This is a genomic window from Lachnospira pectinoschiza, from assembly GCF_020564355.1.
Taxonomy (GTDB): Bacteria; Bacillota; Clostridia; order Lachnospirales; family Lachnospiraceae; genus Lachnospira; species Lachnospira intestinalis.
On record NZ_JAJCRR010000001.1, the window covers coordinates 288,358 to 346,028 of the forward strand.

At 43.5% G+C, this 57,671-nt stretch carries 37 protein-coding genes and 2 pseudogenes (2 of these 39 only partly in view); 36 read left to right on the forward strand and 3 right to left on the reverse strand.

Annotation, left to right across the window (positions count from 1 at the left end):
• The 10 genes from priA to rpe form a co-directional block, all read left to right on the forward strand.
• Positions 1 to 1,999 carry the 3' portion of a replication restart helicase PriA gene (gene priA / locus LI288_RS01465; protein WP_227089206.1) on the forward strand. 215 nt of this gene lie to the left of the window's left edge, so 1,999 of the gene's 2,214 nt are visible here — the last part of the coding sequence; its start codon lies beyond the left edge, outside the window; it ends in the stop codon at positions 1,997 to 1,999.
• Positions 2,000 to 2,031: 32 nt separating this feature from the next.
• Positions 2,032 to 2,505 carry a peptide deformylase gene (def, locus tag LI288_RS01470; RefSeq protein ID WP_022433463.1) on the forward strand — a complete coding sequence of 158 codons (474 nt, stop codon included), beginning with the start codon at positions 2,032 to 2,034 and terminating at the stop codon, positions 2,503 to 2,505.
• A 117-nt stretch (positions 2,506 to 2,622) separates the two neighbouring features.
• Positions 2,623 to 3,594 (forward strand): methionyl-tRNA formyltransferase, encoded by a 972-nt coding sequence (fmt, locus tag LI288_RS01475; RefSeq protein WP_227089207.1) that lies wholly within the window; start codon positions 2,623 to 2,625, stop codon positions 3,592 to 3,594.
• 164 nt (positions 3,595 to 3,758) lie between these two features.
• Positions 3,759 to 4,469, forward strand: coding sequence for a zinc metallopeptidase (locus LI288_RS01480; protein WP_227089208.1), 711 nt, complete (start codon positions 3,759 to 3,761; stop codon positions 4,467 to 4,469).
• 19 nt (positions 4,470 to 4,488) lie between these two features.
• A complete protein-coding gene (gene rsmB, locus LI288_RS01485) occupies positions 4,489 to 5,793 on the forward strand; it encodes a 16S rRNA (cytosine(967)-C(5))-methyltransferase RsmB (RefSeq protein WP_227089431.1) in 1,305 nt (434 codons plus the stop codon).
• A 25-nt stretch (positions 5,794 to 5,818) separates the two neighbouring features.
• Positions 5,819 to 6,874, forward strand: coding sequence for a 23S rRNA (adenine(2503)-C(2))-methyltransferase RlmN (gene rlmN, locus LI288_RS01490; protein WP_022433459.1), 1,056 nt, complete (start codon positions 5,819 to 5,821; stop codon positions 6,872 to 6,874).
• Between the two features lie 26 nt (positions 6,875 to 6,900).
• Positions 6,901 to 7,620, forward strand: coding sequence for a Stp1/IreP family PP2C-type Ser/Thr phosphatase (locus tag LI288_RS01495; protein ID WP_022433458.1), 720 nt, complete (start codon positions 6,901 to 6,903; stop codon positions 7,618 to 7,620).
• A gap of 20 nt (positions 7,621 to 7,640) precedes the next feature.
• On the forward strand, positions 7,641 to 9,524 hold the full coding sequence (pknB, locus tag LI288_RS01500; protein WP_227089209.1) for a Stk1 family PASTA domain-containing Ser/Thr kinase: 1,884 nt from the start codon (positions 7,641 to 7,643) through the stop codon (positions 9,522 to 9,524).
• A gap of 11 nt (positions 9,525 to 9,535) precedes the next feature.
• Complete coding sequence (gene rsgA / locus LI288_RS01505; RefSeq protein WP_227089210.1) at positions 9,536 to 10,414, forward strand: ribosome small subunit-dependent GTPase A; 879 nt, start codon at positions 9,536 to 9,538, stop codon at positions 10,412 to 10,414.
• Between the two features lie 19 nt (positions 10,415 to 10,433).
• Positions 10,434 to 11,081: a ribulose-phosphate 3-epimerase gene (rpe, locus tag LI288_RS01510; protein WP_022433455.1), complete on the forward strand. Its 648-nt coding sequence runs from the start codon at positions 10,434 to 10,436 to the stop codon at positions 11,079 to 11,081.
• A 65-nt stretch (positions 11,082 to 11,146) separates the two neighbouring features.
• Here rpe and ychF read toward each other — a convergent pair whose 3' ends face one another.
• Positions 11,147 to 12,244 carry a redox-regulated ATPase YchF gene (gene ychF, locus LI288_RS01515; RefSeq protein ID WP_022433454.1) on the reverse strand — a complete coding sequence of 366 codons (1,098 nt, stop codon included), beginning with the start codon at positions 12,242 to 12,244 and terminating at the stop codon, positions 11,147 to 11,149.
• A gap of 357 nt (positions 12,245 to 12,601) precedes the next feature.
• On the opposite strand from ychF, the gene mraZ reads away from it, so the two are divergent.
• From mraZ to hemW, 18 genes and pseudogenes are all read left to right on the forward strand, one after another.
• Positions 12,602 to 13,039: a division/cell wall cluster transcriptional repressor MraZ gene (gene mraZ / locus LI288_RS01520; protein WP_022433453.1), complete on the forward strand. Its 438-nt coding sequence runs from the start codon at positions 12,602 to 12,604 to the stop codon at positions 13,037 to 13,039.
• 40 nt (positions 13,040 to 13,079) lie between these two features.
• Complete coding sequence (gene rsmH, locus LI288_RS01525) at positions 13,080 to 14,018, forward strand: 16S rRNA (cytosine(1402)-N(4))-methyltransferase RsmH (RefSeq protein ID WP_022433452.1); 939 nt, start codon at positions 13,080 to 13,082, stop codon at positions 14,016 to 14,018.
• Between the two features lie 58 nt (positions 14,019 to 14,076).
• Positions 14,077 to 14,583 carry a hypothetical protein gene (locus LI288_RS01530; protein ID WP_022433451.1) on the forward strand — a complete coding sequence of 169 codons (507 nt, stop codon included), beginning with the start codon at positions 14,077 to 14,079 and terminating at the stop codon, positions 14,581 to 14,583.
• A 23-nt stretch (positions 14,584 to 14,606) separates the two neighbouring features.
• Complete coding sequence (locus tag LI288_RS01535) at positions 14,607 to 16,541, forward strand: peptidoglycan D,D-transpeptidase FtsI family protein (protein WP_227089211.1); 1,935 nt, start codon at positions 14,607 to 14,609, stop codon at positions 16,539 to 16,541.
• Between the two features lie 172 nt (positions 16,542 to 16,713).
• Positions 16,714 to 17,793, forward strand: a pseudogene (locus tag LI288_RS01540) (peptidoglycan D,D-transpeptidase FtsI family protein); the annotation flags it as partial.
• 136 nt (positions 17,794 to 17,929) lie between these two features.
• Positions 17,930 to 18,865, forward strand: a complete 936-nt coding sequence (locus LI288_RS01545) for a polysaccharide deacetylase family protein (RefSeq protein ID WP_227089212.1) — start codon at positions 17,930 to 17,932, stop codon at positions 18,863 to 18,865.
• A 163-nt stretch (positions 18,866 to 19,028) separates the two neighbouring features.
• Positions 19,029 to 20,798, forward strand: coding sequence for a recombinase family protein (locus LI288_RS01550; RefSeq protein WP_227089213.1), 1,770 nt, complete (start codon positions 19,029 to 19,031; stop codon positions 20,796 to 20,798).
• A 48-nt stretch (positions 20,799 to 20,846) separates the two neighbouring features.
• A pseudogene (locus tag LI288_RS01555) lies at positions 20,847 to 21,494 on the forward strand (penicillin-binding transpeptidase domain-containing protein); the annotation flags it as partial.
• 48 nt (positions 21,495 to 21,542) lie between these two features.
• Complete coding sequence (murD, locus tag LI288_RS01560) at positions 21,543 to 22,895, forward strand: UDP-N-acetylmuramoyl-L-alanine--D-glutamate ligase (protein WP_227089214.1); 1,353 nt, start codon at positions 21,543 to 21,545, stop codon at positions 22,893 to 22,895.
• A 169-nt stretch (positions 22,896 to 23,064) separates the two neighbouring features.
• On the forward strand, positions 23,065 to 24,216 hold the full coding sequence (locus tag LI288_RS01565) for an FtsW/RodA/SpoVE family cell cycle protein (RefSeq protein WP_227089215.1): 1,152 nt from the start codon (positions 23,065 to 23,067) through the stop codon (positions 24,214 to 24,216).
• A 57-nt stretch (positions 24,217 to 24,273) separates the two neighbouring features.
• Positions 24,274 to 25,530 carry a UDP-N-acetylglucosamine 1-carboxyvinyltransferase gene (gene murA / locus LI288_RS01570; protein ID WP_227089216.1) on the forward strand — a complete coding sequence of 419 codons (1,257 nt, stop codon included), beginning with the start codon at positions 24,274 to 24,276 and terminating at the stop codon, positions 25,528 to 25,530.
• Positions 25,515 to 26,246 (forward strand): cell division protein FtsQ/DivIB, encoded by a 732-nt coding sequence (locus LI288_RS01575; protein WP_227089217.1) that lies wholly within the window; start codon positions 25,515 to 25,517, stop codon positions 26,244 to 26,246. Before murA ends, LI288_RS01575 begins: the two co-directional genes overlap by 16 nt.
• Positions 26,247 to 26,330: 84 nt before the next feature.
• Positions 26,331 to 27,524, forward strand: coding sequence for a cell division protein FtsZ (ftsZ, locus tag LI288_RS01580; RefSeq protein ID WP_022433440.1), 1,194 nt, complete (start codon positions 26,331 to 26,333; stop codon positions 27,522 to 27,524).
• A gap of 123 nt (positions 27,525 to 27,647) precedes the next feature.
• On the forward strand, positions 27,648 to 28,490 hold the full coding sequence (locus tag LI288_RS01585) for a sigma-E processing peptidase SpoIIGA (RefSeq protein WP_227089218.1): 843 nt from the start codon (positions 27,648 to 27,650) through the stop codon (positions 28,488 to 28,490).
• A 27-nt stretch (positions 28,491 to 28,517) separates the two neighbouring features.
• Positions 28,518 to 29,258: an RNA polymerase sporulation sigma factor SigE gene (sigE, locus tag LI288_RS01590; RefSeq protein WP_022433438.1), complete on the forward strand. Its 741-nt coding sequence runs from the start codon at positions 28,518 to 28,520 to the stop codon at positions 29,256 to 29,258.
• A gap of 163 nt (positions 29,259 to 29,421) precedes the next feature.
• A complete protein-coding gene (locus LI288_RS01595) occupies positions 29,422 to 30,165 on the forward strand; it encodes an N-acetylmuramoyl-L-alanine amidase family protein (protein WP_227089219.1) in 744 nt (247 codons plus the stop codon).
• 20 nt (positions 30,166 to 30,185) lie between these two features.
• Positions 30,186 to 32,000, forward strand: a complete 1,815-nt coding sequence (lepA, locus tag LI288_RS01600) for a translation elongation factor 4 (protein WP_022433436.1) — start codon at positions 30,186 to 30,188, stop codon at positions 31,998 to 32,000.
• Positions 32,001 to 32,011: 11 nt separating this feature from the next.
• Complete coding sequence (hemW, locus tag LI288_RS01605) at positions 32,012 to 33,208, forward strand: radical SAM family heme chaperone HemW (RefSeq protein ID WP_227089220.1); 1,197 nt, start codon at positions 32,012 to 32,014, stop codon at positions 33,206 to 33,208.
• Here the strand turns inward: hemW and LI288_RS01610 are convergent.
• Positions 33,188 to 33,958 (reverse strand): AraC family transcriptional regulator, encoded by a 771-nt coding sequence (locus LI288_RS01610; RefSeq protein WP_227089221.1) that lies wholly within the window; start codon positions 33,956 to 33,958, stop codon positions 33,188 to 33,190. The two genes, hemW and LI288_RS01610, sit on opposite strands and share 21 nt — an antisense overlap.
• A gap of 430 nt (positions 33,959 to 34,388) precedes the next feature.
• On the opposite strand from LI288_RS01610, the gene LI288_RS01615 reads away from it, so the two are divergent.
• The 6 genes from LI288_RS01615 to LI288_RS01640 all read left to right on the forward strand — a co-directional run bounded on the left by LI288_RS01615 (position 34,389) and on the right by LI288_RS01640 (position 49,106).
• A complete protein-coding gene (locus LI288_RS01615) occupies positions 34,389 to 36,131 on the forward strand; it encodes an ammonium transporter (RefSeq protein ID WP_227089222.1) in 1,743 nt (580 codons plus the stop codon).
• Positions 36,132 to 36,351: 220 nt separating this feature from the next.
• A complete protein-coding gene (locus LI288_RS01620; RefSeq protein WP_022433432.1) occupies positions 36,352 to 37,566 on the forward strand; it encodes an FprA family A-type flavoprotein in 1,215 nt (404 codons plus the stop codon).
• A gap of 184 nt (positions 37,567 to 37,750) precedes the next feature.
• Complete coding sequence (gene nifJ / locus LI288_RS01625; RefSeq protein ID WP_022433431.1) at positions 37,751 to 41,317, forward strand: pyruvate:ferredoxin (flavodoxin) oxidoreductase; 3,567 nt, start codon at positions 37,751 to 37,753, stop codon at positions 41,315 to 41,317.
• Positions 41,318 to 41,713: 396 nt separating this feature from the next.
• Positions 41,714 to 48,028, forward strand: coding sequence for a pectinesterase family protein (locus tag LI288_RS01630; RefSeq protein ID WP_227089223.1), 6,315 nt, complete (start codon positions 41,714 to 41,716; stop codon positions 48,026 to 48,028).
• A gap of 190 nt (positions 48,029 to 48,218) precedes the next feature.
• Positions 48,219 to 48,785 (forward strand): hypothetical protein, encoded by a 567-nt coding sequence (locus LI288_RS01635; RefSeq protein ID WP_227089224.1) that lies wholly within the window; start codon positions 48,219 to 48,221, stop codon positions 48,783 to 48,785.
• 87 nt (positions 48,786 to 48,872) lie between these two features.
• Positions 48,873 to 49,106, forward strand: coding sequence for a hypothetical protein (locus LI288_RS01640; protein WP_022433428.1), 234 nt, complete (start codon positions 48,873 to 48,875; stop codon positions 49,104 to 49,106).
• Positions 49,107 to 49,148: 42 nt separating this feature from the next.
• On the opposite strand, the gene LI288_RS01645 is transcribed toward LI288_RS01640, so the two are convergent.
• A complete protein-coding gene (locus LI288_RS01645) occupies positions 49,149 to 50,327 on the reverse strand; it encodes a helix-turn-helix transcriptional regulator (protein WP_227089225.1) in 1,179 nt (392 codons plus the stop codon).
• Between the two features lie 450 nt (positions 50,328 to 50,777).
• Here LI288_RS01645 and LI288_RS01650 point away from each other — a divergent pair, with 450 nt between their 5' ends.
• Both LI288_RS01650 and LI288_RS01655 read left to right on the forward strand, forming a co-directional pair.
• Complete coding sequence (locus tag LI288_RS01650) at positions 50,778 to 57,299, forward strand: pectinesterase family protein (RefSeq protein ID WP_227089226.1); 6,522 nt, start codon at positions 50,778 to 50,780, stop codon at positions 57,297 to 57,299.
• A gap of 180 nt (positions 57,300 to 57,479) precedes the next feature.
• Positions 57,480 to 57,671: the 5' end (the start) of a spore germination protein gene (locus LI288_RS01655; RefSeq protein ID WP_022433425.1), read on the forward strand. 1,248 nt of this gene lie beyond the right edge of the window; the window shows 192 of its 1,440 coding nt (coding positions 1–192); its start codon is at positions 57,480 to 57,482; its stop codon lies beyond the right edge, outside the window.

The following is a 57,671-nucleotide window of genomic DNA, read 5'->3' on the forward strand; positions in this document are numbered from 1 at the left end:
CCAAAGCGGGATTCAGGCAGTCGGACGTATGATACAGCTTGCGGCGTGGTTAAAAAAGCAGTACGGCTCGACAATGAATCAGGCTTTAAAAACGGTGCTTCCGGTAAAGGAAAAAGTGCGACAGAAAGAAAAAAAGACAGTGCGCCTTGCCGTATCAAAGGAAAAAGCGGCAGAATATCTGGCACTGTATGAAAAGAAAAATGCCGTGGCAAGGGTGCGGCTGTTAAAAGCACTCTGTAAAACAGATGAGAACGGACTGGACACGGCAGTTTTAAAGGAGCAGTATCAGATAACGACACAGACAATTCAGGCATTGGAAAAGCAAAATGTCATTACGGTGGAAACACAGGAGCTGTATCGTAATCCGGTGCGGGAAACAGCCCCCGGACAGGAACGGCTCATTTCAAATGAAGCCCAGCAGAAGGCGGTCACGCAGTTTTGTACGCAGTTTGATGCGGGGGAGCGGAAACCGTGGCTGCTGTACGGTGTAACAGGAAGCGGAAAGACACTCTGTTATATTGAAATGATACAGCACGTGACGGCGCAGGGAAAACAGGCAATCGTCCTGATTCCTGAAATCGCCCTGACCTTTCAGACGGTACAGCGTTTTTACAGGCGGTTTGGCAGTCAGGTGTCGGTTTTACATTCGAGAATGTCCAAGGGAGAGCGGTATGACCAGTTTTTACGTGCCATGCGCGGAGAAATCAGTATTATGATCGGACCGCGTTCCGCTTTGTTCACACCTTTTACAAATCTTGGGCTTATCATCATGGATGAAGAACACGAAGGGGCTTATAAAAGTGAACAGGCGCCGCGTTACCATGCGCGGGAAACGGCAGTCCACATTGCCAAAATGTGCGGCGCAGGTGTGGTATTCGGCTCGGCGACACCGTCCGTAGAGGCATTTTACCGGGCAAAGAAAAACGAATATACCCTGTTAGAACTGCCCCGGCGTGCAAGCGGCACACTGCCTGCCGTATATACGGTGGATTTGCGGGAAGAATTAAAGTGCGGCAACCGCTCTGTTTTTTCACGCCGTCTACAGGAGCTGATACAGCGGAGGCTGGCGGCAAAGGAACAGATTATACTTTTTTTAAATAAAAGAGGCTATGCGGGATTTGTGTCCTGCCGTATGTGCGGACATGTTTTAAAATGCCCGCACTGCGATATTTCCCTTACCGAGCATAAAAACGGGAAAATGGTCTGCCATTACTGCGGGTACGAACAGCCGCGGGTTACACGGTGTCCGGTATGCGGCTCAAAGTATATTTCAGGATTCCGTGCCGGTACACAGCAGATAGAGGAAGCTGTGAAAAAAATGTATCCGCAGGCGCGGGTTTTGCGCATGGATATGGATACCACGGCAGGCAAGGAAGGCCATGAAAAGATACTGGCTGCATTTTCGGCGCAGGAAGCCGATATATTAGTAGGAACGCAAATGATTGTAAAGGGGCATGATTTTCCCAATGTAACGCTGGTAGGTGTACTGGCGGCAGATATGTCGCTGTATGCCGGAGATTACCGGGCGGCAGAGCGGACCTTTGAACTGCTGACACAGGCGGCAGGCAGAGCGGGACGCGGAAGGCAGGCAGGAGAAGTCGTGATTCAGACATATACACCGCAGCACTACAGCATTGCCGCCGCCGCGGCGCAGAATTATGAGCAATTTTATGAGGAAGAAATTGCTTTCCGCTCGATTATGGATTATCCGCCGGTCTGCAATATGCTGATGGTGACCCTTTCTTCAAAAAATGAAGAACAGCTGCTTGCCGCATGTACCTTTTTAAAGGAAGTAATTCCCGAATGGAAAAAAGAACAGGTACGCATTACAGGTCCGGTTGCAGCAGGTGTTTATAAAAGAAATGATTATTATAATCAGGTTGTGTATTTAAAAGCTACGGCTTATGAGAAGCTGACAGCGTGCAAGGACAGGCTGGAAACGCTTTGCAGGGAAAATACATTGTTTCGCAGCATTGGACTGCAGTTTGATTTTAATTGATAGAAAATATAAAATATAGAAAGAGGATAAAAATGGCGATTAGAAATATCAGGGTTTTAGGCGATGAAATTTTAAGAAAAAAAGCAAAAGAAATTACAGAGGTTACACCGAGAATTCAGGAATTAATTGATGATATGTTTGAAACAATGTATGATGCGGACGGTGTCGGGCTTGCCGCACCGCAGGTCGGTATCAGAAAACGCCTTGTAGTTATTGACTGCGGTGAAGAACCGTTAGTGCTGATTAATCCGGTTATTCTGGAAACAAGCGGCGAGCAGACCGGTCAGGAAGGGTGTTTGAGCGTGCCGAATAAAGTCGGTATCGTAACCCGTCCAAACTATGCAAAGGTCAAGGCATATGATGAAAATATGCAGGAGTACATTATCGAAGGAACAGAACTGCTTGCAAGATGTCTGTGCCATGAAATCGACCACCTTGACGGTGTGATGTATGTTGATAAAGCAACTGAAATGATGCAGATTGATAAAGAGGACGATGAAGCGTAAATAAACCATAAATTGAAGTTTATTTATGCAGATGCTGCTTTCCGATAAAGCAGGTATTTTAAAAGGCAGACGGAAAATCGCTGTTTTGCAGTAAAGTCGTCCGGAAATGGAGAGTATATGAGAGTTATTTTTATGGGTACACCGGATTTTTCGGTGGGAACACTAGAGGCCGTGCTTGCCGCCGGACATGAAGTGGCGGCGGTTGTGACACAGCCGGATAAGCCAAAGGGCAGAGGCGGTGCAATGAGCATGTCACCGGTCAAGGAAGCGGCGTTAAAGCACAATCTGACGGTATTACAGCCACAGCGTGCCAGAGAAGAAGCATTTATTGAAGAATTAAGAGGATATGAAGCAGATGTGATTGTAGTTGTGGCATTCGGACAACTGCTTCCGGCAGAAATTATTCATATGCCGAAATACGGCTGTATCAATGTCCATGCTTCCCTGCTTCCGAAATACCGTGGTGCGGCGCCAATTCAGTGGGCAGTCATTGACGGTTGTGAATATTCCGGTGTAACAACCATGCAGATGAATGAAGGATTGGATACCGGAGATATTCTTTTAACAGAAAAAGTAAAGCTTGACCCGAAGGAAACCGGCGGCAGTCTGTTTGACCGTTTAAGCGATGTAGGCGCACAGCTTCTTGTAAAGACCTTAGAGGAGGCGAAAGCCGGAACCTTAAAGCCGCAGAAGCAGAACGAAGAAGAAGCTTCTTATGTAAAGATGATAAAAAAATCATTCGGTGAGCTGGACTTTTCAAAGGAAGCGGATGCATTAGAGCGGCTGATTCGCGGACTGAATCCGTGGCCGAGCGCATTTACTCATTTAAACGGGAAAATGCTCAAAATCTGGGATGCGGATGTGTATACAAAGGAACAGGCAGAAGCAGAATTTCCGGAATACAGCACAGATTTTAAAGGTGCAGAGCCGGGACAGATTGCAGCAGTGCTGCCACACACCTTTTTTATCGGGTGCGGAAAGGATTTGTTAAAAGTCAATGAAGTCCAGGCAGAGGGTAAAAAGCGCATGACATCGGATGCTTTCTTACGTGGAAGCCGTCTGGAAAAAGGAATGGAACTCGGAAAATAATTTAGATTGCGGATTGGAGGAAAGTATGAACAGGCCTTATATTTAAGCCTGTTCATACGGCAGATTGATAAAGCAGGCATTATCAATCTGCCCTTATCGCAGAACTGAATTCATTCAGTTCGCGTATCCTCCGACATTGGAATGTCTGCGGATTGGAGGATATTATGCCGGGAAGATATTATGGTTACTATTATTATGACCCAACGTATATGCTGATTGTCATATCAGTATTGATTTCACTGTTTGCACAGTTTCTGGTCAATTCCAGATTCTCAAAATACTCCAGGGTACGTAGCCGCTCAGGCATGACCGGGGCGCAGGCGGCAGAACGTATTTTGCAGTCACAGGGCATTTATGATGTGGCAATCCAGCGGGTATCGGGAAAACTGACAGACCATTATGACCCAAGAAACAAGACATTAAATCTTTCTGATGCCGTCTATGCGAGTACATCGGTAGCGGCAGTCGGTGTTGCGGCACATGAGTGTGGACACGCGATCCAGCATGCAAGAGGCTATGCACCGCTGTCATTTCGAAGCGCACTTGTGCCGGTTGCCAATATAGGCTCACAGTTATCGTGGCTTTTTATTATTCTTGGCATTTTCTTTGGCGGCAGTCATACACTGATTATGATTGGTATTCTGATGTTTTCGGCGGCGGTATTGTTTCAGCTTGTGACGCTTCCGGTCGAATTTAACGCATCCGGCAGGGCATTAAAGCTGTTGTCCGAAACCGGAATTTTACAAAAAGATGAAGTATCGGATACAAGAAAGGTTTTATCTGCGGCGGCACTCACTTATGTTGCGGCTGCGGCAACCGCAGTATTGCAGTTATTAAGACTGCTTCGCCTGTTTGGAGGAAATGACCGTGACTAAAGACAAGACAACAAAGGATATGGCAGACAGCGTTAATGAACGCGAAATTGTACTGGATATTCTGCTGGAATTAAACCGCCCCGAAGCCATGAGCCATCTGGTGATTGGTGCGGCACTCAAAAAATACCAGTATCTGTTAAAGCACCAGCGCAGCTTTATTACAAGGCTGGCACAGGGAACGCTGGAACGGCGGATTGAATTGGATTATATCATTAATCAGTATTCCAAAACACCGGTAAGGAAGATGAAACCGCTGATCCGCAGTCTTTTGGAGATGTCGGTGTATCAGCTGAAATATATGGATAATGTGCCGGTATCAGCAGTCTGCAACGAAGCGGTAAAGCTGGCAGGAAAACGCCATTTTGTGAATTTAAAAGGCTTTGTAAACGGTGTTTTAAGAAATATTGCAAGAAATGACTGCGCCTGCGAATATCCGGACCAGAAAAAAGAACCGGTAAAATATTTATCCGTGCGTTATTCCATGCCGGAAGAACTGGTGGCATTTTTTAAGAAACAGGCTGATGATACAACAGTAGAATCTATACTCGCGGGCTTTTATAAGGAAAAGACAACGTATATCCGTTGTAATACGAAAAAGCTTACGGTAGAGGAATTAAAGGCACATCTGCTCAGTGAAAATATTCAGGCTGAGGCAGTGGAAGGACTTCCGTATGCGTTAAAAATTACAGGATATGATTATCTGCTTGCCTGTGAAAGCTTTCAGCGGGGTGAATTTTTTGTACAGGACATCAGTTCCATGCTTGCGGGAGAACTGGCATCTCCTGCACCACATGACCGTATTATTGATGTATGTGCGGCACCGGGCGGAAAGAGCATGAATGTAGCATTAAAACTTACAGACGGTAGTGTTGAGGCGAGAGATTTAACACCGTTAAAGACACAGCTTATCCGTGAAAATATAGCGCGGCTCGGACTGGATAACATTTCTGTAAAAGAGTGGGATGCAAGAGTTTCCGATACGGCATCAAAGGAAAGTGCCGATATTGTGCTTGCGGATCTGCCGTGTTCGGGACTTGGCATTATCGGCAGAAAGCCGGATATCAAGTATCATACGGATATTGAAAAGATTGAACAGCTTGCATCATTACAGCGTGAAATCTTAACGGTTGTGCAGGAGTATGTAAAACCGGGCGGTACACTGGTGTACAGTACATGTACCATCAGCCGGCCGGAAAATGAAGAGAATGCCGCATGGTTTGAAAAGAACTTTCCATTTGTACGTGAAGGCAGTGCGAAACAGCTTCTGCCGGGCATAGACGGAACAGACGGATTTTTTATGGTGAAATTTCGAAAGAAACTTTAAAATACCTGCGGAACGGAGAAGAAGTGTGAATAACGATTCTTTAGAATTAATAGATATTAAATCAATGGATGAAGCACAGCTGCAGGCATATTTTGAGCAGCTGGGCGAGAAAAAATTCCGGGCATCACAGGTGTATCAGTGGCTGCATCAGAAACTGGTAACGGATTTTGAGCAGATGACAAACCTGCCGGAAAGTTTAAGAAAAACATTAAAAGAAAACTGCCGTCTGACGGCACTGACCGCAGAGCGGGTGCAGGTATCACAGATTGACGGCACATCGAAATATTTATTCAAGCTGTATGACGGCAATTTAATTGAGAGTGTCCTGATGAAATATCACCACGGCAATTCCGTGTGTATTTCTTCGCAGGTGGGCTGCCGCATGGGCTGCCGCTTCTGTGCATCGACACTGGACGGCATGGTGCGTAATCTGGCACCGTCGGAAATGTTAGACCAGATATACCGGATCCAGACGATTTCCGGGGAGCGGGTTGACAACATTGTCATTATGGGTTCGGGAGAACCGATGGATAATTTTCAAAATGTGGTACAGTTTTTAAAATTAATCAATTCAGACAAGGGGCTACATATCAGCGCAAGAAATATAACGGTATCGACCTGTGGACTGGTGGATAAGATACGGGAACTTGCAGACCTGCAGTTACAGATTACGCTGGCAATCTCCCTTCATGCACCGAATGATGAATTAAGAAAGACCATGATGCCGATTGCCAATAAATATTCAATTGAGCAGATTATGGAAGCTTGCCGGTATTATTTAAAACAGACTGGAAGACGCATTTCTTTTGAGTACAGTCTTGTCAAAGGTGTCAACGACACACAGGAGTGCGCAGAACAGTTGTCCGGACTTTTACATGGCATGAACTGCCATGTGAATCTGATTCCGGTCAATCCGATTAAGGAACGCGATTACAGGCAGTCCGAAAAGCAGGCAATAGCGGCTTTTAAAAATAAGCTTGAAAGAAACGGAATAAATGTTACAATAAGAAGGGAAATGGGCAGAGATATTGATGGTGCCTGTGGACAATTAAGAAAGAGCTATATGGAATCACAACAATAATGAATTACAGCGGAATGGAGGAAATGATGAAGGTTCAGGCAGTTACGGATGTAGGACGGGAGAGAAGTGTCAATCAGGACTACGTTTATTATTCGCTGACTGAAACCGGCAGTCTGCCGAATCTGTTTCTAGTAGCAGACGGAATGGGAGGACATAAGGCGGGGGACATGGCATCAAGATATACAGTAGAAACATTTGTATCGCTTGTGCAGGATTCAACGCTAAAAGACCCGGTTTCGATTATTAACAATGCCGTAACACAGGTCAACCGCAGGTTATTACAAAAGGCAGCGGAATCAGAGAATTATGAAGGAATGGGAACGACATTGGTAGCGGCAACCGTGTATGATAATATTTTACGGGTTGCCAATGTCGGAGACAGCCGGTTATATATTTTAGGAAATGAAATTACACAGATTACAAGGGATCATTCTCTAGTGGAAGAAATGGTCAGCATGGGTGAGATTAACAGGGAACAGGCACGTAATCATGAAAAGAAAAATATTATTACAAGGGCAATTGGCGGGTATGATACCGTGGAGGCCGAAATGTTTTCCGTTGATTTAAAGCCAAATGACTGTATTCTTATGTGTACGGACGGACTGAGCAATATGGTTGAGGATGCGGATATTTTAAAGATTGTAAAGTCTGCCCCGGATATTGAAACCGCTGCGAAAAATCTGGTCGCAGCAGCCAATGCAAACGGCGGAAAAGATAATATTACTGTAATGATTATAGAACCGTAACAGGAAAGGTAAATGGTAGGATGTTAAGAAAAGGAATGTTTTTAGCGGACAGATATGAAATTCTGGAGCAAATCGGAAACGGCGGCATGTCTGATGTTTATAAGGCAAAATGCCATAAGTTGAACCGTTATGTTGCAATCAAAGTCTTAAAGCCGGAATTTAGCCAGGATACCAGTTTTGTATCCAAGTTCCGGGTCGAAGCACAGTCGGCAGCAGGGCTTTCACACCCGAATGTTGTCAATGTTTATGATGTAGGCGAAGAAAACGGAATTCACTACATTGTCATGGAGCTGGTTGAGGGAATTACCCTGAAAAAATATATTGAAAAAAGAGGAAAGCTTCCTTATAAAGAGGCAGTCAGCATTGCCATTCAGGTTGCTAACGGTATGGAAGCAGCACATAAGCACCATATTGTACACCGTGATATTAAGCCACAGAATATTATTATTTCCAAAGAAGGCAAGGTTAAGGTAACGGATTTTGGCATTGCCAAAGCAGCAACTTCAAGTACAATTAATTCATCAGCAGCCATGGGCTCTGTGCATTATATGTCACCGGAACAGGCAAGAGGCGGATATTCGGATGAGCGCAGCGACATTTATTCATTTGGTATCACACTGTATGAAATGCTTACCGGAAAAGTGCCGTTTGACGGTGATACAACCGTCGCGGTAGCCGTACAGCACATTCAGGATGCAATTCCTGCGCCGTCGGAGATTGCGGAAGATGTACCGTTAAGCGTGGATAAGATTGTTTTAAAATGTACACAGAAAAAAACAGAGAGAAGATACCAGACGGTGTCTGATCTGATTGCGGATTTGAAAAAGTCCCTTGTCATGCCGGAAGAAGACTTTGTTAAAATTGCACCGATGTATGCACAGCAGACAGAGCAGCCACAGAATTCTTCCGATGAGGAAGACGACATTGAAGATGATTATCTTAATGATGATGACGATGATTTATCAGACGGACTTACAGATGATGAAGATGATGACGACGATGATGATGAAACACTGGATATTGACGATGAGAATAACGATAAACTTGATAAGATGACAAAGTGGATTGGTGTCGGTATCATTGCGGTTATTTTAATTATTGCTGTATTTGTGATTGTAAAGCTGGTAGGCGGTGTTTCATTTGGCGGAAAGAGTGAAAAAACAACAGCGCAGACGACACAGGCAAATGCTACAACAGCCTCTTCCGAAAAGGTTTCTGTTCCAAACGTAGTCGGCAAGACAGAAGACGAAGCCAAGGAAGAATTAAATAAGGTCGGACTCGGCTATAAGGCAAGTTATCAGGCTTCCTCAACCGTTGAAAAAGGCAATGTCATTTCCCAGGGTACAAAGCAGGGTACATCCGTTGCAAAAAATACAACGATTACATTAACCATCAGTTCAGGACCTGACAGCGTAAAGGTCAATAATGTTGTCGGTATGTCTGAGTCAAAGGCAACATCAACATTAAAGAGTGCAGGATTTTCGGTAGATGTGGAATATGATTACAGCGATTCTGTAGAACAGGGGAATGTTATCAGCCAGTCGCCTTCTGCAAATGCATCGGCATCAGAAGGAGATACCGTAACAATTACAGTCAGTCAGGGTAAAAAGGTCAGCTATGCAAAGATGCCAAATGTTATCGGTCTGACAGAAGATGCTGCAAAGCAGGCAATCAAAGACCAGGGACTCGTTCCGTCTGTAACATATCAGTCCACCTCCGGTACCTACGGACTGGTAACGGCACAGGGTTACAATTCAGGCGAATCTTTAGAGAGCGGTACAACCGTAACAATCGTAGTCAGCCACTATCAGAAGGCAACAGAACCTGCAACAACGGCAGCAAGCCAGTCTACAACCGCAGCCGTCAAGACAACGGCAGCTTCCGGCAGTAATACGGCACAGTAACAGGAGCGTGTATGCAGGGAAAGATTATTAAAGGCATTGCAGGATTTTATTATGTTTATGCGGAAGAAACGGATACCATTTATGAATGTAAGGCAAAGGGCATTTTCAGAAACCGCAAAGTAAAGCCGCTGGTCGGCGATTTGGTTGCAATTGAAGTACTCGATGAAGAACAGGCAAAAGGTAATATTACGGAGATTCTGCCAAGAAAAAATGAATTAATCCGTCCGGCATCAGCAAACGTAGACCAGGCAATGGTTATTTTTGCGGCAGCAAATCCTGAGCCGAATTTTCATTTATTGGACCGCTTTTTGGTGATGATGGATTATCAGAACGTACCGACCGTGATCTGTTTTAATAAGGAAGATTTAATCGGAGCAGATGAAAAAGAGCATCTGCGGGAGATTTACGCAGGCGCGGACTGCCAGATTGTTTTTACCAGTACCTATGAAAAAACAGGAATTGATAAAGTATGTGAGATTCTTGAAGGTAAAACAACGGTACTTGCAGGGCCTTCCGGTGTGGGAAAGTCCTCTATGACCAATCTTTTACTTCCTGATGCAAGGATGGAAACAGGCGGCATCAGCAAAATCGGCAGAGGACGCCATACGACAAGACATTCCGAGATATTTCATATCAGCGGACGGTCGTATCTGATGGACACACCGGGATTTACTTCAATGAATCTGCCGGAGTTGGAAAAAGAAGACCTGCGTTTTTATTTTCCAGAATTTGAACCACTTGAGGGCAGCTGCCGGTTTAACGGCTGTGTGCATATGAATGAGCCGGACTGCGCCGTAAAAGCGGCAGTTTCTGATGGAAAGATTCATAAAATGCGCTATGAGAGTTATACTACAATGTATCAGGAATTAAAAGAACAAAAAAAGTATTAAAGAAGGAATCAAAAGAAACATGAATATTTTATCACCATCGCTCTTATCGGCGGACTTTAAAAAACTGGGAGAGGAAATTGCAGCTATCGACAAAGCAGGCGCGGAGTACGTGCATATAGATGTCATGGACGGACAGTTCGTACCAAACATCTCATACGGCATGCCGGTCATCAAATCCATCCGTTCATGCACCAAAAGGGTGTTTGATGTGCATTTAATGATAGATGAACCCATCCGTTATGTCAAAGACTTTGCAGACTGCGGAGCAGATATCATCACTGTACATGTCGAAGCCTGCAAAGACGTTGCAGCAACCTTAGAGGCAATTCGCCAGCTCGGCGTAAAGCCTGCAATCACCTTAAATCCAGATACTCCGGTATCAGCCATAGAACCGTATCTGAATCAGGTTGATATGGTACTGGTGATGAGTGTCGTACCGGGCGCGGGCGGACAGAAATTCATCCCGGAATCCCTCGATAAAATACGCCGCATCAAAAAACTGCTCGATGAAAACCAGCTTCATGCAGACATCGAAGTAGACGGTGGAATCAACACCGACAACGTCAGAGCCGCCCTTGATGCCGGTGCCAACATCATCGTAGCCGGTTCAGCCGTCTTTAAAGGCGATGCTGCCGAAAACGTAAAAAAATTCAAGGAACTGATGTAAAAGCAAAAAATATGCCTGTCAGATGCGTCAAGTAACACGGGTATCTGACAGGCATATTTTTTTGCTTATACGTTGAAGCGGAACAAAATGACATCGCCGTCTTTTACGACATATTCTTTTCCTTCCAGACCGACAAGTCCTTTTTCCTTGGCGGCTGTATAAGAACCACAGTCCAATAAATCCTGATAGTTGACAACTTCGGCACGGATGAAGCCGCGTTCAAAATCGCTGTGGATTTTTCCGGCAGCCTGCGGCGCTTTCGTACCTTTAACGATTGTCCATGCACGGGTTTCGGTTTCACCGGCAGTTAAGTAACTGATCAGACCGAGGATACGGTAACTTGCGGCAATCAGCTTATCAAGACCGGAAGAACTGATGCCTAAGTCTTCTAAGAACATTTTCTTTTCGTCATCATCCAGTTCGGAGATTTCCTGTTCAATCTGCGCGCAGATAACGAAAACTTCGCAGTTTTCCTTTGCTGCAAATTCACGTACAGAAGCTACATATTTGTTGGAAGCACCGTCATCCGGTAAATCATCTTCTGTAACATTGGCAGCAAAGATGACCGGTTTTGCTGTTAATAAGTTATATTCTTTCATGAGTGCTGCTTCATCATCGTCTTCCAGTTCAAAATTCTTAGCCAGATTTCCGGCTTCAAGGAAAGCAATCAGACGTTCAATTAAATCACATTCTTTTAAAATTTCTTTATTGTTGTAAGCTGCTTTTTTCTGTTTTGCAAGACGTCTTTCCAGAATTTCGATATCTGAAAAGATTAACTCCAGATTAATCGTTTCAATATCACGGAGCGGGTCGATAGAACCGTCTACATGGACAATATTGGAATCTTCAAAACATCTGACAACGTGAACAATGGCATCAACTTCGCGGATATTGGCAAGGAACTGGTTTCCAAGACCTTCACCCTTAGAAGCCCCCTTTACAAGCCCTGCGATATCAACGAATTCGATGACGGCAGGGGTAATCTTTGCAGAATTGTATAATGCTGCAAGCTTGTTTAAACGTTCATCCGGAACGGCAACGACACCTACATTCGGGTCAATGGTGCAGAACGGGTAGTTGGCAGATTCAGCGCCAGCTTTTGTTAATGAGTTAAAAAGCGTACTTTTGCCGACATTTGGCAAACCTACAATACCGAGTTTCATAAAATCTCTATCTCCTTTGTTTTTATGGGGATTTCCCCTGATTTTTAAAAATGTCAGATACAACCGTATATTTTACTATAAAAAAGCATTGAATTCAACATGGTAGTGCCAACTTTAGAAAAAAATGAAATCTTTCCGATAGGCAGGTACAACAAAAAAGCAGTCATCAGGGTGCAGAATACGCGGAAGATGTCAAATCCGGTGGATAACTTTCAGACAGGCGGAAAAACTGTGAATTTAATGCGTTAAATTCTAAAAAAACACTTGTATTTTTCCACAAATAAGTATAGAATTGACTCTAAAGTGGTGGAAAGTGGTGGCAAATGGTAAAAAGTGGTAGACGGAGGAACAACAATCATGTTTATGGGTGAATACAACCATACAATTGATGGTAAGGGACGAGTCATTGTTCCTGCAAAGTTCCGCGATGCCTTAGGGGACGGTTTTGTCGTAACCAAGGGATTAGACGGCTGCCTTTTTGTTTATCCGCCGGATGCATGGCAGGCATTTGAAGAAAAGCTTCAGTCGCTGCCGCTGACCAATAAAAACTCCAGACAGTTTGCACGTTTTTTCCTTGCAGGAGCGGCATCCTGTGAAGTTGATAAACAGGGAAGAATTCTTCTGCCGCAGGTTCTTCGTGAATTTGCGGGACTTGAAAAAGAAGTTGTGATGGTCGGGGTTGCCAACCGCGTGGAAATCTGGAGTAAAGAACGCTGGCAGGAATGTATTGACAGCTATGATGACGATATGGATGAAGTGGCAGAGAATATGGAGAGTTTAGGATTTTCTATTTAGACTGCCCGTAAAAAGATGCGTTTTGAAAATGGAGAAAAACATGGAATTTAAACACAAGTCTGTATTATTGCAGGAAACGATTGACAATTTAAATATCAGACCGGATGGAATCTACGTGGACGGAACGCTGGGCGGTGGCGGACATTCTTATGAAATTGCCAGCAGGCTTTCATCCAAAGGAAGACTCATCGGCATTGATCAGGACGAGGCGGCAATTGCAGCAGCCGGTGAACGGTTAAAGCCGTTTGCAGACAGAGTCACCATTGTACGGAATAATTATTGTAATATGGATATGGTATTGAAGGACTTAGGAATTGAAAGAGTCGATGGGATTCTTTTGGATTTAGGCGTGTCTTCTTACCAGTTAGATACCGCAGAAAGAGGATTTACCTATAAGACGGATGCACCGCTTGACATGCGTATGGACAGACGGCAGCAGATGACGGCAAAAGATATTTTGAATGAATACAGCGAAATGGAACTTTACCGCATTATCCGGGATTATGGTGAAGATAAATTTGCAAAGAATATCGCAAAGCATATTGTGGCAGCAAGAAGCGAAAAGCCGATAGAAACTACATTTGAGTTAAATGAAATTATCAAGGCGGCGATTCCAATGAAATGCAGGGCTGTTGGAGGACATCCGTCTAAGAAGACATTTCAGGCGATACGGATTGAACTGAATCATGAACTGGACGTATTGAATAATTCAATTGACAGCATGATTGAACATTTAAATGACAAAGGACGTTTCTGCATTATTACATTCCATTCGTTAGAAGACCGGATTGTAAAGGTGCAGTTTAAAAATAATGAAAATCCATGTACCTGCCCACCGGATTTCCCGGTGTGCGTATGTGGGAAAAAATCTAAGGGAAAAGTAATTACAAGAAAGCCAATTCTTCCGTCAGAAGAAGAGCTTGAAGAAAATAAAAGAGCAAAAAGCGCAAAGCTGCGTGTGTTTGAACGCAGGAGATAAGCTTAAAAGTGTGTAACGTTTTACAAACGTAAAAAAAAATCAGCAGGGAGGAAAGTAAATGGCGCGCAAAAGTTATGGAAACACCATAAAGTATGAAAAAAGAACCGGTTATGTTCAGGGAAATACGGTAAGAAAACTGCAGGTAGCAGAACCTTATTCCAATGATCCGACAAGTATTGAACAGCTTGAGGAAGAACGAAAAAGAAAACGGGAACAGCAAAGAAAGATACGACGTGCCAATAAGATGAACTTTCTTTATACAGTGGCAGTAACGGCAGTGGTAGCTGTGATGTTCGGACTGTGCTACCAGTATCTGAATTTACAGTCTGAGGTAAAGACCAATGCAGCCGCAGTATCTGATCTGGAAATGCAGTTAAATACCCTGACGTCACAGAATGATGAACGTGAAGCACAGGCAGAAGCCGATATCGACTATGATGCAATTTATGATACAGCTGTCAATGAACTGGGAATGGTTTATCCGGCAAAAGGACAGGTTATCCGTTACGCAGCAGGCGAGAGTGAATATGTAAAGCAGTATCAGAATATTCCGAATGCAGACTAAAAAGATACATTGGAGATACATAAATGGTAGAAAGTAGTCAGGAACGTGCAAAACGAAATAAATACAGAAGAAAAAAAGCAATGCTCAAAAAAGTACACAAAAAAGCCGGCATTGCTTTTTTGTGTGTTATGGCAGCACTGGCAGTTTTAGCAGGAAGAATCGCATGGATTAATTATAATCACGGTGATGCATATTCCAAAGCTGTGTTAGACCATCAGACGTATACGTCAACAACAATTCCGTATAAGCGGGGACAGATTCTGACCTCGAATGGAAATATCCTTGCGTACAGCGAAAGAGTGTACAACCTTATATTAGATCCGAAGCTGGTGCTTTCCGATGAGAAGTATAAAGAACCGACCTTAAATGCGCTGGTACAGTGTTTTGGGTTAAACCGTCAGGAATTGGAACAGACATTGGCAGTGAAGAAAGATTCCCAGTACGAGCGTCTGGCGATGGGACTGACTTCGGATGAGATTGCTGATTTTAAGGCACTTGTTGCAGATACAAAAAACAATCCGAATATCAAGGGTGTGTGGTTTGAAAATTCCTATGTCAGAAAATATCCATTTTCAACTATGGCATGTGATGTTGTTGGTTTTGCAAGTGCGGCAAACGGCGGTGAACTGGGACTGGAAAGCTATTATGATGATGAACTTTCAGGAACAGACGGCGTATCCTACAGTTATGTCAATGATAATCTTGATGTGCAGGAAACAACCAAAGATGCCGTAGACGGCAACAATATTGTGACAACCATTGACTATAATGTACAGCGGATTATTGAAAAACACATTGCGGCATATAATGAAGAAAAGCCGTCCAGTGCAACAGCGGTACTGGTAATGAATCCGAATAACGGAGAAGTGCTTGGTATGGCGAGTTATCCGTATTTTGACCTGAACAGTCCAAGAAGTCTTGAAAGTTCGTATTCCCAGGAACAGCTGGCAACGATGTCCGATGAAGACATGACAAATTCGCTGTATAAAATCTGGAGAAATTACTGTGTTTCAGAAACCTTTGAACCGGGTTCGACCTTTAAGCCGTTCACCGTCGCTTCGGGACTGGAAGAGGGCGTAACATATGACGGGGATGTCTTTTACTGTAACGGTTATGAAGAAATCGGAGGTTATACCATCCGCTGTCATGTATACAATAAAACCGGCAAGCATGGGGATATTACACTGGAGCAGGCGCTGATGCAGTCCTGTAACCCTGCAATGATGGATATTGCCGCACGCCTTGGCGGTGTGAAATTCGCCCAGTACCAGAGACTGTTTGGTTTTGGCAGTAAGACAGGAATCGATCTTCCGTCAGAGGAAAACGGTATTATAAAAAAGAGCGATATGTCAGAAACAGACGTTGCAACCAATGCATTCGGACAGAATATCAATGTAACCATGATTCAGATGGGGGCAGCCTTTTCTTCTTTAATTAATGGTGGAAATTACTACCAGCCGCATATTGTAAAGCGTATTGAAAAAGATACGGGTGAAGTTGTAAAGACCTTTGAACCAACACTGGTGCGTCAGACAGTAACGGCTTCAACATCGCAGCTGCTGCGTAAGTATTTAAAATCCACGGTTGATGACGGACTTGCAAAAAAAGCAGGTGTTACCGGTTATTCAATAGGTGGTAAGACCGGTACGGCGCAGAAGGGCAAACGAGAGGATTTAAAATGGATTGTATCTTTCATCGGCTTCGCACCGGTGGATAATCCGCAGGTGATGGTTTATGTATTGATTGATGAACCGGACGGAACAACGGGAACGAGTGGAACTACTTCAGATACGCTGATTTTAAGCCATGATATTTTAGAGGAACTGCTTCCGTACATGAATATTTTCAAAGATGCAGAGGCAGAGCCGGTGGATGCAGCAGACAGTGAAGATGAAAATACAGTCGGCATTACCGTTCCGAATACCAATGTGCAGGATAGTACATCAGCAACACCATAAAAAAGTATAACTCCGGGCAGACGTTAATAAGATGTAATAACGTTTATCCGGAGTTATTTTTATGTGGAAACCGTGGGAAAATGAAAGCGAAACCCAAAGAATACGCAGACAGAAGGAACGTTACAGGGACGATAAGCGCTGGCAGATTATTGATGAGCGCAAAAACGACCCAATGGGCAGGCTGCATACAAGACACCGGAAAAAACTGATGATTTGTGGAGCCTGTGTGTTTCTGGCAATGCTGCTGCTGATTGGCAGACTGGGCTATGTCATGATTTTTCAGGCACAGTATTATCTTTCAAGAGCTGAAGAACTGCATGAGCGGGAACGTGTGATTAAGGCATCCCGCGGAAGAATATTAGATACCAATGGCATTGTGCTGGCCGATAATAAAACAGTCTGTACGATTTCCGTTATTCACAGCCAGATACAGGATGCCGAAGCGGTAATTCATATGCTGACATCTGAATTGGGACTGGATGAAGCACAGGTACGTAAGCGCGTGGAAAAAGTATCGTCTATTGAGCGGATTCAGACCAATGTTTCCAAAGAAACCGGGGATAAAATCCGGGAATACAATATGGCGGGTGTCAAGGTCGATGAAGATTATAAGCGCTACTATCCGTATGAAACGCTGGCATCAAGAGTACTTGGCTTTACAGGCAGTGACAATCAGGGCATTTTAGGACTGGAAGCAAAATATGATGCCCTGCTTTCCGGTAACAGCGGTCAGATTCTGACACTGACGGATGCGTGGGGCATTGAACTGGAAGGGGCGGAAGAAAGCAGAAAAGAACCGGTTGCGGGCAGTGATTTATACACCAGTCTGGATTACAATATCCAGGCTTATGCGGAGCAGCTTGCAGACCGCACATTAGAAGCAAAAGGGGCAAAGCGTGTATCAATTATCGTGATGAATCCGCAGAATGGTGAACTGCTGGCGATGGTTAATGCACCGGAATATAATTTAAATACACCGTATGAATTAAATATAGAGATAACGGAAGAAGACAGCAGCAAATCCAAAATGGATTTACTCAATATGATGTGGCGGAATTTCTGCATTAATGATACCTACGAACCCGGCTCGGTCTTTAAAATGGTAACGGCAACGGCGGCACTTGAAACCGGTGTGGCACATTTAAGTGATTCCTATACGTGCGGCGGCAATACAAAGGTCGGGGATAGAACAATCCGTTGTCATAAAACAACGGGTCATGGTACACAGACCTTTACGGAAACTGTCATGAACAGGAGCGTTTCTGTCCGGAAAAATAAAATAAAGTCCGGGGGAAGAAATTTGTCGAAAAAAGTGAAATTGTGTCTTGTATTTTTAAATTTTCGTATTATACTGTCTATAGCCAGAAAATGAAAGAGGGAACTTAAAAATGAAAAGAGTGAAAAGACCAGAACTTCGTCTGCATGGACAAAAAGTGAGATTAAAAAAGAAACCGGTAATTCTTGCAGTATCCGTATTAGTACTGATTGTATTGCTGGTGTCCGTATCCGTTCATGCAGCTTCTAAAAAGCATACCCAGAAAGTATCTGCGGGAGTGGCAGAGGAAACGGCTGCCGAAGAGAAGTTAAGCGAAGAAGAAACAACGACAGCTGAGGAAGAAACAACACAGGAGGCAACACTGCCCGAAGTGCAGACGACAACGGCGGCAGCACCGCAGACAGACGGTGAAGGAGAATATCCGGGATGCAAAAAAGTGTATCTGACATTTGATGACGGTCCAAGTCCGAATACAACTAAAATTTTAGATATTCTGGACCAGTATGGTGTCAAAGCAACATTTTTTACAATCTGCAGTCCGGGAGAAGAAAATGAAGAAAGCTTAAAACGGATTGTTTCAAGCGGCAATACGCTGGCAATTCACTCTGTTTCTCATGAGTATTCACAGGTGTATGCATCTATTGACAGCTTTAAAGAAGATGTTTTAGGCATGCAGCAGTGGTTATATGAGCAGACCGGCGTGACAACGTGGTTTTACAGATTTCCGGGCGGTTCAAGCAATAAAGTAGCCAACTGTGATATTTCAGACTGTATCAATTTTTTGAATGAACAGGGATTTGTATACTTTGACTGGAATGTCAGTTCAGGGGATGCCAGTGCAAAATGTGTGGATAAGGATACCATTGTACAGAATGTCCTGTCTGAAATCGGAAGCCGTGAAGAATATGTGGTACTGATGCACGATGCCGGTGCAAAGACAACAACGGTGGAAGCACTGCCGGAAATTATCGAGTATTTACAGGCAAATGACTATATGATTCTTCCGATAACGGCAAATACAAAGCCGGTTCAGCACCGTCATTCATAATCGGGATTCTGCCTGCGTAGAATATAGTAAGTCTATACAGGCATGGAAATCCGGATGAATCAGGAAAATGAAAAAGCCATTATGCAGCTGCTCTTAGAAAAGCAGTATATTACGTATGAGGAGTGGTTTATGGCAGTGCAGTACATCGAAAGCGGTGCAGACAATGAGTGAGGAAAAAGTATTGTCTGGAATGCGTTGTGCCATTTACAACCGGTGTTCTACAACAGAGGAGGCACAAAACCGTGCCATTGAAACACAGGCGGCAGAGTCTGTGGAAATCGTACAGGCATTAGGCGGAGTAATCTGCTGTCAGTACATTGAACAGGAAAGCGGAACAACAACGAAAAAAAGAACGCAATATGCCAGTCTTATGGCGGATGTGCAGCAGGAGCGGATTGACTGCATTGTAATTAAGTCAATTGACCGTCTGATGCGCAACGCCGGGGACTGGCATGAATTTATTCAGCACATTACAGCACATCATGTCAGACTGTATCTGTATCTGGAAAGAAAGTTTTATGAGCCGCAGGATGCGTTTCTTTCCGGTATCAAAGCGCTCATTGCAGAGCAGTATTCCAGAGAATTAAGCCAGAAGGTTAATAATGCCCATAAAAGGCGGCAAAAGAAAATAGACGGGAAACTAACCGTCAACAATAATGTTTACGGCTACAGAAAAGAAAAAGACGGTTATAGAATAGAAGAAACGGAAGCCGTCTATATCCGCAGAATCTATGCGATGTCCGCAGGCGGTGCAGGCGGCAGGAAAATTGCAAAGGAATTGTATGCGATGGGCATGAGAAACCGCAAAAACGGTGCGGTCAGTGATGTGACCGTAAGACGTCTGATTCAGAATCCACTGTATAAGGGAACAGCTGTAATGCATAAAACGCATTATGATTTTGAATTAAAAAAACAGTGCTGCCTGCCAAAGGAGCAGTGGATTTATCATGAAAACAGAATCCCTGCAATCGTGAGCGAAAAGCTGTGGCAGGCGGCAAATGATGCGTTAAATGCCCGGAAAAGCAAAAGTCAGGCAAAAGAACAAAAAGAAAGAAGCCCGCTGCCGCAGCACTGCCTTAAAATCGTCTGCGGAAAATGCGGATGTGCGTACTGCAAAAGAACAGGAAGTGCAGGAAATGTGTATTGGATGTGCGGCAGACAGCTTGAGAAAAATCCGGATGGCACAGTCTGTAAAAATATCACAGTTTATGAGAAAGAACTGGAACCGCTTTTGTGGGAGCAGTTTCAAAAAGAAGATATGGAAAGCATAAAAACGCAGACGGAAAACGGCCTTTTATTGCTGGAAAAAGTTTTAAAAAAGAACCCGTGCGGTAAAGACTTTTGCATGGAATATGGGCGGTTACGGGAAAAGAAAAAGAACCTGCTTCAAAAGTATATGGACGGGATTGTGAGTGACAGTGATTATAAACTGGCATCGGAAATGCTGGCACAGCAGATAAATCAGATGACAGAGCAGGAAAAACGAAACGATACGGCAAAGCCCGGGCAGCGGCTTTTTGCTATCCGTCAGTATCTGTATTCAGAAGAAGGTCAGGAAGCCGTCCGTCAGGCGGTGGTACAAAACACGCTGTCTGAAATAACCGTTTATCCCGATAACCGCCTGTGTGTCTGCTACCGGACAGGAGCGTGCCGGATGATACCTTACCGTCATATCCATGCCAAAATGAAAAAAAGGCAGGAGAGTATTCAAAAGATAGAACAGCTTTTTTTAAGCCAAAATCGGCTGACCACAGCGGAAATTGCAGAATATACAGGGTATTCCCAGGGAAATATCCTGCAAAAGTTAAAAGAATTAAAACAGCAGGGCAGAATCCGGTATGTCAGCATGGGCAAAAATGGAGGCTGTTGGGAGGATGTAAGTACAGGAATACAGCAGGATAAACAGACAAAGAAAACAGACGGGCAGATATAGAGAAACGTATAAAGACAAGTATATAACAGACGGAAGGAATCATACATAAACAGCTGTAATCCTGCATTTATTGAGTGGGGACGGCGGGTTGGTAATGAACGGTTTTATGAGTATTTAAGCAAGCTGGGTATTCTGGGAAAGACTGGAATTGATCTGCCGGGCGAAGCTTCGACAATTATCCATAAAATTGAAAATGTGGGAGAAGTAGAGCTGGCAACAATGTCTTTCGGGCAGTCGTTTCAGATTACACCGGTTATCATGCTGCGTGCGGCGGCGGCAATTGTCAACGGCGGCAAACTGGTGACACCACATTTTGCGGTAAAGGCGGCGGGCGCAGACGGAGAAACCGTACAGGAATTCTGTTATGAAACCGTAACCGATGCCATTACAGAGGAAACGAGCAATACCATGAAAGACATTTTACGTCAGGTTGTAGAGGATGGCGGCGGAAAAAATGCGTACATTGAAGGCTTTTCCATTGGCGGGAAAACGGCAACCTCCCAAAAACTGCCGCGTGGTTCGGGAAAATACATCGCTTCCTTTGTCGGTTTTTCAAGTGTTGACAATCCGCGGGTGATTGCCATGTGCCTGATTGATGAACCGCAGGGCGTATATTACGGTGGTACAATTGCAGCACCCGTGATCCGGGAACTTTTTGAAAATATCCTTCCATACCTTGAAATATACCCGAATTGATAGTAAAATAAAATTTAATTGCAAAATGCAGGGAAAAAGGAGAAAAAGATGGAATTTTCGGGTAAAAAAGTGACAGTAGTAGGAACCGGAATCAGTGGAATCGGTGCAGTGGGACTGCTGAATGCAGTTGGTGCAGAAGTTGTGCTGTATGACGGAAACGAAAAGTTAAAGATAGAAGATATTGAAAAAAAATTAGGTACATACAAAGCAGAGATTGTTCTGGGAGAGCTGACAAAAGAATTAACGGACAGTTCGGATTTACTGGTTATCAGTCCGGGTGTGCCGATTGACAGCCCGGTTGTAAAAGCATTTGAAGCGGCAGGCGTGCCGGTATGGGGCGAAGTAGAGCTGGCTTATGCATTCGATAAAGGAAAAGTCCTTGCAATCACCGGAACAAATGGGAAGACAACGACAACAGCCCTTGTAGGACAGATTGTAGGAGCATATCATAAGGATACTTTCGTAGTCGGTAATATCGGCAATCCCTATACAACAGAGGTTTTAAAAAGTAACAAAGATTCTTATACCGTGGCGGAAATCAGCAGCTTCCAGCTGGAAACCGTGCATGAATTCCACCCGCTTGTGAGTGCCATTTTAAATATTACGCCGGATCATTTAAACCGCCATTATACGATGGACTGCTATGTGCAGACAAAGGAAAAGATTGCGATGAACCAGAAGGGGGCAGAGGTGTGCGTACTGAATTTTGACGATGATTACCTGCGGGAGTTCGGGGAGCATACAACAGCAAAGGTTGTGTGGTTTTCAAGATTTACAAAGCCGGACAGAGGCGCTTATATGGAAGGCGATATGATCTGCTATACAGACGGCATCCGGTCGCAGGAACTGCTGAACGTCCACGACATGAATCTGATTGGCGCACACAATTATGAAAATGTCATGGCGGCAGTCTGCATTACAAAGGCAGCCGGTATCCCGGATGAAATTATTGTAGAACAGATTAAGCAGTTTAAGGCAGTGGAACACCGGATTGAATTTGTAACAGAAAAAAACGGCGTGCGCTATTACAATGATTCCAAGGGAACCAACCCGGAGGCGGCAGTCAAGGCGATTGAAGCGATGACAAGACCGACGGTTTTAATCGGCGGCGGATATGATAAAGGCTCAGAATTTGATTTATATGTCAAAGCATTTAAAGATCGTGTCAAGCTTCTGGTATTAATCGGACAGACCAGTGACAAAATTGAAGCAACGGCTAAAAAGTACGGCTTTACCAATATCATTAAGGCAGAGTCCTTAAAAGAAGTTGTGGATATCTGTGCGGAAAATGCCAAAGACGGCGATGCCGTACTGCTTTCACCGGCATGTGCAAGCTGGGGAATGTTTGATAACTATGAACAGCGCGGCAGACTGTTTAAAGAATATGTAAATGCCCTTTAAAGGTAAAATGCCTGCGGAAATGAGGAGAATGCGAAAATCCATAAATCAAAGATTTTCGCATATCACTTTGTGCCGCAGGCGTCACAAAGTAATTTTTTATCGCAGAGCCAAATAGAATTTGGCTCGCGGTTCTTCCGGCATTAAAATGCCTGCAGAAATGAGGTGAGGTATGGCAAGAAAGGTAAAAAAGATGTCCAATAAAAGGTATTTTGATTATAGCCTTTTATTTGTCATTATATTTATTGTTGGATTCGGACTGGTGATGATTTACAGTACCAGTTCTTACACGGCACAGATGGAATACGGCAGTTCGGAGTACTATTTTAAAAAACAGCTGATTTTTGATGTGCTGGGCTTTATTATGATGTATATTATGTACCGGTTAGACTACCATGTTTTAAGGAAAATCGCACCGGCGTTTTTTGCACTGTCGCTGTTATTGATTCTGGCGCTGATTCCGTTTGGTAAAACTGCCAACGGTGCAACGCGCTGGATCCGTTTCGGTCCGATTGGCGTGCAGCCTGCGGATGTGTCAAAGACGGCCGTGATTATTATGCTGTCTGCGGCAGTATGTGCGGCAGGGTCAAAGATTAAAAGCCTGTGGTATAATTTCTTTTTATTTGTACTGATTGCAGGACTTGAAGCAATCCTGATTATGGTGATTTCCAGCAATATGAGTAGTGCGCTGATTATTCTGGCAATCGCTTTTGTCATGATTTTTGTGGCGTATCCGAAATACAAATTTTTCGTGGTACTCGCAGGAATTGGTGCGGGCGGTGTGGCAGCGTTATATAACTGGCTGCTCGGCATTGCGCATCAGGGCATGACAGAAAACTTCCGTATGAACCGTCTGCTCATGTGGATTCAGCCGGAAAATTACTCCAGTGGAATCGGCTACCAGACCGTGCAGGGACTTTATGCAATCGGTTCGGGCGGACTGTTTGGAAAAGGACTCGGAAAGAGTCTGCAAAAGCTGGGTTTTATCCCGGAATCACAAAATGATATGATTTTTTCCATTATCTGTGAAGAACTCGGACTGTTCGGGGCAATGTGCATTATTTTAGTATTTGCACTAATGCTGTGGCGGATTATCCACATTGCGCAGAATGCACCAGACTTATTCGGTACAATGCTGGCAGCAGGGGTATTTGCCCATGTAGCGGTACAGGTGGTATTAAATATTGCCGTTGTAACCAACTTTATCCCGAATACCGGTGTTTCACTGCCGTTTATCAGCTACGGCGGTACGGCAAGTTTCTTCTTGCTGCTGGAAATGGGGATTGTCTTAAATATTTCAAGTAAAATACGGTTAGAAAGATAGCAACCTCCCGGAGTCTGGCGAATATAATAAAATATAGCTTCTCCGGGGGTTTTTATTTTGGGAAAAATCGTAATAAATGGCGGAAAACGGCTGTTTGGCAGTGTATGTATCCACGGTGCGAAAAATGCAGTGCTTCCGGTGATGGCGGCATCCCTGATGAATGAGGGCGTTACGGTAATACGGGGCTGCCCGGATATTGCCGATGTACGTGCAATGTGTGGGATTTTAAACCATCTGCACTGTAAGACGGATTTCAAAAAAGGATGCCTTGTCATTGATACAAGCATGGCAGAGTACGAGGAAATTAAAGCAGAGGACACAAAGCAGCTCAGGGCATCTTCCGTGTTAATGGGACCGGTGCTGACACGTTTCGGGAAAGTAAGGCTTGCTTATCCGGGCGGGTGCAGCATTGGAAGCCGTCCGTTAGACATTCATCTGCATGCCCTCAAATGCCTTGGAGCATCATGGAGCGTGTCAGAAGATTTTATTGAAATGGAAACAACGGGACTTCACCCATCAGAAATCACCCTGCGCTTTCCAAGTGTGGGTGCAACAGAGAATGCCCTGATGGCAGCAGCGGCACAGTGTGGAACGACTGTGCTTTACAATGCGGCAAAGGAACCGGAAATTGAAAGCCTGTGCGCCTATCTTGAAAAGTGTGGTGCAGTGATTACCGGTGCAGGGACAGAGTGCATCCGGGTACGTGGAAAAGGCGTTTTACAGTCCGCAGAATTTTTTGCAAAGCCGGATCGTATTGTCGCCGGAACCTATATGGCGGCGGTAGCTGCCTGTGGTGGCAGTGTTTACTTACAGGGTGTGACACCGTCACTGTGCCGCGGATTTTTGGATGTATTTACCGGAATGGGCATGGATATCCGTATGGAGGGAGAAGCCATGCTGGTGCAGATGTATCACCGTCCGGTGAATCTTCATAAGATATGTACCGGTGCTTACCCGGATTTTCCGACGGATATGCAGTCCATGGTACTTTCTGTGGCAAGTGTGGGCGATGGCACTTTGATTTTAAAAGAACAGATTTTTGAAAACCGTTTTAAGACTGTGCCATGGCTCAAAAAAATGGGTGCGGATATTACACTGTCCGGGGACAGCGTGCTTGTAAAAGGCGTAGAAACGCTGAAGGGAAGCGAAGTATACGGAGAAGATTTAAGAGGAACGGCGGCACTTATCACAGCTGGACTGGCAGCACAGGAAACAACGGTTATTCATGATGCAGACTATATTTTGCGCGGGTATATGGATTTATGTGAAAATTTAAAAGGACTTGGAGCAGAGATTGAATGGGAAAACAGTTAGGCAGAAAAAACAATAAAAGAAAATTAAAATGGATACTGGTGGGGATTGTCATTGCGCTGCTGCTGGCAGGAGGTGGCATTTATGCGGGTTTTATGGTAACGGATATTACTTATACCGGCAATAAGCATTATACGCAGCAGCAGATGACAGAGTGCATTTTTGGAACAGAACATCCCAATGCGCTGATTTATACGCTGTTTGGCAAAAAGAATAAAAATATTCCGTTTATACAGAAATATGATGTGGAAGTGACATGGCCCAATAAAATGAACGTTGCAGTTTATGAAAAAGCGATTGTCGGTTATATCAGCTACATGGGCTGTAATATGTATTTTGATAAAGACGGGATTGTGGTGGAGAGTTCTTCGGAAAATTATGAAGATGTACCGCAGATTACGGGACTGGATTTTAAGTCGATTGTACTGGATGCCAAACTCGAGGTCGGTAACGATGCGGTCTTTTCACAGATTCTGGAACTGACACAGGCATTTGATAAATACCAGCTGGGCGTAAAAAAGGTGTATTTTGATTCTTCGTATAATGTCAGTCTTTATATGGGGAATGTAAAGGTTATGCTTGGCAGTGCCGCAGACTGCAATGATAAGCTGTATGCATTAAAACAGGTGTCAGAAAAGCTTACCGGAATGAAAGGAACGCTTCATCTTGAAAATTATGACGGAACAACTGCTTCTATTATTTTTAAGAAAGAAAATTAGAAAAAGCTATTGCTATTTTGCAACAAAAATTATAGAATAAGTCATAGTGCAGAAATGCGAAAGTATGTTAGGAGGCAGGTACCCTTGTTAGAGATTATGACAAACGAAGCAGATTCGGCAGCGAAGATTATCGTTGTCGGTGTTGGCGGCGCCGGTAATAATGCGGTCAACAGAATGATAGATGAAAATATCAGTGGTGTAGAATTTATTGGAATTAATACAGATAGTCAGGCATTGCAGTTATGCAAAGCGCCGACAGCCATTCAGATTGGTGAAAAGCTGACAAAGGGACTGGGTGCAGGTGCCCAGCCTGAGATTGGTGAAAAGGCAGCAGAGGAAAATGTAGAAGAACTGACACAGGCCATTAAAGGTGCCGATATGGTATTTGTTACCTGTGGTATGGGCGGCGGAACAGGAACCGGTGCAGCTCCGGTTGTTGCAAAGATTTCCAAGGAACTGGGAATCCTTACGGTCGGTGTTGTTACAAAGCCGTTTAAGTTTGAAGCCAGAACGCGTATGACCAATGCGCTGTCAGGAATTGAAAAATTAAAAGATAATGTAGATACACTGATTGTCATTCCGAATGACAAGCTTCTTGAAATCGTAGACAGAAGAACAACGATGCCGGATGCTTTAAAGAAAGCAGATGAAGTATTACAGCAGGCAGTGCAGGGTATTACGGATCTGATTAATGTACCGGGTCTTATCAATCTGGATTTTGCCGATGTCAAGACCGTTATGATTAACAAGGGTGTTGCCCATATCGGTATCGGTACGGCAACAGGTGATGACAAGGCAGTGGAAGCTGTAAAGCAGGCAGTTACAAGTCCGCTTCTTGAAACAACCATCGAAGGTGCTTCACACGTTATTATCAACATTTCAGGCGATATCAGCTTGATTGAAGCCAATGAAGCTGCAAGCTATGTTCAGGAACTCGCAGGTGAGAATGCCAATATTATTTTTGGTGCAATGTATGATGAAAGCTGTACGGATACGGCAACAATTACCGTTATTGCAACAGGTCTGGAAGATACGAATGTAAACAATGCGCTGGCAGGCTTCGGCGCAAAGGCAGCACAGGCTCCAAGACCGGCAGTAAAACCGGCTTATACATATTCAGGTGCACCGGCTGCGTCAGTGGACAAGCCTGCATCTGCGGTTAAACCGGCAGCACCGGTTGCTCCGCTTCCGGGCTTAAAGCCTGCGGCACCGGTAACAAGCAGTGTAAAGGAAAAGGGTATTAATATCCCGACATTTTTACAGAAAAAAGACCGATAATAAAATTTGGTGAATCAGAGAGATACTTTCATGAAAATTGAAGGTATCTCTTATTTTTTTGAAATATTTTCCTTTTAACGCAAAAACGACAAAATTCGCAGGGCGAACAATCTATAATACGTTTTGGGAGGTGATAATTCAATCGTTATTTATCTGGATGTATTCTTCTGTATCAACTTTATAATGGATTTCATTGTGATTGCTGTAGTAAACAGCCTGTGCAGATATGCTGCCACATATCTGCGGATGATACTTTCCGCCACTTTTGGAGCAATGGGAGCCGTTATTGTATGTCTGGTACCGCAGGAATACAAATTCGCCGCAAATATAGTGACCTATATTTGTATTGGCATGGGTATGGTAAGAATCTGTGCAGGGAATGTTGCATTCGCGGAACTAATAAAAGGATTTTTTGCGCTGTATGCTGCTGCATTTATGCTGGGGGGTGTAATGCACGTTTTGTACTATTATACATATGCAGGATATATTATCAGACAGGTAATTGTGCGTGACAGGGAACTGATGGTATTTCTCGGAGTATCCTTTGGCTTTTTGCTGCTTTTATACAGGCAGCTGGTAAGAATTAAAGTGTATTCCGACAAACTGTGTCGTGTATGTTGTGTTTTAAGGGGGAGAAAGATTTATATAAAAGGGTTTGTGGATACGGGAAATGTTTTACAGGATCCGCTGTTTCACAGACCGGTGTGTATCGCGCAGAAAGACAGCTTTTTGGAAGTTCTTCATGAAATAAATGATTGCACGAAAGTAAAGTATCATGTAATTCCGTTCCGGTCACTGGGGTGTGACAGCGGAATGCTTGAGGTAATTACGGCAGATACCATGTACATATGCTACGGCAAAAAAGAAATACAGGTGGAAGATGCGCTGATTGGATTGACGGCGCAGACACTTTCATCAGACGGAGAATATGAATTTCTTGTGAATGCACAGCTTTTAAAGGGGTAAAACAGGAAAGTAAATGAGGAGGTTTTTATGGTAATCAAAGTATCTGTTCCGGATCGTTTTCAGTTTAAAATGGTTCCGACATTTAAAAACATGATGATGTTAAAGCAGGGAGACGTACATTATATCGGGGGAAGTGATGTGCTGCCTGCGCCGCTGGGAGCAGAAGAAGAAGCAAGGGCAATTGCGGGACTGGGAACGGGGAATGACCAGTTTGCAAAGTCACAGCTGATTGAACACAATTTAAGACTGGTGGTATACATTGCGAAAAAATTTGATAATACGGGTGTAGGCGTGGAGGATTTAATTTCGATTGGAACAATCGGATTGATTAAGGCAATCAACTCTTACAATCCTGAAAAAAATATCAAACTGGCAACATATGCTTCACGGTGCATTGAAAATGAAATTCTGATGTATCTGCGCAGAAACAGCAAGACCAAGGCGGAAGTATCCATTGACGAACCGCTCAACGTAGACTGGGACGGCAATGAACTGCTGTTATCGGATATTTTAGGTACGGAAGAAGACATTATTTACCGTGATTTAGAAGAAGAAGTGGAAAAAAGCATGTTAAATAAAGCAATCGGTAAATTATCCGAGAGGGAGCGGATTATTGTCGATTTGCGGTATGGACTCAGTTCCATGGACGGGGAGGAAAAGACACAGAAAGAGGTCGCTGACCTTTTGGGAATTTCGCAGTCTTACATTTCCCGGCTTGAGAAAAAAATAATGAAAAGACTGAAGAAAGAACTGGTAAAAAATTCGTAAATAGATATAGAGAGCCTGTCATGCAGAATGATTTTTTAAAATCAGAAGGTTATGGCAGGCTTTTTATCCATGTGCATTCTGAAGATAATGAAACTATCAGAAAGTGATTGACTTTTGCCGTAAATCCATGGAAAATAAAAACAGAGGAAAAAGGGGTATTGGGATGAAAAGAATAAAAAAAAGAAAAAGGTACAGGCTGAAAAGACCGGCTGTAGTGGTGTCCGGTGTGATTTGTGCAGTCTGTGCAGTGGCTTTTGCCGGAAAAGCGGTCAGCGGTGTGGCAGAACAAAAAAAGCAGGCACAGGCGGCATATTATGAAGCGTATTACGAGGAAGAAGCCGATGACCGTCCGCTGGTGTGCATTGATGCCGGCCACGGCGGCAGTGACTGTGGAGCAGATTATGCAGGCGCTTATGAAAAAGATGAAACACTGCTTATTGCCAGACTGGTAAAAAGACATTTAGAGAGTGTGGGTGTGAAAGTTTTGATGACAAGAGATGCGGATACCTATCTGGGACTTGATGAAAGGGTCGAAATATGTAATAATGCTTCGTGTGATGTTTTAGTATCTATCCATAGAAATCTTTATGAGGATGATCCATCCATAAACGGAGTTGAAACGTGGATTCATCATGAACTGCCGGAAGATGATGTATTTCTGGCAGAGGCGATTACAACGCGTTTAGATGCCATAGCAGGTATTAAAAGCCGCGGTGTCAAGGGCGGTTCGATGACGGATTCAGAGGAAGATTACAGGCTCAACCGCAACACCTGCTGTGTAAGCTGCCTTGTGGAACTGGGCTTTATGTCCAATGCAAATGACAACCGGCTGATTACCGAGAAGCCGGAAGAAACGGCGTCTGCGATTTCAGACGGGATTATGGAGTATTTAAACAGCCGGAAATAAAATGATAAGTGAGAGTGAAAATGGCGAAAATCAATCAGAAAAATATTAGAAATTTTTGTATTATAGCACATATTGACCACGGTAAGTCAACACTGGCAGACCGTATTATCGAAAAGACGGGACTGCTCACCAGCAGGGAAATGCAGGAGCAGGTACTCGATAACATGGATTTGGAAAGAGAACGCGGTATTACGATTAAAGCGCAGACCGTGCGTATTGTATACAAGGCAAATGATGGGGAAGAATACATTTTCAACCTCATTGACACACCGGGACATGTGGATTTTAATTACGAGGTGTCCAGAGCGCTTGCTGCCTGTGACGGAGCGATTCTTGTCGTAGATGCGGCACAGGGGATTGAGGCGCAGACCCTTGCAAATGTCTATCTGGCATTAGATCACGATTTGGACGTTTTTCCGGTTATTAATAAAATTGACCTGCCGAGTGCAGAGCCGCAGCGTGTTATTGATGAAATTGAAGACGTTATCGGTATTGAAGCACAGGATGCACCGCTGATTTCAGCGAAAAACGGTATTAATATTGAAGAAGTGTTAGAGCAGATTGTTACAAAGATTCCGGCGCCGACAGGCGATGAAAATGCGCCGTTACAGGCATTGATTTTTGACTCTTTGTATGATTCTTATAAAGGTGTTATTATTTTCTGCCGGATTAAAGAAGGAAAGGTAAAGCGTGGAACGAAAATCCGCATGATGGCGACAGGCGCTGTGGAAGAAGTCGTAGAGGTCGGTTATTTCGGTGCGGGTCAGTTTATTCCATGTGAAGAACTCTCCGCCGGTATGGTAGGCTATATTACGGCAAGCATTAAAAATGTTAAGGATACCCGTGTCGGTGATACGGTAACGGACAATGACAATCCGTGTGCCGAGCCGCTTCCGGGGTATAAAAAGGTCAATCCAATGGTGTACTGCGGACTGTATCCGGCAGATGGCGCCAAGTATCAGGATTTAAGAGAGGCACTTGAAAAATTGCAGTTAAATGATGCGTCCTTACAGTTTGAGCCGGAAACCTCGATTGCACTGGGATTCGGTTTCCGCTGTGGATTTTTAGGATTACTGCATTTAGAGATTATTCAGGAACGTCTAGAGCGTGAATACAATCTGGATTTAGTAACAACGGCGCCGGGTGTTATCTATAAGGTGCATAAGACCAACGGAGAGGTTATTGATTTGACGAATCCGTCCAATATGCCGGATCCGTCTGAAATTGAATATATGGAAGAACCGATGGTTTCTGCGGAAATCATGGTAACGACAGAATTTGTCGGACCGATTATGAAACTGTGTCAGGAGCGCCGCGGCATTTACAACGGCATGGAATACATTGAGCAGACCAGAGCCTTGTTAAAGTATGATCTGCCGTTAAATGAAATTATTTATGATTTCTTTGATGCCTTAAAGTCCCGTTCCAGAGGATATGCTTCCTTTGATTACGAGATGAAAGGCTATGAGCGTTCTTCTCTTGTGAAGCTGGATATCCTGATTAACAAAGAAGAAGTCGATGCGCTTTCATTTATCGTCTTTTCCGGCAATGCCGAAGAACGTGGAAGAAAGATGTGCGAAAAGTTAAAGCAGGAAATTCCGAGACAGCTCTTTGAAATTCCGATTCAGGCAGCTATCGGAAGCCGTGTTATCGCAAGAGAAACCGTAAAGGCAATGAGAAAAGATGTCCTTGCAAAATGTTATGGCGGTGATATTTCACGTAAGAAGAAGCTGCTTGAAAAGCAGAAGGAAGGAAAGAAACGTATGCGTCAGGTCGGAAACGTAGAGATTCCGCAGAAGGCATTTATGAGCGTTTTGAAATTAGACGAGGAATAGAAGATAACTGCATGAAAAAGACAGACAGTAACGAAAAAAGGGGCGGCATTTATATCCATATTCCGTTCTGTGTGCGCAAGTGTGCGTACTGCGATTTTTTGTCTGCACCGGCAGATGAAAAAACACAGGCGGAATATGTAAAGGCTTTGCAGACGGAGATTTATCAGACGGCGAAACTGCTTTCGGAAAATCCGTATACGGTGGATACCGTGTTTTTTGGCGGCGGAACGCCAAGTATCCTCGCACCGGGACATGTCAAAGCACTGGCAGATACCCTGCGGGAAAGCTTTCCGTTTGCGGAAAATGCGGAAATTACGATAGAATGTAATCCCGGCACGCTCGATGAAGAAAAAGCGGCAGTGTACAGACAGGCAGGCATAAACCGGATCAGTTTCGGGTTACAGTCCGCCAATAACCGTGAATTAAAAATGCTGGGACGGATTCATACCATGGAAGAATTTGTGCAAAGCTATGAAACGGCAAGGGCGGCGGGCTTTGACAATATCAATATTGATTTAATGTCGGCACTGCCTGGTCAGACATTTGAAAGTTTTCTGCACACGCTGGATACGGTTCTTGCATTAAAGCCGGAGCATATCAGCATGTACAGTCTGATACTGGAAGAAGGCACGGCACTTTACGAACATTTAGACCGGTATCCGGCACTGCCCGATGAAGATACAGAACGTCAGATGTACGATACGGCGTGTCTGCGGCTTGCGGATAACGGTTATCACCAGTATGAAATCTCTAATTTTGCAAAAGAAGGAAAGGCATGCCGCCATAATCTTTCCTACTGGGAACGCAAAAATTATCTCGGCTTCGGGACAGGCGCGGCATCCCTGCTTTGCGAACAGCGCTACACCAATACGGACAGCCTTGCACTTTATATAGACACTATGGCAGAGCTGGAAGAAAAGAAAGAAGTCATAAGTAAGGCACTGGCGGCGGTACGCGCCGAACAGCATACACTTTCCGTACCGGAGCAGATGGAAGAAATGTTCTTTTTGGGACTGCGCAAAAACAGCGGCATTTCCGAGGCGGATTTTTTGGGAAAATTCGGAAAAACAGTAGATGATATTTATGCACAGGTGCTTGAAAAAAATCAGAAATTCGGTCTGCTGGTGCGTGAAAACGGCAGAATTTTTCTTACAAAGCGGGGCAGGGAAGTCAGCAACGTTGTAATGTCAGAATTTCTGCTGGATTAACCGGCGGCCGAACCGGCGCGGTGTTTCGCCCATAAATGTTTTGAATTCCCGCTGAAAATGTGCCTGGTCGGAATAGCCGATTTGCGTGATAAATTCGGAGTTATTGCGATGCGGGTCCTGAAAAATTTCATAAAGAGTATGGTGAAAGCGTAACAGCCGGCAAAAGGTTTTCGGGCTGTATCCGAAATATTCCGTAAAAATGCGGCTGATATGGCGACAGGAATAGCCGGTACGCGCAGCCAGTTCGCTGACGGTGATATCGCCGTCAGCTTTTTTGATGCTCTGATGGATGAGTGTGGCGGCGGGCGGGCAGGCTGGTGTTTTTCCGGTTTTGTTTAATGCGGAAAGAAAACGCTGTATCCGCTCGGAAAAAGAAACCGTACCTGAAAAGATATCAGAATCAGACATGGAAATGGTCTGGAGCAGGTCAGCCGGAAAAGGAAATGGATGTCCCGGAAGCCGGTAATACAGACTATCATCAAACCGCACACCAAAGCAGTATGAAAATCCGGAGAGTTTTAGTATCAACGGTTCATCAGCGGTGCGGATACAAAAAATGCGGCAGCTGCCGTCAGGGCGCTGTCCGATAATCAATTCTGTATATGGTGATGCAACAAATTTTAAAGAAACATCGCCGCTGAATTCATAGCAGAATAAATCCGCCGGAGAAGAAAGCAGATGCTCGTTGGTAAGCAGGCTGTTTAAGGTTAAAAATACGTAAGGCTGAATGAGTGTGTATCCGGTGTGCATGTGAAAAACTCCAATCTGTAAAATTAATTTGTAAAAACGGATTTATAAAATTTGCTTTGCCGCCGTAGTGGGGAATCCTGTCCTGCAGTACGGAAAGCAAGTAAATATCCGCAAAAACTTAAAAATAGGTGGTGTATAAAAAAATAATAAAACAAAAATTAAAAAAATCAAGAGAAAATGTCCGATTTTTTCAATAATTATAAAATAAAGGCGGTATAATAAGCAACATAAATTGAACAGCGATGCACAAAGGCGTGTAACAGATTAGAAATAATCGGTTACACGTCTTTTTTTCGTATATGGGTAAAATTTCAAAAAACAGAAATTTTCGGTACGGAAAAAGGATTGCAGCTTCAATAATCCGGACAGGCTCGGATCCACCTGACCAGAAGACATGACAAAGAAGATGGAATTAAGGGAGGAAATGGTTATGGACTTTTCAGCAGTTAATACAGTATGGGTGCTGGTAGGCGCCGCACTGGTATTCTTTATGCAGGCAGGTTTCTGCATACTTGAATCCGGTCTTACAAGAGCAAAAAATGCCGGTAACATTATTATGAAGAACTTAATGGACTTTTGTATCGGTACTCCGATTTTCTGGATTATCGGTTTTGGTATTATGTTTGGATCATCCAGCGCAATATTTGGTGGAATTGATTTATTTACACGAGGTGATTACTCAGCAGTAACACCGGACGGTGTTCCGTTTTACGCATTCTTCATTTTCCAGACAGTGTTCTGTGCAACATCAGCAACAATCGTATCCGGAGCAATGGCAGAAAGAACAGATTTCAAAGCATACTGCATTTACAGTGCAATTATTTCACTGATTGTTTATCCGGTATCCGGTCACTGGATATGGGGCGGCGGCTGGTTATCAGAATTAGGCTTCCACGATTTTGCAGGTTCCTGTGCAGTACATATGGTAGGCGGTATGGCAGCTCTGATTGGTGCCGCAGTATTAGGACCTCGTATCGGTAAGTATGATAAGAACGGAAAGCCAAGAGCAATTCTTGGACACAACTTGACAATGGCAGCACTTGGTGTGTTTATCCTGTGGTTCTGCTGGTTTGGATTTAACGGTGGTTCAACCGTAGCAATGGAAGGTCTGACAAATGCAGCGGATGGTTCAGAAATGACAATGGGTGCGCTTGCAGGTTCAGTATTCTCTACAACAAATATGGCAGCAGCCGTAGCAACCGTAACAACAATGTTATTTACATGGATTCGTTATAAGAAGCCTGATGTATCTATGTCATTAAACGGTACATTAGCAGGTCTTGTAATGGTAACAGCAAGTACAGACTGTATTGATATGTACGGTGCAGCCATTGAAGGTATCATCGCAGGTATCGCAGTTGTATTGGTAATCGAATTTATTGATAAAGTATGTAAGGTTGATGACCCGGTTGGTGCAGTCGGCGTTCATTTTGCAAATGGTTTACTCGGAACAATCTGTGTCGGACTTTTCTCAACAGGTCAGAACGGTGTTGGAGCAGGTCTTTTCTACGGCGGCGGATTTAAGCAGCTCGGTATCCAGCTTTTAGGTGTTGTTACAGTCTGCGCATGGGTTGGCGTAACAATGATTATCGTATTTGAAGTATTAAAGCACACAATCGGTTTAAGAGTACCGGCAGATATTGAAATCAAGGGTCTGGATTACGCAGAACATGGTCTTGCAAGTGCGTACTCAGGATTTGAATTTGCAGCAAATGATTTAACAATCGCATCTGATGATGAAATCGAAGTTTTCGGTTCTGAAAAGATGGAAAATGCCGTACCGGCAGTTGTAAAGACTTCTCCTGAAAAGGAAAATAAGATTACAAAGGTTGAAATCCTTGCAAAGCAGTCTAAGTTTGAAAAGTTAAAGAAGGCAATGAACGACATCGGCGTAACAGGTATGACAGTGACACAGGTACTCGGCTGTGGTACACAGAAAGGCGCACCGGAATACTACAGAGGTGTTGAAGTTGATATGCAGCTTCTTCCTAAGATTCAGGTCGAAATGGTTGTTTCAAAAGTTCCTGTTGCAGATGTTATTGATGCAGCAAGGAAGGCACTCTACACCGGACATATCGGTGACGGTAAGATTTTCGTATACGATGTGGAAGATGTCGTAAAGGTTCGTACCGGAGAAACAGGCTACGATGCTTTACAGGGCGCAGATGACTAAGTTGTAAAACTACTATAATATAAAGAATAAATTGAGTGACACCGCAGAAGAGGATAAACTTTTCTGCGGTGTTTTTTGAATCAGATGACGGCTTCATGTATAAAATATCTGTAAAGTTTTTCTTTTAAATTTAATAAAAATAGGAAACGTTCTTGTTTTTAACACAAAAAAGATTTATAATGACAAAAAAAGTAAAAAAGCAAAAACAAGGAGGATTGGCATGGCAGTTTGGAAGATTTCAGAAGATGTTTTTTATGTAGGTGTAAACGATACGACATTGGATTTGTTTGAGAGCCAGTACCGGATACCGGACGGGGTGACATACAATTCCTATGTGATTAAGGACAGCAAAATTGCAGTAATGGATACGGTGGATAACCGGGCGACAGATGCGTGGTTTGATAATCTGGAAGAAGTATTTGGTGGAAAAGCGCCGGATTATCTGGTTGTTTCGCATTTAGAGCCGGACCATGCCGGAAATATCCGGAAATTTCTGGTAAAGTATCCGGAAACGGTTGTTGTGGCAAATGCAAAAACAGTAGCCATGCTGCCACAGTTTTTTGAACTGGATACGGAAGAACTTTCTATATTAGAAGTCAAGGAAGGCGATACGTTAAAGCTTGGCAGACATACGCTACATTTTGTGATGGCACCAATGGTACACTGGCCGGAAGTCATGGTCGAATATGATGAAGCCGATAAGATTTTATTTTCAGCGGACGGATTTGGCAGATTCGGTGCATTGTCACAGAGTTGCACTTATGATGCCGCAGGAAAAGCACAGGACGTACTGGAGCATGAGTGGACAGGGGAAGCACGAAGGTATTTTATTAATATTGTCGGCAAGTACGGTGCTAATGTCCAGGGCCTTTTAAAGAAAGCAGCGGTACTTGATATTGAAAAAATTGCACCGCTGCACGGACCGGTGCTTACCGGTGGTCTGGAATACTTTTTGGATAAATACGCAAAATGGAGCAGTTATCAGCCAGAAGAAAAGGGCGTCGTGGTGGCATATTCATCAATTCACGGCAATACAAAATATGTGGCTGAACATTTTGCTTCTATATTGAAGGGGCAGGGTGAAGAAAATGTTGCTGTTTTTGACCTTGCAAGAGCAGATATGGCCCAAGCGGTTGCGGACAGCTTCCGTTATGATGCGCTGGTGCTTGCGGGCATTACGTATGATGGTGGATTAATGCCATGCATGGAGGATTTTTTGTATCATTTAAAAATGAAGAATTTCCAGAACCGCTATGCGGCAGTGATTGAAAACGGTTCGTGGGGTCCGGTATCCGGCAGGCTGATGAAGTCATATCTGGAGAATATGAAGAATATAACTATTTGTGAGGATATGGTAACAATCCGGTCAGTCATGAAAAAGGCAGATGGACAGGCATTGGAAAAACTGGCAGAAAAGGTTATAAAAAGAAGCTGATACAGTATATTGTATACACAAACGATAGTGAAAATAAACAAAAATTGTAAAGGCATTACAAAGAAATTATGTATTTTAATAGATAATTTAGAAGAATGCCTTTACATTTTGTCGAAGAAATACTAAAATATAGATAATCGGAATGATACAATTCCACAATATTTTTAAGGAGGATTACAAAGAAATGGCTAGAGCAAAACAATCTATGGATGGTAATACAGCTGCTGCACACGTTGCTTATGCGTTTACAGAAGTTGCAGGTATCTATCCTATCACACCTTCTAGTCCAATGGCAGATGTTGTTGACCAGTGGTCAGCAGCAGGACAGAAAAACATTTTTGGTAATACAGTAAAGGTGGTAGAAATGCAGTCAGAGGCAGGTGCCGCAGGTACAGTACACGGTTCACTTGCAGCAGGTGCATTAACAACAACATTTACTGCATCACAGGGTCTTCTTCTGATGATTCCAAATATGTACAAGATTGCCGGTGAACAGCTTCCTTGTGTATTTGATGTATCAGCACGTACAGTTGCTACACAGTCCCTGAATATTTTCGGTGACCATAGTGACGTTTACGCCTGTCGTCAGACTGGTTTCGCAATGCTTGCTGAAACAAACCCTCAGGAAGTTATGGATTTAAGCCCGGTTGCACACCTTGCAACAATTGAAGGTAAAGTTCCATTCATTAACTTCTTCGACGGTTTCCGTACATCTCACGAGATTCAGAAGATTGAAAAGTGGGACTATGAAGACTTAAAGGAAATGTGCAATATGGAAGCAGTAGAAGAATTCCGTGCACATGCCTTGAATCCGGAACATCCGGCTATGCGTGGTTCACATGAAAACGGTGATGTTTTCTTCCAGCATCGTGAAGCATGTAACTCAGCATATGATGCACTTCCAGCAGTTGTTGAGAAGTACATGAAGAAGATTAACGAAAAGTTAGGTACAGATTATGATTTATTCAACTACTATGGTGCACCGGATGCAGACAGAGTCATCATTGCAATGGGTTCTATCAACGATGTAGCTGAAGAAGTAATCGACTACTTAACAGCAAAGGGCGAAAAAGTAGGTCTTGTAAAAGTAAGACTGTATCGTCCATGGGTATCAGCTTCTCTCTTAAAGGTTCTTCCTAAGACTGCTAAGAAGATTGCGGTACTCGACAGAACAAAGGAACCTGGTTCATTAGGTGAACCTCTTTATCTTGATGTAGCAGCAACACTTCGTGAAGCCGGTATGAATGATGTTATCTTAACAGGCGGCCGTTACGGTCTTGGTTCTAAGGATACACCACCTTCATCAGTATTCGCTGTATACAAAGAACTTGAAAAAGATGCTCCAAAGGCAAGATTTACAATCGGTATCGTAGATGATGTAACAAACTTAAGCTTACCGGAAGTTAAGCCGGCTCCTATTACATCTGCTAAGGGTACTGTTGAATGTAAATTCTGGGGTCTTGGCGGTGATGGTACTGTAGGTGCGAATAAGAACTCTACAAAGATTATCGGTGACCATACAGATAAGTACATTCAGGCATATTTCCAGTATGACTCTAAGAAGACTGGTGGTATTACAATCAGCCACTTAAGATTTGGTGATAACCCAATCAGAAGTCCATACTATATCAATCAGGCTGACTTTGTTGCATGTCATAACCCATCTTACATCACAAAGGGATACAAGATGGTTCAGGATGTTAAGCCGGGCGGAATCTTTATGATTAACTGCCAGTGGTCAGACGAAGAACTCGCTGAACATCTGAATGCAGAAGCAAAGCAGTATATTGCAAAGAACAATATCCAGCTCTACACAATCAATGCAATTGACAAAGCAATTGAAATTGGTATGGGTAAGAGAACAAATACAATTTTACAGTCTGCATTCTTTAAGCTTGCAAACGTAATGCCTATCGATCAGGCAGTTGAATTCATGAAAGCAGCAGCTAAGAAGTCATACAGCAAGAAGGGTGACGCTGTTGTAGAAATGAACTACAAGGCAATTGATGCCGGTGTAGATGCTGTACATAAGGTAGAAGTACCTGCTGACTGGGCAAATGCAACAGAAGAAAAGAAGACAATCAACCGTACAGGTCGTCCGGCTACTGTAAAGATGGTCAACGAACTGTTAGATCCTATCGGATTAATGGATGGTGACAGCCTTCCTGTATCTGCATTTAAGGATATTGCTGATGGTCAGTTTGAAACAGGTGCATCTGCATACGAAAAGAGAGGAACAGCCGTTATGGTTCCTGAATGGGATCCTACAAGCTGTGTTCAGTGTAACAGCTGTGCATTCGTATGTTCTCATGCAACAATCCGTCCGTTTATTCTGGATGCAGGTGAAGTAAGTGCAGCACCTTCACAGATTAAGCTTGCTGATTCTAAGCATGCAGTAGCTGAAGGCATGAAGTTTACAATGTCTGTATCTCCATTAGACTGTATGGGATGCGGCGAATGTGTAACTGTATGTCCGGCAGCCGCTAAGGGCGCATTAAAGATGGTTCCACAGGAATCACAGGCAGAAGAACAGCCGGTATTTGACTACTTAGTAGCAAATGTTGGCAAGAAGGAGATTAAGCCTGTATTTACAGATGCTACTCCTATCGGTTCTCAGTACAACCAGCCACTCCTTGAGTTCTCAGGAAGCTGTGCAGGCTGTGCAGAAACATCTTACGCAAGATTAATTACACAGTTATTTGGTGAGCAGATGTACATTTCCAACGCTACAGGTTGTTCTTCAATCTGGGGTGGTCCGGCAGCTACATCACCATATACAGTAAATAAAGATTCCTTAAAGGGTCCGGCTTGGGCAAACTCACTGTTTGAAGATAATGCAGAACACGGTTTCGGTATGTATCTTGGACAGAAGACTTTAAGAGATCAGGCTATTGCTAAACTTGAAGAAATGGCAGCTTCTGAAAAGGCATCTGCTGAATTAAAGACAGCTGTAGCAAACTTCCTTGCATCTAAGGATGATACAAAGAAGAATGCAGCAGATGTTGCAGCACTGATTCCGGAAGTAGAAAAGGCAGCAAAAGAAGGTTGTCCTCTTGCATCGGAAGTTCTTGCAAAGAAAGATTACCTCGCTAAGAAGTCTGTATGGATCTTCGGTGGTGATGGTTGGGCTTATGATATCGGTTTCGGCGGTCTTGACCATGTACTTGCATCAGGTGAGAATGTAAACGTTATGGTATTCGATACAGAAATGTATTCTAATACAGGTGGACAGGCTTCAAAGGCTTCTAACATCGGTGAAGTCTGCCAGTTCGCAGCAGCAGGTAAGGAAATCAGCAAGAAGAGTCTTGCAGAAATCGCTATGAGCTATGGTTACGTATACGTAGCACAGATTGCTCTTGGTGCTAATCCTGCACAGGCTGTTAAGGCAATTGCTGAAGCTGAAAGTTACAACGGTCCTTCATTAATCATTGGTTACGCTCCTTGCGAACTTCACGGTATCGCTAAGGGTGGTATGAACCACTGCCAGGATGAAATGAAGAAGGCTGTTAAGGCCGGATACTGGAATCTGTTCTCATTCAACCCTGCATTAAAGGCTGAAGGAAAGAATCCATTCACATTAACTTCTAAGGAAGGTGATGGTTCATATCAGGAATTCTTAAATAACGAAGCTCGTTACACAAGACTGATTAAGCCATTCCCAGAAAGAGCTGAAAAACTCTTTGCTGAATCTGAAAAGACTGCAAATGCACGTTACCAGCACTTACTGAAGTTAGTAGAACTTTATAAGTAAAAAAGATTCGTCTTAACAGACAGAATCTAAAATAGAAGCACCCGGAGAGAGTCGGTAAAACGATTTTCTCCGGGTGCTTTTGATTTTAAAAATATACCTATTTAAATGATAGGGCATATATATAGAATTAATATTTTTGTTGCAAAATTAGATATACAGGTGGAAAAATTTATTTTATTAAAATGGATATAATTTTTTTGTACAAGTGAATCGACAAAAGTAATAAAAAAATATTAAATTTTACAAAAGAATTGTGAAATATTAACAATTAAATGAGCAAAAAAACGTTTAAAACAGAGAAAAGAAAAATAGTTTTATAAAATATATTGCAAAATGAATGCAATGCAATTATAATCCGCAGTATAAATTTAAAATAAATAATAGGAGGTTTTACAAATGAAGTTGCGAAAAACAACCAAAAGATGGATCAGCATGGCATTAACGCTTCTGATGATGATAACATCAGTATTTACAGGCGATTATGCCATTTTTGCTGCGGATTCTGAAGAATATACGTACGCAGACGGATTTCTGGTAACAGAACCAGTAAAAGGAACTGCATATGCATTTAATTTTCAAAACAAAGACAGTGAAATCTATGATACATCAAAAGAAAGTGCTAATCCGGAAATGAAATGTGGCACATTTGGATTGATGACCGTGGAGAAGGTGGGAAAATTCCATAGTACAGATCATGGCATGAACGGACAGGCACAGATGACGTTTAAGGTCGCTGGAAATTGTATGATTACAATTGGAGGATGTCAGTTTACAGGACAGAATGACCAGTTTGTATTAAAAACAACAACGGGAGCATTGGATGCCGTGTCTAAAGCAGCAAAAACAGCAAAATGTTATGATCCGGCTGATACAAGTGGTCAGGACAGAGTAAGCTTTTGTTATGTGGGAGATGCGGGAACAGTTACCGTGAGTTCACCGGGATCGTATATACCGGAAATTCTGATTACACCGCTTGCAGATGATTATATACCACAGTCTATAATGGTGGCTGATGGAATGACAGCAGCACAGATGGCAGTGAATACCAGCTATTATTATGATTTCAGGATAAAAGATAGTGTGCTTTACAATTTAGACAGCAGTGCGTCAGAACCTGCTTTGAATACAGGTGTTATAGGATTGATGGAGGTTCGGACACCCGGACGGTATAAGGATTCAACACATGGAATGCAGGGAAAAACGGAATTTACGATTCAGGTACCGGGAGACTGCAGCATTATGATTGGAGGCTGCCGGTGGGGTGGTGATATTAAACTTAATACTGAATCTGGAACACTTGACCAGACGGTTCAGTCTTCAAAGACACAGAATTGTTATAGTGAATCCCAGACCGACGGTTCGGATCGAATTGTTTTTGAGTATACGGGAAATGCCGGAACAGTTACGCTGACAGCAAATACATATATTCCGTATATTCTTGTGACTCCATCCGAACTTCAGAGACCGGAAGTTACAAGACAGATTGAAGTGTGGGATTTTGGAGCAAAGCAGGAAGAGGATACACAAATATATCATAACAATATCACACAGGCAGCATGGGATGCCAATGGTCTTATAGGTGAAAATGGTACACTGGATGGGACGGTTAATACAGATAAGATAGTGAATTTTGGTACACTTGCAGTAAAATACGAAAATGGAGACAGCATACAGGGCGGTGTCAATGCGCTGAAATTTGTCACAGGCGGTGTGAATTATACGACATTTTCATACGAGGACGGATATTGTTCTGATGGTGTATGGAAATGCAATGGAAAAGGTGGAAATACAAGACGCTGTGTTACATTAAATGATGTAAGTGCCGGAGATAAAATTGTGGCATATATGGGGTCTTATACAAAAGAAACCGACAAAGTTCATTTCCTTTATAAAGGGACACAGGGAACACAGGACGATACAGCAGATATTGGAAATGCAGCCTGTAAACGGTATGAATTTATTGCACAGTACAGTGGACAGTATCAGATTTATGTTGAAAGTACGACAAATGTAAAACCTGTATACCACAGAATTTTACAGATTCCTCCGGTTGAGGTAACAGGAACTGTAGATATAGCAGGTACGGATATTGCAGAATATGGCGTAAAATTTATAAATACGGAAACACTGGAAGAAGTGCAGGCAAAGGTTAAAAATGGAATGTATAAAGTTTCCCTGACACCGGGATATACATATACGGCAGTTCTTACAGAAAATGTGGGATTTGGTTTCACAGATGCGTGTAAAAATATTACAGTGCAGGATACAGATGTAATAAACGGAAAACAGCAGAATCTTTTTGTGGAAAGTAAAAATGTGTGTGAATTAAAAGGAAACATATCAGGCTTTGATACAGATTATAATACCAGTGCATTAAGGGTTATTTTAAAAGCACCTCAAAATTCAGAAAAAGAAGATGTTGTTTTTATACCGGATGAACAGGGAGCTTACAGTGTAAGTATTGAACCGGATGTAACATATACGATTACATTAAACGGCGTTAACGATTATGAGCCGGACGGAACAGCGCAAATCCGTCTGACACAATCAGCACAAGAGAATATTCATGTCGTAAAAAAAGAAACTTACACAGTGTCAGGTGCATTTACAGGTTTGGATGTGCCGGATACAGTGACAGCGTTACAGTTTGTGAATATGGAAGACCGGTATATATATGATGCAGCGATTTCTGCAAATAGTTATCAGCTTAAACTGCGTAACGGTACATATGAAGTAAAAGCAGAGGCAGGGGACTATCAGACTGTTTCACATATTGTCGTTGATAATCAGGCAGTCGCAAGAGATTTGCTATTTTTAACGACAAAAAAAGAAAAACTTGAATGGGTACCGGATATTTATGTCGGATATGACCAGAAAGAGCATAATTATCAGACAGTGCGGGAAGCGGTAAAAGCATGTAAAGCGATGAATCCTTCTGATGAATCAAAGCGTATTACTGTTCATATCGCGCCGGGGGTGTATCGTGAGCAGGTTCTTGTAGATACACCATATGTAACATTTATTAATGATGAACCGGAAAAAGAAGTGCTGTTAACGTGGTATTATGGTATTGGATACGAATACTACAGTATTGGTGCTGACGGGTATTATTCAGAAGCAGCAGCGTATGACAAATTTGAAAAAAATACTGCACAAAAATGGGGTGCGGCTGTTTATATAAAAAATACGGCAACAGCATTTCGCGCACAGAATATTACATTTGAATCGTCATTTAATAAATACATTACAGATGAAGAATTGGCAGACGGTGTGACACCGGGTGGACCGGATATTAAGAATTTTGAAAGAACCAAAGATTCTGATGTGGCAAGCGGTGAGGCGACAGAACGTGCCAGTGCGCTTGCAGTTGAAGGTTCACAGTCGGAGTTTTATGAGTGTAGAATTGTCAGTAGTCAGGATACACTGTATACAGGTAATAATATTCAGGCATATTTCAAGAACTGTTTCATAGATGGCAATACTGATTATATCTTTGGCGGCGGTGATGTTTTATTTGATGCCTGTGAACTGAGTTATTATGGATACAGCAATACACAAAAGGGCGCTTATATTACGGCTGCGGCAGATGGAAGTACGACCGGTTACATTTTCAGAAATTGTTATGTGTCAGCCAATGATGCATGGGATGTAGCGGCAGGATATTTTGGAAGACCATGGAGAAGCAGTGCAACGGTTGCATTTTTAAATACAAAGCTTCAGACAAAGGATACAGTAACAGCGGTAGGCTGGAATTCAATGAGTGGTGCCAGACCGGAAGATGCAAATTATCAGGAATACAATACGACGGTTTTAGGAAGCGGTGCGGCAGATGTTTCAGCTAGAACGGCAGGCACAGTAAAGAATGAAAATCCATATGCAGATATTGTGCAGACATTTAAGGGCTGGCAGCCGTTTTATTTTGTACAGGAAACAGACACGGCAGTGACAGTGAAAGATATTGCCATCGAAGGCGAGCTTAAAACGGGTTCTGTTTTAAAGGCATTGTATACGTTAAGTGGTAATGAAAAAGCAGATGCATCTGTATTGGAATGGTATCGTATAACACCATCAGGAGAAGAAACACTGGTAAAGGCAGTACCTTCTTATGCGGATAAAAGCTATACAATTACGCAGGAGGATGCAGGATGTTCTATCAAACTGGTTATAAAGCCGGAAACAATCAGTGGAACAACAGGTGACAGTAAGAGCTTTGTATCGGCACAGGTGCCAAAACAGCCAACGAAACCGGAGCAGCCGTCAAAACCTGAACAGCCGGATGTTCCATCATTCAATGCGGCAACGGTATGGACCGTAGGAGATTCAACGGTATGCAGTTTTAATGACACCTATTATTATCCAAGGTATGGATGGGGAACACAGTTAGAACATTATTTTGATAGCAGTCTCACAGTGAAAAATCTTGCATTGTCAGGAAGAAGCTCAAAAAGCTATGTGCAGGAAGAACAGTATCAGACATTAATGCAGGGAATGAAAGCAGGAGATTACCTGTTTGTTGGCTTTGGACATAATGATGAAAAAGCGGATGAAGGACGGTATACGAATCCAAATGGCAATTATTTGACAGAAGGTTCATTTGCCAATTCGCTGTATGTAAATTATGTAAAACCGGCGCAGGAAAAAGGCGTTACAGTTGTTCTTTGTACACCGATTGTCAGAAGAACAGCAACAGGAATATGGGAAGATTCAAATCTGCATATCACATCGGATTCAGGTAAATTTGAAGGAGGAAATTATGCCGAGGCAATTCGTAAAATGGGTGAAGATTTAGATATAACCGTTGTGGATATGACAACGCTTACAAAGAATCTTTATGATGAGCTGGGAGCAGATGAAACATTGAATTTACATGCATGGACCTCGTCTTCTGGTACCAGCGTAGATAATACGCATACGAATATTTATGGTGCACGTTATAATGCATACATGATGACAAGAATATTGAAAGAACAGAATATTCCGGGACTTTCAGAACACATTAAGGAGGCCCAAAAACCGTTAAAGAGCGAAGTATTGCAGCCAAATCCGGATTATAAGGAAGCAGAATATACTCCGGTTACAGATGTCAGTCAGCTTTGGAAACAGATTGGTATCTGGAGCGGTTCGGTATTTGGCGACCTTGGCGGTAAGCCGTCAAAGGCAACGCATGTGCTTGAAGGACTGGAAAATAACACAGTCCATATTAAGAGTACAAAGGGAAAAATAACGGATACTTCTGACGGTATAGCGATGTATTATTATAAAGTCCCGGCAAAAAGTGTATTTACACTGTCAGCTAAAATGAGAGTGTTATCTTACGATGTACATGATCAGGCTTCATTTGGACTGATGGTAAGAGATGCTGTATGGCTGGATATGAATACGAAAGATATGATGGGAGATTATGTGGCAGCAGGACCACTAAAATTATCAAAACAGGGAAATGTATGGAACTGTTTTGCGAGAAAGAGTGGTGCTTTAACACGGGGAGGAATCTGTGTAAATGAAATTGCAGCAGGTGATGTGATTGATGTTAAAATTGAAAGCAGTACAGACGGATATGCCTGCACATTCGGGAAAGAAGAAACAATTACCGGTGGATTTGACTTTAAATTGACATCTATTGATTCCGATTATGTCTATGTGGGCATGTACGTGGCAAGAAATGCCGATGTAACCTTCTCTGATGTAAAGCTTATCGTAGACGGTAAGGAAGTTACGGCAGAACCGGAACAGCCAAGTGAACCGGAGCAGCCAACAACACCGGAGCGGCCGACAACGCCAGAGCAGCCGACAACCCCGAGTGAGCCGACAACACCGGAGCAGCCGACGAAACCGGAACAGCCAACGACGCCGAGTGAGCCGACAACACCGGAGCAGCCGACGAAACCGGAACAGCCAACGACGCCGAGTGAACCGACAACCCCGAGTGAACCGACGACACCGGAACAGCCAACGACGCCGAGTGAGCCGACGACACCGGAACAGCCAACGACGCCGAGTGAGCCGACAACACCGACAGAAACAAAGACAACGGTTACAGTCAACGGAAGCGGTACAGTAACTGTTCCTGAAACAGTTGAATTTGTGGGTGCAGACGGCAGTGTATTAAAGAATACAAAGTTGAGCCTGAATATTGTAAAAGAAGGACAGGCATACGATACAGCTGCACAGCAGATGAAAGCGGCAATCGAAAATGAAATGCCGGAAACTTTGAAAAACAGCAGTGTTTCTTATCTGGAAATGAATCTGACAGATGAAGCAGGTCAGACTGTAACATTTAAGAATGGCAAGATGGGGGTTACTTTGGAATATCCGGCAGGAACAGGAAAGAGCGGTTACTCATTTGCAGTGCTTCATTTGACAGAAAATGGTCTGGAAACACAGATGCCGCAGCTGACAGACAATGGACTTTATGTTGAAGTTTCCTCATTCAGCCCGTTTGCGGTAGTTTATCAGACAGTAAATGAACAGCCGACCACACCGTCAGAACCGGAACAGCCGACTGTTTCAGAGCCGACAACAGTACAGCCGACACAAACGGTACAGCCGTCTACGGAAGGTTCTGCAGCAACAACTTCTGATGCACAGACAGAGGATACAGGTGTTGCAACTGCGGACACCATGCGTGCAGTTCCATTTGTACTGATGATGTTTGCGGCAATGACAGCATTCGTTGTGCTGGCAGGCAGAAAGAAAAAAGAAGTAAAATAAAAGAATAAAAATCATACAGTGAATATATGAAGCAGACCTCCGGTCGTTAGAAGTAAAGCAAAAATCTGACGACCGGAGGTCATTTTTTGTTACAAAATTAGATATATAGATAAAAAACATTATGATATAATAGAACTATAAATAGAATATGATGATACAAAAGAACTATGTGAGGATTTAAGGAGGAAAGGTGTATGAAGAAAAAATACCGTTTAAAAGGCTGGGTACTGTGGAAGAAGGCTACGGTCAGGAAAGACAGGCGACAGGAAAGCAGATACAAATTTTAAATACCGGCAATCAGACTGTTACGGTTAAAGCAGTCAGTGCCGAAGGCTATGTGGTAGGTATCCCGGAAGGCAGTATTACGATATCGGACATGACATGGAACAAGTGGCTGAATCAGATAACTTTCGGAAAGTTCTTTAATAAGACACAGAAAGTAGAGATTACGGCACACGATACCGGAACAGGCATTGCAAATATTGTCTACTATGTTGCAGAGGGTGAGCAGAGTGTAGAACAGTTAAATGCACTGCCAAACGGAAAGTGGAATTTATACAAAAAAGAATTTACGGTAGAGCCGGACAGCAGAATGGTTGTTTATGCAAAGATTACTGATAAAGCCGGAAACACAGCTATGGCAAATGTACAGGTTTATGTGCAGAAAGTCACACAGCCGCCTGTATTTATCGGAATCAGCGACGGCGGCATTTATTGTGAAAATGTAAAGTTTACGGTGGAAGATGATAATTTATAGAATGTATTTGCAGGAGATAAACAGCTTACGGCGGATAATGGAATCTATACGATACAGGGCAGTAATCAGCCGGTAAAGGTTACGGCAGTGGACGCCGATGGCAACCGTGTTGAGGTGACGATACAGAAAAAAGAAGATGTATCCGAAGCACAGCAGGCACAGGCAGAAGCACAGCCGGAACAGCCGCAGAGTGCGCCTGTCCAGACCGGTGACAGTACCCCTGTTACATGGCTGTTTGCCTTACTGGCATTAAGCGGAACAGGCATTGTCGGTTCAAAAGCAAAGAAAAGCCCCGCGGGGACTGTCAGCGATAAAATCTGACAGTCCCTGCGGGGTATTTTTGTTTCGGGGTATTTTTGTTTTTTACGGCAGTTTCTGTTCCCGGTAAGCGGACGGACTGATATGAAACAGCCGCTTAAAGGCACGGCGGTAAGAATACACACTGTTATAGCCGACATCTTCGGCAATCTGTTCAATTGTCGAGTCAGTGTCCGACAGCAAAACACAGCTTTTTTCAATGCGGCATTTTTCAAGGTATTCCGCAAAACAGATACCGGCGTATTCCTTAAAAATACTCGAAAGATAGCCTTCGGAAACTTGAAAATGCTGTGCCGTACCTGAAAGATTTAAGTTGGCATCGGCATAGTTTTGCAGGATAAAATCGGCAGTTTCCTGAACGAGTTCCTTCTTTTTGCTCACTCTTTGCCCGGCAAGTACAGAGCTGACCGAAAGACACAGGTCATGCAGGTGTGAAAAATAATATTCAAAATCACCCTGACAGCTGATAATTTCCTGCTGGAAAGCAAATAGCTGTTCTGAAAAACCGTACTTTACCGGATTCAGACTCCAAAAGGTGGCAGTTACAGCATTATGAAGGGCAAGCATTTGCCCAGCAATCATCTGTCCGGGAGAAAAAGAGCGAAGCCGTGTATTTTCATCTTCAAGAACGGTCAGGATAAATCGAATCAAATCAATGTTGTTGGTTTTTATGCCCTTTATTAATAAATCCGCGGCAGTCTGTGGATAGAAACAGCGATCTGCATTTCCCGCAGTAAAAAACAATTGGTCAGAATACACGGTAATATCGTCATGGCTGTCCGTCAGCGAAAATGAAAGCGCAGTCAGCGCCTCTTTTTTTGCAAAGATAAATTCGGACAGGCTGACACAGGGACGGCTGATGCCCCAAAAGACTGTGCAGTTGTGCCGCTGTTTAAAATATTCATAAGACTGCTTAATATAGATGTCTGGCTCAAATTCTTCAGGATAATTAAAAAGCAGTAAAAATTCATGATTTTCCGTGCGATAGAAGAATGTTGGAAATTCTGCCAGTCCGGCGGTGTATTTTGGAATGATGGAAACCAGTGTACGCCGGTAAGAATCTGTTTCTGCTTTATATGTACCAGACAGTGAAAATGCAGCGATACAAAAAAACGGATACGGAAAGCGGAGGTGCAGTAAATCTGCGGTTTCCGGTTCCGGTGCATAACTTGTCCGTGTAAATGCTTCATGTAAAATCCCATATATTAATAACTGCTCATTCATACTACTCCATTTCTGAGCGACTTTGTCGCGTAGATGCGATGAGAAATTCGCGCAGGCGATTTCTCATCTGCAATCATGGCTATTTGTTTTCGCTCGGAAACAATATAGCCGTGCGAAAAAGTTTTGATTTAAGGCTTTTTCACACTACTCCAATTTCTTTGTTTTCACACAGAGTACATTTTGTACGATGAAAAATTGTACCCTGCACGTCTATCATAACGAAAAATAAAACTAAAAACAAGATATTTTGCAAAAAACTTTTACAAAAAATAATTGCAAAAGATACATTTTGCACAAAAATGGATTGTATCTTTGAAATGCCGGGGTGAAAGATTATGATACATATATGGGAAGATGTTGGGGAGAAAAGCACCCACCTATGAGCAAGCTCATTCGGTTTAGACCTTTTGACCCTGATATCATGGAAAATATTTATTTGGAGGGTTAGTAATGAATCAGAAGATACAAAACCGCGCACAGCGGAGAAGGGCGAACAGACATCACGTAAAAAGGGCAACGGCATTTGCACTGGCAGGACTGATGGCAACATCAGGCATATCCCTGCCGGCGGGAACATTTGCATATGGGGCGGAAAATAACACCCTGCTTGCATTTGCAGGCGCAGAAGGCGGTGGAAGATTTGCAACCGGCGGACGAGGATATGATGTGTATGTCGTTACAACACTGGAGGATTACGGAAAAGGTGAAACACCGGTAGAAGGGTCTTTGCGTTATGGCATCGAAGAATTTGCCAAAGATAAAGGCGGAACGATGATTGTATTTAATGTGGGTGGTACGATAGAATTAAAGCAGACACTGACCTTTAAAGAAAGAAAAAATATTACCGTAGCAGGACAGACAGCACCGGGGGATGGTATTACCCTGTCCGGCTGGGATACAAATATCAGCAATTCTGAAAATCTGATTATCCGTTATATGCGTTTCCGTCCGGGTGCGGCAAATGTACATACCGGCGGAGATTCCATGGATGCACTCTGGGGAAGGGATAATAAGACTTTTATGATCGACCACTGTTCGTTTAGCTGGAATACCGATGAAACAGTTTCAACTTACCGCGGACAGGACGGAACAGTACAGTGGTGTATCGTATCGGAAAGTCTGACTGTTTCAGGACATTCCAAAGGCCGTCACGGATACGGCGGTATTTTTGGTGGCGACAATGTATTGTTTCAGAATAACCTGATTGCGAATCATACATCGAGAAATCCAAGAATCGGCGGCGGATGCATGGGCGATCCGACAAAGGATGGAGGCAGTACGGCAACACTGCAGTTAAGCAATAATGTTCTTTATAACTGGGGATATAACACCTGCTATGGTGGTGGTTATGCGTATACCAATTTTATCAACAATTTCTTAAAACCGGGACAGGGAACGAGAGAACAGGTTCGGTATCAGGTCATTGATATGGGTGAAGCCACAAAACCGGGCGGATTTTATGTAAATGGCAACTACATGGACGGCAATGCTGAAATTACCGCTGACAATGCAAAAGGTTCAAAAATGTCAGGCGTGACAGAAGGAGCCAATAAAACTGTAGTTTCAGAAACACCGTATACGGCAGAAGGATTTGACAGTGCCACCGTGACAAGTGCTGCGGACTGTTATGAACCGGTGCTTGCGCAGGCGGGTGCGACCTATCCGTACCGTGATGCCATTGATGCGAGAGTTGTAGCCGAAACGCGGACAGATTCGGGAAGATATGTGAATACAGAAGATGAGGTCGGCGGCTATCCGGCAAAAGAATCTGTACGGCCTGCTTCATTTGATACAGATATGGACGGAATTCCGGATACATGGGAAACGGCACATGGCTTAAATCCGAATGATGCAAGTGATTCCAAGAAAATCAATCCGGCAACCGGATATGCCTACGCAGAAGAATATTTTAACGGACTTGTTGAAAATGTAGAGCAGTCCGGTTATACGGCACCAAATCCGGATATTACCCTTGATTTACAGGATAATGCACAGTATGATGAAGGGCAGACAGTAACAGTGACAGCTGATGTAAAGGCAAACAATGGGGGAAGCATTGCAAAGGTAGAATTTTACAATGGTATACAGCTTGTTAAAACAGCAGATACCGCACCATTTACCTTTGATTATACGGGGTTGACAGACGGCACGTACAATATCACCGCTAGAGCCTATGATAATGATGGCAATCAGACCCAGTCATCTGTATCGAAGCTGCATATTAACAGCACAGCTGGCACAGGCGAGTGGACAAGCACTGATATTGGCAATCCGGGTGTAGCGGGAAATGCAAGTTTGGAAAATGGTGTGATGACAGTGAAAGGTGCCGGAAAATTAGGCGCATCAGAAGGCTGCGTATCCGGCAGTACCTATGCAGATGCCACAACCGATGATTTTCAGTATACGTATCAGCTTGTCAAAGGTGATGCAGAAATTATTACAAAACTGGATTCAGCAACAACCGTTGACAACCATGTATTTACCGGTGTGATGTTCCGTGAAAGCTTAGAGAGCGGTTCAAAGACGGCGGCACTCGGTATGTCAATGGTTAAAATCAGCAATGAAACCACATGGTCAACCTATCTTGCAAGCAGACTTGAAACAAACGGTAAAATTTCGGATATTTCTGAAACGATTGATTCGCCTGCAAATGCAGAAAAAGCGGGAATACCACTGGTAAGTGATTTGCATTTTAAGAGCGGTGCAGACTTTAACGGAACATGGTTTAAGTTGATAAGACGCGGCGATACCTTTACAGGATATGCATCTGATGACGGTGTAACGTGGACAAAGGTCGGTTCAAAGACTATTGAAATGGCACAAGACATTTATGTGGGATTTGCCGTAGATGCGAATAAAGCGGCAAACAGCCTTGAAAATTTAAGCACGGCAAAGTTTTCAAATATTGCGATTCATGAAGAATTTACAGATGTTGACTATAACCTTGAACACATTACAACAAGCGGTGCGGATTATGCGGCAGTCGGTACAGATTTTACAACGCAGCTTACGGCAGACAGCGGATATCATCTTCCGGATGCAATTGAAATTAAAGCAGGAGAAAATGTTCTTGCAAAGCAGGATTATACCTATGATGCCAAAACCGGAGATATTGTTGTAAAGGCAGACAGGCTGACATCCGGTGTAAAGCTTACAATTTCAGCACAGGCAGAAGAAGATGTTAAAATTGATTATACATTGCAGACCTACGGCGATACGGAAGATGTAACCGTGACACAGGATGCAGGCAGTATGACAATCAGCCAGACCGCAGAATCTGCAAGTATGGTTGGAAATAAGGGAACGGCAGGGAAAAATGTTTCCTACATTTTATTCCCACAGTCGAAAGAAGCGGCAAAAATGACGTTGAAATTAAAGGTCAATTCATTTAGCAATGGAAAATATTCCGGCGTGTATGCCGGTGCATTCCAGCCGGACGGAGATTACCTTTATAATTCAATCGGATTCAGAGGTACAGGTGATGTAAATGCCGTATCACCGTACTGGCTGAAAGCTTCCGGCAAGGCTGGAAACGGAAGTCCGAAGCAGGCATGGACAGAAGGGGCTGTTTATACGGTAAGCATTGAAAAGAAAGCAAACAATACCTATTATGCCACATTTCAGGAGGAAGGCAGCGCGGCTGTCAATGAAAAGACTTTTAAGGCTTCGGATTCTGCGCTGACACCGGATATTATGGCACAGTTCGGACTGGCAGTTTACAGTGCGGATGTCACAGTGACGGATATGGTGCTTTCCGATATGTCAGGAAATGTACTGTATGACCAGAATAGGGATAATTCAGGTCAGGAGGAAAGCGGATATAAGCCGCAGGTATCCGGTTCAGATTTGCTAACTGTTACCGGGGCGGGTTCTGTAATGAAAGCAGAACAGTCTGCAGAAAGCGGATCTATTACACAGAGTACAGGTGATGCAGGAGTCAATACAAGTTACATTTTACTGCCGGAAAATGATGCATTTGCATCTATGTCCATGACTCTTAAAATTACGGATTATTCGATTACGGGTCAGAATGCAAAAAGGACGGGTGTTTTTGTCGGTGCATTCCAGACTTCGGGTAAATATGCGTTTGCTTCATTGGGATTCAGGGGCTATGATTCATCGGTTGGAACCGATGCACTTTCGGGCTATTGGATGAAAGGCACTGGAAAAGCCGGAAACGGTTCACCAAAGTATGAGGTGGCAGCAGATAATAAATATAACGTAACCTTTACAAGAACCGAAAACGGCTATCTTGCCGAATTTGAAAGTCTTGGTAAGCCGCTGCTTGTCGATGCTAACGGCAATAAGACGTATTCAGATAAAAAGGAATTCAAGTGGAAGGATATGACACTGACAGCAGAAGATGCCGTATCATACGGACTGGCACTGGTTGGCGCCGATGTGGAAATTACCAACTGGGTGGCAAAGGATGCTGAGGGCAACATTTTATATAATCAGAAGGATTATTATAAAGATGCCGGAACAGCACCGGCTGTTACAGGAGTAAATACGCCGGTAATTTCAGAGGACCGTTCTTCCATTACGGTATCATGGAGCGGCGAGGGTGCGCAGTTAGACGGAAAGTACCGCGTAGAGGTATCACAGGATAACGGCGTAACTTATAAGGAGCTGGATACCACCGCTGAAACTTCTTACAGCTATGTACCGGAAAATTCAGGTGACTATCAGTTCAGAATTACAGGTGTCTGCGGCGGACAGGAAAGCAATTCTATGGAAACTTCGTCCGTACATTTTGTACTGCCGATGACAGCACCGTCTATTGGTGCAGAATCCGGAAATGCAGCAAATACGGTTACATGGTCTGCTGTGCCGGAAGCGGTCAGCTACAGAATTTACCGTTCAACACAGCGTGCAGAAGGCTATACAGAGATTGGAACATCAGAAAGCACGACATTTACGGATACCACTGTGGAAAATGAAGTCCCGTATTTTTATACGGTAGTGGCAGTCGGACAGGATAACGAAAGTAACCCGTCAGCGCCGGTATCCATTATGGCAACGGCAGGGCACACAGGCGAATACATGTTCGGTTCGCAGGCGGCACAGATGACGGTGCTTGAAAAGTCTAATGATACGGTAACGGGAAATGAAGCTGCTTTAAAGTTTGCCTATGACGAAGCCGGAAAAGTATCGGTGTATGCAGGAGATCGACTGCTGTCTGAAAAAGAAACGGCAGCAGGAGAAGCGGTGGATATAACGATTCCGTTACAGGACGGAAGAAATGCAGTAAAAGTTGTCTTTGAAAATACACAGGGCATAAAGACATACCGTAATTTTAACTTTGTTAAACTTTCATCATACGATATGGTTGTAGATGCTTCCGGTATCAGAACGCTTGACAGTGAGTCTGTACCGGTGTATACAACAGTGGCGGAAGCACTGGCAGCAGTGCCGGCAGACAATCAGGAACAGAAAGTTATTTTTGTAAAGAACGGTACGTATTACGAAAAATTAAGCATTACATCGCCGTATATCACTTTAATTGGCGAGGATAGCGAAAAGACCGTGCTGTGTTATGATGCGGCTTCGGGAAAAACAGACCCGGTAACGGGGGCAGCATACGGAACCTCAGGCAGTGCATCGGTTTCGATTGAAGCAGCGGCACACCATACATACATGGAAAATCTGACGGTTGCGAATACCTTTGATTATCCGAATGAAACGATTGAAGGCAAGCAGGCAGTTGCAATGCTTACAAGAGCAGATCAGCTTATTTTTAACAATGTACGGCTGACCGGATGGCAGGATACCTTACAGGCAGACGGCGGCGGACGCCAGTATTTTAAGAATTGTTATATTGAAGGAAATGTAGACTGGATTTTCGGCAGTGCACAGGCAGTATTTGACGACTGCGATATTGTCGCCAATGCGGCAGGCTATGTAACGGCGGCAAGTACTGAAAGTACAAAAACAACAGGCTATGTATTCATAAACAGCAGACTGCTTAAAAAATCAGATTCGGTGGCAGAAAATAGTGTGGCACTGGGCAGACCGTGGCGGTCAAATGCCTGTGTAACGTATGTAAAATGCTTTATGGACAGTCATATTAAGACAAAAGGCTATGATAATATGAGCGGCAATACCCACAGTGCAGCACGTTTTTATGAATATCAGTCCTACGGACCGGGCTTTGCGGTTAATACCGACAGACGACAGCTAGCCAAAGCAGAAGGAGAAGCATTGACAGTCAACGGGGTCTTTGCAAGGGAAGCAGGCGAAGGTATGGCATTTGCAGAAGGCTGGGATGCAGTAGCGGCATATGCGGCAGCCTCCGCAGATTACACAGAAAGCGGAGCAGTATCGGTAGATTTTTCGGAACTGGATAGGGCAATTCAGAATGCTGAGGGCTTAAACAGCGCCGATTACAAGGATTTCAGCACAGTTGAATCCGCATTAAATGCGGCAAAGGCACTTGACAGGACAACGGCAACACAGGAAGAAGTCAGCGTACTGGCACACAGGCTGATAGAAGCTGTGGCAAATCTGGAAACAATGACCCCGGCGCCGGAGCCAACACCAGACCCAGAGCCAACGCCAGACCCAACGCCAACGCCGGAACCGACACCAACACCGACACCAACACCGACCCCAGAGCCAAAACCAACGCCGGAGCCAACACCGACCCCGACGCCTTCAGAGCCGGACAATAACCAGCCGGGCGGTACGGGAGAAGCTGACGGCAGTCAGAATGGTAATGATAATCCGTCCGGCAGTGAAAACGGCGGAACCGGCGATGCAAACGGCACAGCAGAAGAAGGAAAGCAGGAAGACAACAACGGCACGTCCTCAGAAAATGATTCTTCTGAAAATGCAGCAGAAAATCAGCAGGAAAGTGTGCAGACAGCAGATAAAACACATTCCGTATGGTATCTTTTCGGTGCGGCAGTTTCAGCAATGCTGGCAGGATTTGCAGGCAGTAAGCGAAAGAAAAAGTCCGATGAAGAACTTTAAGAGTATTAAGAGCGACTTTAAAACAATAATTTAAAAAAGATAAAAATAACAGAAATCATATACCGCGTGCGGATAGGATTTCTGTTATTTTTTTTTAAAAGATGTATGAAGTCACGGACGGCGGATATCCTATGGATAAAAAGCGCAACCAGCGTAGAAATGAAATGAGGATTTATTTCGATGCAGACAATAAATACAGATAATATCAGGACAGAATTTTCAACCAGTGCGGATGAAAATATCCGCAGTATGAAAAAACAAATCCGCATTGAGGAGAATTTTGATATTTTAACGAGAGAAATTATAATCGGTGGAAAAAAGGCAGGATTCTTTTTTATAGATGGATTTGTGCAGGAAGATATGATAGAAAAA

What these genes read in the sequence shown, in the direction of transcription:
- LI288_RS01495 (WP_022433458.1), top strand. Translation starts at nt 6,901, where the DNA reads ATGAAGGTTCAGGCAGTTACGGATGTAGGACGGGAGAGAAGTGTCAAT.
- murD (WP_227089214.1), top strand. Translation starts at nt 21,543, where the DNA reads ATGGAATTTTCGGGTAAAAAAGTGACAGTAGTAGGAACCGGAATCAGT.
- LI288_RS01630 (WP_227089223.1), top strand. Translation starts at nt 41,714, where the DNA reads ATGAAGTTGCGAAAAACAACCAAAAGATGGATCAGCATGGCATTAACG.
- hemW (WP_227089220.1), top strand. Translation starts at nt 32,012, where the DNA reads ATGAAAAAGACAGACAGTAACGAAAAAAGGGGCGGCATTTATATCCAT.
- LI288_RS01550 (WP_227089213.1), top strand. Translation starts at nt 19,029, where the DNA reads ATGAGTGAGGAAAAAGTATTGTCTGGAATGCGTTGTGCCATTTACAAC.
- rsmH (WP_022433452.1), top strand. Translation starts at nt 13,080, where the DNA reads ATGGAATTTAAACACAAGTCTGTATTATTGCAGGAAACGATTGACAAT.
- LI288_RS01565 (WP_227089215.1), top strand. Translation starts at nt 23,065, where the DNA reads ATGGCAAGAAAGGTAAAAAAGATGTCCAATAAAAGGTATTTTGATTAT.
- fmt (WP_227089207.1), top strand. Translation starts at nt 2,623, where the DNA reads ATGAGAGTTATTTTTATGGGTACACCGGATTTTTCGGTGGGAACACTA.
- ychF (WP_022433454.1), bottom strand. Translation starts at nt 12,244, where the DNA reads ATGAAACTCGGTATTGTAGGTTTGCCAAATGTCGGCAAAAGTACGCTT.
- mraZ (WP_022433453.1), top strand. Translation starts at nt 12,602, where the DNA reads ATGTTTATGGGTGAATACAACCATACAATTGATGGTAAGGGACGAGTC.
- LI288_RS01535 (WP_227089211.1), top strand. Translation starts at nt 14,607, where the DNA reads ATGGTAGAAAGTAGTCAGGAACGTGCAAAACGAAATAAATACAGAAGA.
- LI288_RS01575 (WP_227089217.1), top strand. Translation starts at nt 25,515, where the DNA reads ATGGGAAAACAGTTAGGCAGAAAAAACAATAAAAGAAAATTAAAATGG.
- rpe (WP_022433455.1), top strand. Translation starts at nt 10,434, where the DNA reads ATGAATATTTTATCACCATCGCTCTTATCGGCGGACTTTAAAAAACTG.
- def (WP_022433463.1), top strand. Translation starts at nt 2,032, where the DNA reads ATGGCGATTAGAAATATCAGGGTTTTAGGCGATGAAATTTTAAGAAAA.
- LI288_RS01615 (WP_227089222.1), top strand. Translation starts at nt 34,389, where the DNA reads ATGGACTTTTCAGCAGTTAATACAGTATGGGTGCTGGTAGGCGCCGCA.
- LI288_RS01620 (WP_022433432.1), top strand. Translation starts at nt 36,352, where the DNA reads ATGGCAGTTTGGAAGATTTCAGAAGATGTTTTTTATGTAGGTGTAAAC.
- LI288_RS01650 (WP_227089226.1), top strand. Translation starts at nt 50,778, where the DNA reads ATGAATCAGAAGATACAAAACCGCGCACAGCGGAGAAGGGCGAACAGA.
- LI288_RS01530 (WP_022433451.1), top strand. Translation starts at nt 14,077, where the DNA reads ATGGCGCGCAAAAGTTATGGAAACACCATAAAGTATGAAAAAAGAACC.
- LI288_RS01480 (WP_227089208.1), top strand. Translation starts at nt 3,759, where the DNA reads ATGCCGGGAAGATATTATGGTTACTATTATTATGACCCAACGTATATG.
- LI288_RS01610 (WP_227089221.1), bottom strand. Translation starts at nt 33,958, where the DNA reads ATGCACACCGGATACACACTCATTCAGCCTTACGTATTTTTAACCTTA.
- LI288_RS01545 (WP_227089212.1), top strand. Translation starts at nt 17,930, where the DNA reads ATGAAAAGAGTGAAAAGACCAGAACTTCGTCTGCATGGACAAAAAGTG.
- nifJ (WP_022433431.1), top strand. Translation starts at nt 37,751, where the DNA reads ATGGCTAGAGCAAAACAATCTATGGATGGTAATACAGCTGCTGCACAC.
- pknB (WP_227089209.1), top strand. Translation starts at nt 7,641, where the DNA reads ATGTTAAGAAAAGGAATGTTTTTAGCGGACAGATATGAAATTCTGGAG.
- lepA (WP_022433436.1), top strand. Translation starts at nt 30,186, where the DNA reads ATGGCGAAAATCAATCAGAAAAATATTAGAAATTTTTGTATTATAGCA.
- LI288_RS01595 (WP_227089219.1), top strand. Translation starts at nt 29,422, where the DNA reads ATGAAAAGAATAAAAAAAAGAAAAAGGTACAGGCTGAAAAGACCGGCT.
- sigE (WP_022433438.1), top strand. Translation starts at nt 28,518, where the DNA reads ATGGTAATCAAAGTATCTGTTCCGGATCGTTTTCAGTTTAAAATGGTT.
- rsmB (WP_227089431.1), top strand. Translation starts at nt 4,489, where the DNA reads ATGGCAGACAGCGTTAATGAACGCGAAATTGTACTGGATATTCTGCTG.
- LI288_RS01645 (WP_227089225.1), bottom strand. Translation starts at nt 50,327, where the DNA reads ATGAATGAGCAGTTATTAATATATGGGATTTTACATGAAGCATTTACA.
- rsgA (WP_227089210.1), top strand. Translation starts at nt 9,536, where the DNA reads ATGCAGGGAAAGATTATTAAAGGCATTGCAGGATTTTATTATGTTTAT.